This window comes from Nocardia mikamii NBRC 108933 (genome assembly GCF_001613505.1).
Classification (GTDB): domain Bacteria; phylum Actinomycetota; class Actinomycetes; order Mycobacteriales; family Mycobacteriaceae; genus Nocardia; species Nocardia mikamii.
Genome location: NZ_BDCM01000027.1, coordinates 1 through 57,671, shown reverse-complemented (window position 1 = coordinate 57,671; position 57,671 = coordinate 1). Strand labels below are relative to the sequence as shown.

The 57,671-nt window shown below is 66.1% G+C and carries 48 protein-coding genes (1 of these 48 running past the window's edge); 33 read left to right on the top strand and 15 right to left on the bottom strand.

Annotated features, from left to right (window positions below; genetic code table 11):
- Both NMI01S_RS32440 and NMI01S_RS32435 read left to right on the top strand, forming a co-directional pair.
- On the top strand, positions 1 to 801 hold the 3' portion of the coding sequence (locus NMI01S_RS32440; RefSeq protein ID WP_063002561.1) for a helix-turn-helix transcriptional regulator. The gene continues 222 nt to the left of window position 1, outside the view; 801 of the gene's 1,023 nt are visible here — the last part of the coding sequence; its start codon lies beyond the left edge, outside the window; the stop codon is at positions 799 to 801.
- Positions 798 to 1,790 (top strand): DNA-3-methyladenine glycosylase family protein, encoded by a 993-nt coding sequence (locus NMI01S_RS32435; RefSeq protein ID WP_063002560.1) that lies wholly within the window; start codon positions 798 to 800, stop codon positions 1,788 to 1,790. Before NMI01S_RS32440 ends, NMI01S_RS32435 begins: the two co-directional genes overlap by 4 nt.
- Positions 1,791 to 1,794: 4 nt before the next feature.
- Here NMI01S_RS32435 and NMI01S_RS32430 read toward each other — a convergent pair whose 3' ends face one another.
- From NMI01S_RS32430 to NMI01S_RS32415, 4 genes are all read right to left on the bottom strand, one after another.
- Entirely contained in the window at positions 1,795 to 2,634 is an 840-nt protein-coding gene (locus NMI01S_RS32430) for an MmyB family transcriptional regulator (RefSeq protein ID WP_157126484.1), read from the bottom strand.
- 396 nt (positions 2,635 to 3,030) lie between these two features.
- Positions 3,031 to 3,369 (bottom strand): hypothetical protein, encoded by a 339-nt coding sequence (locus NMI01S_RS35210; RefSeq protein ID WP_157126483.1) that lies wholly within the window; start codon positions 3,367 to 3,369, stop codon positions 3,031 to 3,033.
- Positions 3,370 to 3,982: 613 nt separating this feature from the next.
- Complete coding sequence (locus NMI01S_RS32420) at positions 3,983 to 5,587, bottom strand: FAD-dependent monooxygenase (protein ID WP_167669976.1); 1,605 nt, start codon at positions 5,585 to 5,587, stop codon at positions 3,983 to 3,985.
- 455 nt (positions 5,588 to 6,042) lie between these two features.
- Positions 6,043 to 8,718, bottom strand: coding sequence for a helix-turn-helix transcriptional regulator (locus NMI01S_RS32415; RefSeq protein WP_084513447.1), 2,676 nt, complete (start codon positions 8,716 to 8,718; stop codon positions 6,043 to 6,045).
- Positions 8,719 to 9,069: 351 nt separating this feature from the next.
- Here NMI01S_RS32415 and NMI01S_RS32410 point away from each other — a divergent pair, with 351 nt between their 5' ends.
- The 3 genes from NMI01S_RS32410 to NMI01S_RS32400 are packed head-to-tail and all read left to right on the top strand — an operon-like array spanning position 9,070 to position 11,920.
- Positions 9,070 to 10,368: a cytochrome P450 family protein gene (locus NMI01S_RS32410; RefSeq protein WP_245717126.1), complete on the top strand. Its 1,299-nt coding sequence runs from the start codon at positions 9,070 to 9,072 to the stop codon at positions 10,366 to 10,368.
- Positions 10,369 to 10,370: 2 nt separating this feature from the next.
- Positions 10,371 to 11,210 carry a class I SAM-dependent methyltransferase gene (locus tag NMI01S_RS32405; RefSeq protein ID WP_063920939.1) on the top strand — a complete coding sequence of 280 codons (840 nt, stop codon included), beginning with the start codon at positions 10,371 to 10,373 and terminating at the stop codon, positions 11,208 to 11,210.
- Positions 11,211 to 11,263: 53 nt separating this feature from the next.
- Positions 11,264 to 11,920, top strand: a complete 657-nt coding sequence (locus NMI01S_RS32400) for an HAD family hydrolase (RefSeq protein ID WP_063002553.1) — start codon at positions 11,264 to 11,266, stop codon at positions 11,918 to 11,920.
- Here NMI01S_RS32400 and NMI01S_RS32395 read toward each other — a convergent pair.
- Positions 11,917 to 13,188, bottom strand: a complete 1,272-nt coding sequence (locus NMI01S_RS32395; RefSeq protein ID WP_063002552.1) for an NsdA family TPR-like regulatory protein — start codon at positions 13,186 to 13,188, stop codon at positions 11,917 to 11,919. The two genes, NMI01S_RS32400 and NMI01S_RS32395, sit on opposite strands and share 4 nt — an antisense overlap.
- Before the next feature lie 295 nt (positions 13,189 to 13,483).
- Here NMI01S_RS32395 and NMI01S_RS35495 point away from each other — a divergent pair, with 295 nt between their 5' ends.
- The 7 genes from NMI01S_RS35495 (at position 13,484) to NMI01S_RS32370 (ending at position 17,017) form a co-directional block, all read left to right on the top strand.
- Positions 13,484 to 13,654 (top strand): hypothetical protein, encoded by a 171-nt coding sequence (locus tag NMI01S_RS35495; RefSeq protein WP_167669974.1) that lies wholly within the window; start codon positions 13,484 to 13,486, stop codon positions 13,652 to 13,654.
- On the top strand, positions 13,626 to 13,847 hold the full coding sequence (locus NMI01S_RS36645) for a DUF8176 domain-containing protein (RefSeq protein WP_501193600.1): 222 nt from the start codon (positions 13,626 to 13,628) through the stop codon (positions 13,845 to 13,847). The genes NMI01S_RS35495 and NMI01S_RS36645 overlap by 29 nt, the downstream gene beginning before the upstream one ends.
- Before the next feature lie 51 nt (positions 13,848 to 13,898).
- On the top strand, positions 13,899 to 14,495 hold the full coding sequence (locus NMI01S_RS32390; protein ID WP_063002551.1) for a DUF5753 domain-containing protein: 597 nt from the start codon (positions 13,899 to 13,901) through the stop codon (positions 14,493 to 14,495).
- 64 nt (positions 14,496 to 14,559) lie between these two features.
- Positions 14,560 to 15,051: a hypothetical protein gene (locus tag NMI01S_RS32385; protein WP_063002550.1), complete on the top strand. Its 492-nt coding sequence runs from the start codon at positions 14,560 to 14,562 to the stop codon at positions 15,049 to 15,051.
- A 52-nt stretch (positions 15,052 to 15,103) separates the two neighbouring features.
- A complete protein-coding gene (locus tag NMI01S_RS32380; protein ID WP_063002549.1) occupies positions 15,104 to 16,024 on the top strand; it encodes a nucleoside hydrolase in 921 nt (306 codons plus the stop codon).
- A gap of 195 nt (positions 16,025 to 16,219) precedes the next feature.
- Positions 16,220 to 16,516: a DUF6968 family protein gene (locus NMI01S_RS32375; protein WP_063002548.1), complete on the top strand. Its 297-nt coding sequence runs from the start codon at positions 16,220 to 16,222 to the stop codon at positions 16,514 to 16,516.
- A 240-nt stretch (positions 16,517 to 16,756) separates the two neighbouring features.
- Positions 16,757 to 17,017: a hypothetical protein gene (locus NMI01S_RS32370; RefSeq protein WP_063002547.1), complete on the top strand. Its 261-nt coding sequence runs from the start codon at positions 16,757 to 16,759 to the stop codon at positions 17,015 to 17,017.
- Between the two features lie 657 nt (positions 17,018 to 17,674).
- Here the strand turns inward: NMI01S_RS32370 and NMI01S_RS32365 are convergent.
- On the bottom strand, positions 17,675 to 18,457 hold the full coding sequence (locus NMI01S_RS32365; protein ID WP_063002546.1) for a helix-turn-helix domain-containing protein: 783 nt from the start codon (positions 18,455 to 18,457) through the stop codon (positions 17,675 to 17,677).
- Between the two features lie 786 nt (positions 18,458 to 19,243).
- Here NMI01S_RS32365 and NMI01S_RS32360 point away from each other — a divergent pair.
- Positions 19,244 to 20,713 carry a flavin-containing monooxygenase gene (locus NMI01S_RS32360; protein ID WP_245717125.1) on the top strand — a complete coding sequence of 490 codons (1,470 nt, stop codon included), beginning with the start codon at positions 19,244 to 19,246 and terminating at the stop codon, positions 20,711 to 20,713.
- On the opposite strand, the gene NMI01S_RS32355 is transcribed toward NMI01S_RS32360, so the two are convergent.
- Positions 20,689 to 21,555: an MmyB family transcriptional regulator gene (locus NMI01S_RS32355; protein WP_156511408.1), complete on the bottom strand. Its 867-nt coding sequence runs from the start codon at positions 21,553 to 21,555 to the stop codon at positions 20,689 to 20,691. The two genes, NMI01S_RS32360 and NMI01S_RS32355, sit on opposite strands and share 25 nt — an antisense overlap.
- Before the next feature lie 587 nt (positions 21,556 to 22,142).
- On the opposite strand from NMI01S_RS32355, the gene NMI01S_RS32350 reads away from it, so the two are divergent.
- The 13 genes from NMI01S_RS32350 (at position 22,143) to NMI01S_RS32290 (ending at position 36,894) form a co-directional block, all read left to right on the top strand.
- Positions 22,143 to 23,045, top strand: a complete 903-nt coding sequence (locus NMI01S_RS32350) for a hypothetical protein (protein ID WP_063002544.1) — start codon at positions 22,143 to 22,145, stop codon at positions 23,043 to 23,045.
- A complete protein-coding gene (locus NMI01S_RS32345) occupies positions 23,042 to 24,286 on the top strand; it encodes a cutinase family protein (protein WP_063002543.1) in 1,245 nt (414 codons plus the stop codon). The genes NMI01S_RS32350 and NMI01S_RS32345 overlap by 4 nt, the downstream gene beginning before the upstream one ends.
- The gene (locus NMI01S_RS32340) at positions 24,283 to 25,386 is read left to right on the top strand and encodes a lipase family protein (RefSeq protein WP_063002542.1); all 1,104 of its coding nucleotides are present in this window, start codon (positions 24,283 to 24,285) and stop codon (positions 25,384 to 25,386) included. The genes NMI01S_RS32345 and NMI01S_RS32340 overlap by 4 nt, the downstream gene beginning before the upstream one ends.
- Positions 25,387 to 25,457: 71 nt before the next feature.
- On the top strand, positions 25,458 to 26,594 hold the full coding sequence (locus NMI01S_RS32335; RefSeq protein WP_063002541.1) for a lipase family protein: 1,137 nt from the start codon (positions 25,458 to 25,460) through the stop codon (positions 26,592 to 26,594).
- 93 nt (positions 26,595 to 26,687) lie between these two features.
- Positions 26,688 to 27,398 (top strand): DUF8176 domain-containing protein, encoded by a 711-nt coding sequence (locus NMI01S_RS32330; RefSeq protein ID WP_157126481.1) that lies wholly within the window; start codon positions 26,688 to 26,690, stop codon positions 27,396 to 27,398.
- 79 nt (positions 27,399 to 27,477) lie between these two features.
- A complete protein-coding gene (locus NMI01S_RS32325) occupies positions 27,478 to 29,568 on the top strand; it encodes a BTAD domain-containing putative transcriptional regulator (protein ID WP_063002539.1) in 2,091 nt (696 codons plus the stop codon).
- A gap of 809 nt (positions 29,569 to 30,377) precedes the next feature.
- Complete coding sequence (locus tag NMI01S_RS32320; protein WP_063002538.1) at positions 30,378 to 31,526, top strand: ATP-binding protein; 1,149 nt, start codon at positions 30,378 to 30,380, stop codon at positions 31,524 to 31,526.
- Positions 31,527 to 31,570: 44 nt separating this feature from the next.
- On the top strand, positions 31,571 to 33,250 hold the full coding sequence (locus NMI01S_RS32315; RefSeq protein ID WP_063002537.1) for a VWA domain-containing protein: 1,680 nt from the start codon (positions 31,571 to 31,573) through the stop codon (positions 33,248 to 33,250).
- A gap of 81 nt (positions 33,251 to 33,331) precedes the next feature.
- On the top strand, positions 33,332 to 33,658 hold the full coding sequence (locus NMI01S_RS32310; RefSeq protein ID WP_063002536.1) for a hypothetical protein: 327 nt from the start codon (positions 33,332 to 33,334) through the stop codon (positions 33,656 to 33,658).
- Positions 33,659 to 33,665: 7 nt separating this feature from the next.
- The gene (locus NMI01S_RS32305) at positions 33,666 to 34,271 is read left to right on the top strand and encodes a hypothetical protein (protein WP_063002535.1); all 606 of its coding nucleotides are present in this window, start codon (positions 33,666 to 33,668) and stop codon (positions 34,269 to 34,271) included.
- A 98-nt stretch (positions 34,272 to 34,369) separates the two neighbouring features.
- Positions 34,370 to 35,251: a hypothetical protein gene (locus NMI01S_RS32300; RefSeq protein WP_063002534.1), complete on the top strand. Its 882-nt coding sequence runs from the start codon at positions 34,370 to 34,372 to the stop codon at positions 35,249 to 35,251.
- Between the two features lie 327 nt (positions 35,252 to 35,578).
- Entirely contained in the window at positions 35,579 to 36,358 is a 780-nt protein-coding gene (locus NMI01S_RS35205; protein WP_063002533.1) for a hypothetical protein, read from the top strand.
- Between the two features lie 107 nt (positions 36,359 to 36,465).
- The gene (locus NMI01S_RS32290) at positions 36,466 to 36,894 is read left to right on the top strand and encodes a hypothetical protein (protein ID WP_063002532.1); all 429 of its coding nucleotides are present in this window, start codon (positions 36,466 to 36,468) and stop codon (positions 36,892 to 36,894) included.
- 848 nt (positions 36,895 to 37,742) lie between these two features.
- On the opposite strand, the gene NMI01S_RS35200 is transcribed toward NMI01S_RS32290, so the two are convergent.
- The 7 genes from NMI01S_RS35200 to NMI01S_RS34520 all read right to left on the bottom strand — a co-directional run bounded on the left by NMI01S_RS35200 (position 37,743) and on the right by NMI01S_RS34520 (position 46,420).
- A complete protein-coding gene (locus NMI01S_RS35200; protein ID WP_157126479.1) occupies positions 37,743 to 38,405 on the bottom strand; it encodes a hypothetical protein in 663 nt (220 codons plus the stop codon).
- A gap of 226 nt (positions 38,406 to 38,631) precedes the next feature.
- Positions 38,632 to 39,909 (bottom strand): cutinase family protein, encoded by a 1,278-nt coding sequence (locus NMI01S_RS32280; RefSeq protein ID WP_063002530.1) that lies wholly within the window; start codon positions 39,907 to 39,909, stop codon positions 38,632 to 38,634.
- 353 nt (positions 39,910 to 40,262) lie between these two features.
- Positions 40,263 to 41,249: a C40 family peptidase gene (locus NMI01S_RS32275; protein WP_063002529.1), complete on the bottom strand. Its 987-nt coding sequence runs from the start codon at positions 41,247 to 41,249 to the stop codon at positions 40,263 to 40,265.
- A 4-nt stretch (positions 41,250 to 41,253) separates the two neighbouring features.
- Positions 41,254 to 42,261 (bottom strand): replication-relaxation family protein, encoded by a 1,008-nt coding sequence (locus NMI01S_RS32270; RefSeq protein WP_063002528.1) that lies wholly within the window; start codon positions 42,259 to 42,261, stop codon positions 41,254 to 41,256.
- A gap of 92 nt (positions 42,262 to 42,353) precedes the next feature.
- The gene (locus NMI01S_RS32265) at positions 42,354 to 44,816 is read right to left on the bottom strand and encodes a helicase HerA domain-containing protein (protein ID WP_063002527.1); all 2,463 of its coding nucleotides are present in this window, start codon (positions 44,814 to 44,816) and stop codon (positions 42,354 to 42,356) included.
- Positions 44,813 to 45,805 (bottom strand): TRM11 family SAM-dependent methyltransferase, encoded by a 993-nt coding sequence (locus NMI01S_RS32260; RefSeq protein WP_084513441.1) that lies wholly within the window; start codon positions 45,803 to 45,805, stop codon positions 44,813 to 44,815. Before NMI01S_RS32260 ends, NMI01S_RS32265 begins: the two co-directional genes overlap by 4 nt.
- An 81-nt stretch (positions 45,806 to 45,886) precedes the next feature.
- Positions 45,887 to 46,420, bottom strand: a complete 534-nt coding sequence (locus NMI01S_RS34520) for a hypothetical protein (protein WP_218021188.1) — start codon at positions 46,418 to 46,420, stop codon at positions 45,887 to 45,889.
- Between the two features lie 605 nt (positions 46,421 to 47,025).
- Here NMI01S_RS34520 and NMI01S_RS32250 point away from each other — a divergent pair.
- From NMI01S_RS32250 to NMI01S_RS32220, 7 genes are all read left to right on the top strand, one after another.
- The gene (locus NMI01S_RS32250; RefSeq protein WP_063002525.1) at positions 47,026 to 47,919 is read left to right on the top strand and encodes a sigma-70 RNA polymerase sigma factor region 4 domain-containing protein; all 894 of its coding nucleotides are present in this window, start codon (positions 47,026 to 47,028) and stop codon (positions 47,917 to 47,919) included.
- A complete protein-coding gene (locus NMI01S_RS32245) occupies positions 47,910 to 48,317 on the top strand; it encodes a pilin (RefSeq protein WP_218021186.1) in 408 nt (135 codons plus the stop codon). Before NMI01S_RS32250 ends, NMI01S_RS32245 begins: the two co-directional genes overlap by 10 nt.
- A 72-nt stretch (positions 48,318 to 48,389) precedes the next feature.
- A complete protein-coding gene (locus NMI01S_RS32240) occupies positions 48,390 to 50,192 on the top strand; it encodes a TrbL/VirB6 family protein (protein WP_063002524.1) in 1,803 nt (600 codons plus the stop codon).
- Positions 50,189 to 53,089 carry a PrgI family protein gene (locus NMI01S_RS32235; RefSeq protein ID WP_084513440.1) on the top strand — a complete coding sequence of 967 codons (2,901 nt, stop codon included), beginning with the start codon at positions 50,189 to 50,191 and terminating at the stop codon, positions 53,087 to 53,089. The genes NMI01S_RS32240 and NMI01S_RS32235 overlap by 4 nt, the downstream gene beginning before the upstream one ends.
- A gap of 310 nt (positions 53,090 to 53,399) precedes the next feature.
- The gene (locus NMI01S_RS36465) at positions 53,400 to 53,813 is read left to right on the top strand and encodes a helix-turn-helix transcriptional regulator (RefSeq protein WP_084513439.1); all 414 of its coding nucleotides are present in this window, start codon (positions 53,400 to 53,402) and stop codon (positions 53,811 to 53,813) included.
- A 144-nt stretch (positions 53,814 to 53,957) separates the two neighbouring features.
- Positions 53,958 to 55,136: a tyrosine-type recombinase/integrase gene (locus NMI01S_RS32230; RefSeq protein ID WP_146102189.1), complete on the top strand. Its 1,179-nt coding sequence runs from the start codon at positions 53,958 to 53,960 to the stop codon at positions 55,134 to 55,136.
- A 355-nt stretch (positions 55,137 to 55,491) separates the two neighbouring features.
- Positions 55,492 to 55,680: a hypothetical protein gene (locus NMI01S_RS32220; RefSeq protein WP_218021184.1), complete on the top strand. Its 189-nt coding sequence runs from the start codon at positions 55,492 to 55,494 to the stop codon at positions 55,678 to 55,680.
- Positions 55,681 to 55,720: 40 nt separating this feature from the next.
- Here the strand turns inward: NMI01S_RS32220 and NMI01S_RS35195 are convergent.
- Positions 55,721 to 57,671, bottom strand: a 1,951-nt coding sequence (locus tag NMI01S_RS35195; RefSeq protein WP_218021182.1) for a hypothetical protein, incomplete at its 5' end; no start/stop codon positions are given.

Here is a 57,671-nt window from a genome sequence, read left to right as displayed (position 1 = left end):
TACGTGGTCAGCATGCTTGACCAGCCCCGCACCACGGAGTCCAACACCGGTATCGACGGCTTGACCAACGCCTACTCCCGCGAAGCACTGCGACGCCTGGCTCAACGTATCTACTTCGACACTGCCGACTGGTACTGGCGAGACGAAGGGTCCGGCCACTTGCCGGTCCTCCGGCAGGCCCTGCTGACAGGCACCGCGGTCAAGCTCAGCACTCGCGTCAAAGGAACCACCGAGCCGGTCATCAGCATCGTCAAGCCCTACGGCATTGTCTGGAAATCCGGCGAGTGGTTTCTCGTCGCCGCGCCGATCGATGAAACGGTTACGCGCTACCGGTTGAATCTGGTCGACCAGCTCGGCCCCACCGATCTGCGCTTCGCCTACCCCGAGCTGTTCAATCTGCAGGACTGGTGGGCGGCCGAGATGGAGGCGTACGGCAAAGGCGATGTGCTCGTGCAGCTGCGGGTCGCGCCGAACGCCCGCGACGAACTGTCCAGGCTCACACTGAAAACCAGCTCGAAAGTCACCAGCACGCCAGACGGCGGCTTGATCATCCAGCTGTACGTCGACCGCTGGGAATGGCTGATCCCGCTCGTCACCAGCTACGGTGCCGACGTCCTGGTCGAGACACCGACACCGCTGCGACACGCCATTACCGCGCATCTGACGCGCGCACTCGACGCCTACGCCAAGGAGGCTTTCTCCGAAGCCAACGGCTCCCAGCGGAGCACTTCTGACTACCGTAATGACGATTCCCGACTCCGCTCCACACGCGGGCGCGCTTCGATCGGAGACAACACGTGAACGATATCCGCCAGCTGTGCCCCGTCGACACCCTCCGGTTCTCCGTGACGCAACCATTCAACTTCCGCTATTCGGTATGGAAGCCTTCTCATTTCGCCACCGGCCTCGAACGCCACAGCCAGGAGGTCAGCTGGCGTACCTTCCGTGTCGGTGAGCATGTCTGTGGCGTGATCATGCACATGGCCGATCCAGACACCCTGCAAGCCGATGTCTTCGGTGAGAACGGCTGGTCGGAGGCAGATCGGGAACGCTTGGAAGCCAGGATCATTCACTCCTACGGCCTGAACGAAGACCTCTCCGCCTTCGTTGCCCATGCCGAGCGGGTGCCAGAGATGCGAGAGTCGCTCACCGCGCTGGCAGGGATGCGCCAGAGCTGTCCGGAAAACCTCTTCGAAATCGCCGTCATCTCCCTGCTTCTGCAAAACGCCACAGTCGCTCGCACTACCCAGATGATGACCAACCTGCTCGACCACTACGGCCAGATCGCCGAGTTCGGCGGTGTCACCCTGAAGACGTTCTTCACCCCGGCCGAGATCGCCGGCATCGACGAATCCGTGTTCCGCGAGCGCGACCGACTCGGCTACCGCGCCAAGTACATCGGCCGCTTCGCCGAGTTCTTTACCACGCACGACCCCGACAAGGTCGACCACGCCTCCAAGGCCGAGCTGATGACGGAGTTCCAGAGAATCAAGGGGGTCGGGCCGTACACAGCAGCGATCATCGCCGGATCGGTCGTGCGAGATCCATCTGCGCTTGGCCTCGACGTCTGGAACCGCAAAATCCTCGCCCAGCGATTCCTTCATGCCGACGACGCCGAAGCCTCAGTCGTCCAAGCCAAGATGACCGAACTCTTTCCCGGATACGAAGGACTCGCCGGCTTGTACGTGATCGAGGATGTCTACCGGAAGCGCGCGGTAGTGCCGCTGATCGAGAACGACGCAGATTGTCGCGGTAGCCGTGGAGGGGAGGCACCTCCAGTCGCTTCATAGCGTCTCACTTGCACGGGATTAGGGACACCTGCAAATGGTTTGCTGGTGCCCGCCACGGGGTCGAGGCGGTGAGAGTCATCGTTCCGATTTGAGAGGGTTGGTTCGGATCGGCGATGGCCACGCGGAGCGGGAACAGCGCGCCTTCGATGCGCGCGGCCCACATTCGCGCAAACTCTGGTGCTTTGGACAGCTCGGCAATCAGGTTGGCTCGTGCTGGCTCGGGCACGATCCCGCGTGAAAGGTAGTGCAGCGCGTAGCTGCATACTGTCGCCACCAGGTGCCATGTGTCGCCCGCGAACACCGTCCGCGCTATCGGATCGCAGAACAGCCACCGGAGCAGGTTGCCAGCTTCATCGAGTCGCGGAAGTATCTGTATCGCAGCCTCGTTGAGCACGTGGACGTCGAATAGTCCGGGAGTCAGCAACATTGCAGGGTACTGGAGGGCAGCCAAAACTTCCCGCATATGGGCTGGCGGCGGGCCCGAGTCGGGCACAGTCTGTGCTGGGTCCTCGTTGCGTAGGATCAGCTCACGGAGATGGTCGTACACCTCGGCGGGCAGCCCGAGTGGCGCGGCGAGGGCCCCCAGCGTTCGCACGTACACCGGTCGCTGCCCGCGCAGCATTTTGCCGATGTGGTCTTTGGACATTGACGTGTGTTCCGCCAGTTCCGATTGTGTGATCTGGCGTCCCAATGTCGCGAAGCCGTGATAGACCCTGTGTTCCTCGAGTTCCGCGGCGACGACGCGATCCAACGCGGCCTCGCCGAGCCGGCCGCTCGCGACGTCGAGCCGGTCGTCCTGCGTTACCGGGCGACGGGCTGCGGAGGGGGCGAGTCCTGGGTTCACCGGTGACAACTGCAGGCCGCTGCTTGTGAGATACGGCGTTATGCCCTCCCGGGTCGGTGGCTGGCCTCTGCCTCGCCATGGCCCATCCTCCGCCCACGGTGCCCGGTTCCGATCTCCCGTTCCAACCCGACGCACGTCACGGCCTGCCCGGAGCGTTTCGCTGCAAGCCTTCCTGCCCCCGCCTGGACCGATCGCCTCTGCCATTGCTCTGGACATGTGCCAGGCTCTCCTCTAGTTCCTGAATCGGCTCCAACGGCGGTGAATGACGGTGGCGAGCTGGAGCACACCCCGGGGTTCCGCTCCGTGACAACGGTGGGAGTCCTTCTTCGTACCTGTCTGATCTCGTTGTGAATCTCGTTGGCCCGCAGTAGTTCCAGGGCACCCACGGTGCGAGTCTCATAGCAACGCCTTGCGGGCCGGCCGGACCTTGCCGGCCGCCACCAGTACGTGGTAGGCGGCTGCTTTGCAGAAGCAGTCGTCGCAACTGCAGGATCGGTGCAGGCGGACTGCGGACCCCGCCTCTGCCGTCGTAAGTCTGTGATTCGGGGCGGCATGGCTCAGAATGTGCGGCGAAATGGATTGGTATGCAGTCGCTTTCGGCTCGATAGGTGCTCGGGACAGTGTTTCGGTTTTCGTGGTCGATGCCCAAGCGAGGCCGAGGAACACCGGGCTGATCGTCGCGAGAATCGCGGCGACCGCCGACACCACCTGCCACCCTGACATCGCGATCACCACCGTTCCACTGACCAGGTGCAGGCTCTGTGCCGTGGAGCTGAGGAGCTGGATCCCGTCCCGGTGGCATCGGCTGTGCCGAAGACGGGGGCGAAACCGGTGGTGCAGGGCCACACTTGCGCAGGGGACAAGGTGACGACTGCACACTCGCGGCGCACCGCCTCCAAGCCGTCGCGCTCCCGAAGATCACCGGCTTGGAGGTGGAGACGGCATGGAACGATCACCGCATCGGCGCCCCGGCTGCGTACCCGGCCCAGCAGGCACTCGACGGGATCGGTGCTGTCGGTGTCGCCTCCCGGTTGGAGACGCAGCATGTCGGCTACCCGCCACTGGTACTGGTCCGCGGTCGCTTGGATGGCGTGAAGGTCGGCCGAGGTAACCGCGCTCGCGATCGCCTGGTTCCTGCATGCATGCAGATCCGGCCGAATCAGCCCGATCACGACTGGGTGCGACCGTCGGGCTCTGAGAGCCCGCAGCGGCTGCGGGTGCGGCGGGGCGCACGACCGGATCAGGTCGGCCGTTTGCGCATCGGAGTAACCGTGTTCGATTGGCGTGGCAGGTGCGTCGATGTTGCGCGAGCCTCCGGGCGCGGGGGTGCGAGGCTCGACATGTGTGATCATGTCAGCATCGCTTCTTTGAGGGCGGTGGCGAGCAGGTCCTGGCGAGCGGGGAATCGCAGCGCGATATGGCCGTCCGGTCGGATCAGGCACAGCGTGTCGTCGGCGGGGTGGCCGTATCGGTCGTGTACTCGGGCATCGTGCGCGACCAGGGCGCCGGCGGCAGCGTCAGGCCGTAGTTCGGGTGCGGTGATCACTGTGGTTCGCAGCAGATGGCGATAGGGCGAGGTGGCCTCGGCGACATCGGTGGCGACTGTCGAGTTCCGGCGTCGATGCAGCACCAGGAGGGTGTAGTCGGGATGAGAAAGCAGCTCGTGCACCCCGGTCGCCGGCGTCACGAGAATGTCCGGGGCGCGGTCGCCAGCGGTGAGACCGTCGAGTCGCGGCAGCCCCGGCGGCGAGGTGATCACGTCGCGGTAGTGGTGGGTCAACCCTGCGATTCGTTGAGCAGCTCGGTGGTGGAAGCCGGGCTGCTGCCGGATTACTTCGAGGCGTTCGGCGATCGAATTGCCGTGCGCCATCATTATTTGATGCAACATGCTGCTGGCCTCGCCCACCTGCTCGGCGATCGGAAGCCGCTCGGCTTGGTAGGTGTCGAGCAGCGTTTCCGGTGCGCGCCCGCTGGCGACTGCCGCCAGTTTCCAGCCGAGGTTCTGTGCGTCTTGAATGCAGTTGTTCATTCCCAGTCCGGCGGCGGGTGAGCCGATGTGTACCGCGTCGCCGGCGAGGATGAGACGCCCGCGCCGGTACTCCCGTGCTTGGCGTCGCCAGATGGGATATTCGGTGTTCCATGTCGGGATGCCGAGATGTGCGCCGGGGAGCCAGTCGTCGACGACGGGCTGAAATCTGTGTTGTGCGGCAATAGGATCGGGTGCCGGGTTGGCCACGGGGGTGGCGCGCATGTCGCTGATCAACGCGCGGTAGCCGGTGGGGAGCTTCGTGGTGAGCAGCATGTGGTCCGCGTCGACGAAGTAGTGGATCTCGTCGTCGCTGACCGGGTAGCGATCGATCTGCACGTCCATCATCCGGAACTGCAAGCCGACGTACTCATCGCCTTCGAACTCGATTCCCGTGAGGGATCGGACGGTGCTGCGCAGCCCGTCGCATCCGACCAGCCAATCCGGATGCATCTCCCTGCGGCAACGACCACTGCCAGTACGGTCGAAGACGGCGGTAATGCGGCCATCCCCGTTGGTGGTGACAGATTCCAGCTTGGTGTTCCACTCGATTGTGCCGCCGAGCGCTTGGAATTCTTCTCGCAGCGCGGCTTCGGTGTCCTGCTGCTCGATGATGAGGATCATCGGATACGGGGTTTCCAGCGCCGTGAAGTCCAGGTGCTCGGCATCGGGCACGCCGCGAAAGTGGAAAGCCATCCCTCGGTGTCGGATGCCGCGCTCGAGGAAGCGCTCGACGCATCGTGCCCGCGCGAAACCCTCCAACGTCCTCGCATGAAGGGTGAACGCTCGGGAGGTATCAGAGGAACGGGGCCGCTTCTCGAAGACCTTGCACTCGACCCCCCGAGACAATAATTCGATCCCGACTGTCAGACCGGTGGGACCGGCACCCACAATGGCGATCGGATCACGCGAAACAGGTTTGGACATGGGGGAACCCTTCGTGCTGTGCCGAAAATCCGGCAGCATGGCGAATAGGCAGGACCGGACACCACGCGGTGGCGATCCGAACATCTGGATACAGCAGTGCTCGCACGGCTCTCTCCGCCGGAGAAAGCGTTGGAACGGGACAACACGACTGTCACATATTCGCGCGGCATCCGAATCGGTACATACCCATATGCCGACCTGAACAGTACTTACCCACGACCCTGTCGGTGGAGATAAAACTGGCCCTCAACCTGGTAGTTGTTCTGCCGGTGCGCCCGGTTCCTTCTATGTGAATATAAATGGAGAAGCCCATGCATTCTGTCGGCCGCGAGCCGTGCGAATGGTTCGCGTGGGTACATACTTGTGGATAGACATGCAAGTCATCCGCATAACCAGGACAAAGGCTCAGCTGCATACGGCACTGCGCCCTGTGCAGCGCGAGCGAGGCTCTGCTGTTACCGGAGTCTGCGTTGCTGTGGCCGGAGATGATCCGGCACGAATTCGGCGATGCGATGGCGGCTCCGGATGCCGAGTTTGTCGAGAACTGAAGATATTTGTCGGTCGACGGTCCTGACAGACGTTTGGCGGTGCCTGGCTATCTTGACATTCGAATTCCCCGCTGCTGCCAGAACGGCGACCTCTTGCTCGGTGGCGCTGAGCTTCTCCCAGGGCGCCGCCACGTATTTGAGCGGGCTGTTTGGTGCTGTTCGTCCGCCGTTGCGGGCGACCTCGCTAGGCGACGGGTCGACGGTGAAGACAGGTTCTCCGAGCGCAAGCCGGTGTACGTCATTGGTGTGGGGGTCGAGTTCAGCGCCGCGGGCCATCTCGGCCGCGAACTGCTCGTCGCCGAGTACAGCGCGCGCTGATGTCTCGGCCTGGAGAGACATCTTGGCGAAGCATCCCATGCTTGTGATGTCGACGCCGAGGTGGCGGCGCAGGGTTTCGGTGCCGCCCAGAATCTGCGCGATCTCGTTGGCTAGCTTCCAATCTCGATCGGGATCGTCGCCGACGATCATGCGTTCCAGCGCCCAGGTCCGCAGGACAGCGCTCCACATCGCGCCCCACTGGTCGCCGAACGCCAGCTGATAGGACAGTGTGTCGCGCAGCACCGCAGCTGCTTCGTGCGGGTCGCCGTGTTTGGTCAACGTGACGGCCCAGGCCAGCTTCACCCACGACGTTGCCCAGGTCGCTCCCGATGCTTCTGCGTGGTCGACAGCGCAGCGGGCGATCTGGTGAGCCTCCGCGGCCGATCCGAGCAGCGCGGCGGCCAGAGCGCCGAACATCCCTGCGAACACCTCTGCGGGGTCGCCGACGTCGTGGAACTTCACACGCGCCCGCCGTATGACGAGGATGGCTCGTTCGTCTTCGTCGGAGAGGAAGAGCCTGGTGCCCTCCGCGAGTTCGATGATGGGCGGCAGGCCGCGATCCAGTTCGGGGTGGTTCAACCAGTCGGTACTGTCCGAGAGATGGTGTGAGATCACCTCATTGAGCAGGCTCGTAGCTTCCGGCCCCTGGCCTGACCGTATGGCCAGCCATGCCAGCGCGGCTTTCAGTTCGATCTGTAGGTCGACGGGTTGCGGTGTCAGTGCACGACTGGCGTCCAGACACCTTTCGGACAGGCTGCGGATGTCGCGGATCGACCCTCGCACGAAGGGGACGCGCAGGGTGATCAGGCCCCGGCATATCTCCAGACCGGCGGCGGCCTCGCCCTCGACGGTGATACTGGTCTCGATCGCCGCCACGATATTGCCCCACGCCGACCGTGCCCACTGCACAAGTTCACGTTCGTGCGCGCTGAACCAATTGTGTGCGGCCTGTGCCACTCGGTCTCGGTAGTAGGCGAGGTGTCGTCGAGCCAACCGCGTGGGTTCGCAGGGGCCGTTGTCGCGCAGCCGGTCCCATGCGTACACCCGCAACGTCTCGGGCATCGAGTACCGCTGGCCGCTCGCGGTGATATGGATCGTGACCAGCGATTTGTCGGCGAGGCTTTCCAGCAACCCAGTAATCTCCCGTGTGGACAGCCTCACCTGTTCCTCGTCACCGCTGTCCTCGTTCGGGTGCTCATCGTCGGTCGGGTGCTCGTCGTCGCTGCACACCGCGATGACCGCGTCGAGGCCGGCACCCGCATCCGCGGCATCATCGGTGTCGTCGAGGTTGATGTCACCTGCTGGCGCGAACGCTGACAGCCGTGTGAACAGCAGTTTTTCCTTCTCGCTGCACAGCTGGTAGCTCCAGGCGATGACGTTGGTGATTCCGAGGTGCCGGGCATCGGCGCCTGCACGCGCTCCGGTCGTCCACTCCAGCCGCTTGTCGTCCGCGCGGCCGGTGAGCTCATTGCAGAGATCGGTCAAAGCCTGATACCGCAGCCGTCCGACCGCCAGTTGGATGTACAACGGGTGGTATTGGATGTGTTTGCAGATCTCGGCCGCAGTCGCGGTGTCTTGCGCGCTCCACTCCACAGCCCGGCCGATCAGTTCGGTGCGTTGGCGAAACATCATCAGAGCATCGGAGGCCGACAACTGCCGAACCACGTGCAGATATTCGTCGCGCCAGGCCACCGGGCTGCGACTGGTGGCCATGATGACCAGGTTCGGCAGCCGGTCGAGTAGCCGCTCGATCAGAGTGCGCAGAGCATCGAGGACGTGCTCACCGTTGTCGAGCACGAGCAGCACACGGTCACTGCGCGCCGCCCCGTCGACTCCGCGCAGGGACGCTTCCAGCGCGTCGAAGGTCGGGCGATTGGAGAAATCGGCCGAGATCACCGCAGAGGCAGTGGCCCGTTCCACCTGGACGTACTCTGCGTCCATTGGGAGTCGTGCGAGCGGTACCCAGTGCACCCGAAGCCCCTGAGCCTTGACCCGGCGAACCGCCTCGTCGGCGAGCCGCGTCTTCCCGATTCCCCCGGGCCCCGCCAAGGTGATCAGCCGATGCGGCCCCGATGTCAGCAAAGTGCTGACGAGTTCGAGTTCATCTTCGCGGCCGACGAAGCCATGCGTCGGCGCCGGTACCGTACCGAGTGCTTTCCCCCCGGGTTTGATCATGTCGGCAACTATATCGCGAAAAAGGGGCGCGCGGTCTCCACGGCAGGCTCCGCACGCCGTGGGTAGGTAGGTTTTTGGGTATATACCCATCACGTCGCAACCTCTAATGGGTATAGCGAAAAGTCGCCCCGCATTCGACGCTCCATTCCGCTTCCCGTGGATTGGTGCGGACGGCTCGAAAATCCCTGACACGCTGCGACTTCAGCGTCTCCTATCCGTTGGTCCGTCCCTTCGCGGCGCGCATCTATGGCGCATCCGCAGCATTGATTTCCGCCGTGGGTAGGTGGGTTTTTGGGTATGTACAACCGGTTCCGGTGACGCCGTCGAATCTGGCACTCTTTTGACTGAATTCCAGGTAATTCCAATTTTGCGCAGGCGACGCTACTAATGCCAGGCCCCAGTTGTGCATTTTGGGGCTCCGATAAATGGAGTAACGTTACATTGACATGCCCGATTGTCCATGGCTCGCCCGTCGACACCGGCGACGACCGCCGCGTCCCGATCCACGACGAACAGTTTCGACGAGATCCGCACGCGGTCTACCGAGCACTGCGGCAGCAGTACGGCACGCTGGCGCCAGTCGAGCTGGCGCCCGGCGTCCCGGCGACCCTCGTTCTCGGCTACCACACGGCCGTGCGGATCCTCCACGATCCCGAGCACTTTCCGGCCGACCCCAGATACTGGCAGCAAACCATTCCCGAGGACTGCTCCCTGCGGCCGATGATGGAGTGGCACCCAGCCGCGCGATACACGACCGGTCCCGAGCACACTCGTTATCGCCAACCCTCCGTCGCCGCCATCGAACGTGTCGATCTGCATGCCATGCACGCACGAATCGAGCGCCTCGCCGGCCCACTGATCGCGACTTTCCGGCCAGTTGGCAATGCCGACTTGGTGTCTCAATACGCCTACCCCCTGGTTTTCTCCGTGCTGACCGAACTCATTGCGGGCGCCGACGAGAGCCACTCAGGCAAACTCGACCATCAGGTCGCCGCGGGCACGGCAGCCCGGTTCGACAGCGACGCGACTGCGCGGGCCGGTGTGAACACGCTCACCGAAGCACTGGCCGAGCTTGTCTCACTCAAGCATGACCAACTCGGCGACGACATCACCTCGTGGCTGATACAGCATCCGGCCCGGCTCGACGACCACGAGATGATCGCCCAGCTGATGAGCTTCTACGGCGCCGGCCTGGAAGCGGTGCCGGATCTCATCTGCAACGCCCTCCGGCTGATGTGCACCGACGACCGATTCGGGGGCAGCTTGCTCGGTGGAAGCCTGCAAACCCGCGACGCTCTCGACGAGGTCCTGTTCAAGGACCCGCCGATGGCCAACTTCTCCATCACCTACCCACGGCAGCCGATCTTCGTCGACACCACATGGCTGCCCGCACACCAGCCGGTCGTCATCAGCATCGCCGCCTGCAACAACGACCCCACCATCAGCACCAATGATGCCGACCTCGCAGGTAATCGCTCGCACCTGGCTTTCGGCACCGGCCCACACGCCTGCCCGGCCAGAAACGCGGCATACCTGATCGCGCAGGACGCAATCGACTACCTGCTCGATCTCATACCAGATATCCAGCTGGCGGTGCCCACTGAGGAGCTGCAGTACAGGCCGGGCCCGTTCCACCGATCCCTTGCCGCGCTACCAGTCGCTTTTCCACCCGACAACCGATACGCCCCGCCGCCACCGCAGAGAGCTGAATTCCCGACTTTCCCATGGACGAGAGGGTGACCATGCACACCGGACGACCCAGCGAAACCGCCGCAGCCATGGCGCACATCAGAGCCAAGTACTCGAAACTGCACCCAGAGATCCTGACCGACCCACTCGCTGAGCGGATACTCTGCGCCCCCGTCCTCGACGAAACCGTGCTCGACCGCGGACTTGCCACCGACGTAGCCGAGCGCCGCGGCCTGTATGTGCTCGCGCGCTCCCGGTTCGCCGACGACCGCATCACCGCCGCCATCGCCAAGGGAGTCGATCAGGTCGTGATCCTCGGCGCCGGCCTCGACACCACTGCCTACCGCGGAACCCACGACGCACGATTCTTCGAGGTCGACCACCCCGATACCCAGCACTGGAAACGACAACTTCTCACCGAAGCCTCAATCCCCATCCCGGACAACCTCACCTTCGTACCGATCGACTTCGAACAAGCCACGCTGGCAGGCGAATTGGCCAAAGCAGGACTGGACCGGACCCGCCCCGCTGTTTACATCGCGCTCGGCGTGACCCCGTACCTCTCCAAACCAGCGCTCGACGACATGCTCCGCTACATCACCGACCACAACGGCGGCGAAGCCGTTCTCGACTACTTCTACCCACCCGACGAGGCCACAGCGGACCAGCTGCAGATGCGTGCGGAAAGCACTGCGCGACTGGGGGAGCCGTGGCTGTCCTGCTTTATTGCCGACGAATTCCACGACATTCTCCGGTCTTACGGCTGCCACATCGAAGACCACTCCGCATCAGACCTCGTGGCAACCTATGGTGCACCCAGAAACGGTCGCGCAACCGTTGCGGGACCACACGTGGTCCATCTTCGGAAACGGCCGGATCTACTGCAGAACTAGCAGCATGGCAGTGTCAACTTGTTGCCTGCTCTGCTGCGGGTACGGTGGTTCGCATGATTTCGGCTGTCGTGTTCGACGTTGGTGAAACGCTTGTCGATGAGACCCGTGAATACGGCACGTGGGCGGATTGGCTCGGGGTGCCTCGTCATACTTTCGCGGCGGTCTTCGGGGCGACGATCGCGAGTGGCCAGGACTATCTTCAGACCTTCCAGGTTTTCAAGCCAGGGTTCGACCTTGCCGCCGAGCGTCAGGCGCGTGCGGACGCTGGACAGCCGGAGCGCTACGGGGAGGACGACCTCTACCCAGATGTCCGGCCCGCGCTCTCGAAGCTACGGGACTTGGGTGTCTGGGTAGGGATCGTCGGCAACCAGACGGTCCGGTCGGGGCAGATTCTGCGAAGCCTCGACCTTCCGACGGACTTCATCGCCACGTCCGATGACTGGGGTGTCCACAAGCCGGCGCCGGAGTTCTTCGACAAGGTTGTTCAAGCCGCGCCCTGTGCGGCTGACCAGATCGTTTACGTCGGTGACAGGATCGACAACGATGTGGCGCCAGCCAAGCGCGCCGGGATGCGGACCGCCTACATACAGCGCGGCCCTTGGGGGTGGATCCTTCGCGATAGTGAAGAGGTCGCGAATCTTTCCGATTGGCGAATCCGCGACCTCAACGAGCTGTCTGAAATTGTTGCGGCAGAGAACGTCTCACCTTAGCCGAGCGACGAGTTGACCGTAGTGTGCCACTCGTAGAGGCGATCATCCAACGCTCGGACGGCAGGCAGTGAATCCCATTCACGTAGCGACTGCCGCACGGACTTGACTCGGTCCATCGCGGTCGCGTACCAGTTCTTGCCCAGAAGATCCAGGGCCTCTTTGAGGTACTCACATGCCGCCTCAGGCGTGCGCTCGAGAACGGCTGCGGCTGCGATGTCCGCGAGGTAGATGGTCCGCTGCTTTATCGACTCTTCAGGAAGCTCGTTAAGTGCCTGTTCGAGGGCTTGCCGCGCCTCGCGTCCACGTCCCGCGATCAACAACGTATTGCCCCGGAAACCTGCGAGGCGCGCGGAGGAGAACCAGTCGAGCCAAGCAGGGGATGGGTTCGAATCAGGCGCATAGTCGCTCAGAGTCTGCTCCGCGTGGTGGATGAGATTCAGCGCGCGGCGTGGATCGGCGAAGCGAGCTTCGACTTCAGCTTCGACGGCATCGAGCCAGGCGAGCATCTCGGCGCTCGCATCGCCTCGACGTGCAAAAGCGCGGGCCGCCCGCACCTTATCTCGCGCTTCATCGGCTCTGGTTGCGTCGCCGGAAAAGGCCGGAGCGAACGCCATATGCGCCAAGGCGGCTGCTCCGAGCAGTGAATCATCCCCTTGATGGGCGGCTTGGAGAGCTAGAACGAAGCTTCGTTGAGCCAGGTCTGGTTGCTGAAGATCGAAGAACTCCAGTCGGCCGGCGAGCAGTGCCGATTCTGCCACTGCCCGCGCCAGGAATTCCTTCGCCGTCCCGTGTATCTGGCCCAAAAGGTCGGCACCAAGTACGGCATGTTCGGCAACCGAGCGGTGCAGCCGAGCCGCCGGAACCGACCAATAGAGGTGCCTGTGAGCGACGGTGACCGACATGAAGTCGTTCGACACAGAGGGCGGGAGAGCCGCGTCAGATCCCCCGAGGTGACGGCTGGCCCAAGTTGACGGTCTTTTGGTGCCCCGTGCGTCTGGTCGCTCACTCTCGGACGAGTCGGACCATGGTGGTGTAAAGCCCAGTTCAGAGACCTGCCGCTTGAACAGAGCTTCTAATGCGGTTGCGTGCTCCGGATGAGGCCAGGGAGGCTCGGCGGACTCCCATCGGCGCACAGTCCGTGCGTTGATCGAGACGCGTAAGCCTATGGTTCGCGCTGTCTCGTTCAACGCCTCTGCGAGCGCCGCTTGGGAACGGAACCCGAGCGCCTGTCGGGCTGCGCGAAGTGCGGCGTTTCCGGGTGCTGTCATGCGTCCAATTTAGTCCCTAAGAAGGGCGTGAACCACGCCATCGGGAGGAAATGACCTATCAGTGTCCTCTTGTATGGCCTTTTTTGAGACGAGGTTCAAGGTGAACCTCAGTCTGGCTCGTTTTCCCGAAGACGCGCCCCACCGTGCGGTTCGAATACGCCTGCCCTGGCGCGGAGTACTCGACAGCGAGGTGTGAAGGCGATCGAGGTTCGGTTCCGAGTGGAAGGAATGCCGAACTGTCGTAGTCCCGGCAGCGCGCTGGCGCGATCACGGGAGAGTGCGGAAAGGAGACGCGGTGTACGGGGTGATGAATCACGATCCTGTGCCAGTGATGACAGTGGGCTTTGCGCACGTCATTATGCAGGTCCACAGCGACTGTGCGGTGTCTATTTGTCCGGTGAAGCAGCAGGCGAAGCAACGGCTGATCGAGTCCAAACATGTTGTGCCGGACAGCAGCTGGGCGTGACAAGTTATGGCCGACAATCCTCTCGCTCTCGAATTGCCGCTGCTGCGTGCGGATCGAGCCGGACTCGGTCGGTCGGTGGCAGGTGGAGATCACCGAGCAGGTCGGATCCGAAACCACCGCTGTCACCAAGCAACTCATCATCACCACGACGGTCGACGGTCGGACACTGATCGCCACGATCGTCGCCCCATAAATGTGAAGTGTGACTCGAAACTGTTTATTGGCAACATATTTGGAGAAGAACATGGCTGTCGATGTGGCATCGCCGCGCCCGGAATTCGTGGCGTGGCGGGGGAATCCGTCGAGCGAATTGCAGCAGCAGACGGGGCAACTAGAGACCGATGCGGTCGTGGTGCGATGGTTCGACCCGAGCGTCGTACCGGGGTTGTTGCAAACCCGCGACTACGCCCGCGCGGTCCTGGACGTCTGCGTCGGCGAGGATGATGTTCAGGCTGCGTTGGAGCAGCGGCTGGCGCGGCAGCGACGCTGGCGCGTGTCCGAGGTTCGCACGCATTTCGTGCTCGGTGAGCAGGCGCTGCACACGATCGTCGGTGACGCGGAGACCACCCGCACGCAACTGGAGATGCTGCTGCGCCCGTTGCCGTCGAACTCGACTCTGGGCATCCTGCCCCGGAATACGCAATTTCACACCGCGTCAACGAATTTCGTCATCTATGACCACGATCAGACCGTTGTGGAGACAGTGACCGGCAGTTTGCAAGTCAATGATCCTGCCGATATCGGGGATTACCTGGCGGTGTTCGACATCCTGACCGAGCGTGCGGTCCAGGGCACAGATGCCCATGCGCTCATCCGCCACGCCATCACCGCCCACGAATGATCGGCCCGGCTCCGACGCCGGTCGAAGTCCGTGCCTGCCTACTTTCCGATCGAGGAATCTCAACATGTCCACCGTTCTCACCGGCCCGAGCACTCTGCCGGAGCAGCCTTCTCCCAGTGGTTTTCGAACGACGCGGGAGTACGAGAGATGCCTGTACGACGAGTTGTTCGGCACTTGCTTCTATGAGGCGCGAACTCGCGCCCTGACGATCCGTACCCACAGGGTGCGGGCGATCATGGCCCCAGAAGACCTCGCGGAGGCTGCCGTGGGGCGGTTGCACGGGTATCTGCCGATCGTTACCCTGGTCCACCGCTCCGGGCCCGGCGTCTGGGTGTTTCTGACGCGCCCGCCGGCCTCCGGTGACGACCTGCTCGGGTTGGCCAGGCGTGCCAAGACCAGGTCGATCGTCACGGTCGGTCCGGGAGCCGAGCTCGCGTTGCCCACTCCTGGTGTATCGCGGCGCCGGTGGCGCGGGCCCGCGCCGATTGCCGCCACCACGGTCGATGAGTTCCCTGCCTACGCCGAGGTGATCGGAGCGCTCACCCATGACGTGTAACCCGCCCCGGCCACGCCTGCAGCCACTACGGGCGTCCCTGGACACGCCGAGTGTGGTGTTCACCGATATCGGTGGCGATGTCGACGACGCCGCAGCGCTGGTGTTGATGGCGGTCACCGACCCGCAGCTGGCGCTGGTGGTCACCGTCGATGAGTTCCCGGACGGTCGGCGAGCTAAGCTGGCTCGTCATCTGCTGGACTTGCTGGGCCGCAATGATGTTCGTGTGGTCGCGGGGCTTTCGCTCGGTGCATCGGGGTATTGGGCCGCCGATGGCCTGTTCCCGGCCGACATCGACCTCCCGCACGTCGACCTCTACGACGTCATGAGCGAACTGTGCGAGGCAGGCGCGAAATCGGTGCGCTGCCTGAGCCTGGGGCCGCTGACCGATATCGCGCGGCTGCTGATCGCCGACACCCATCGGACCGCGCCGCTGGGCCTCCAACGTCTACTGCGCGTCACGGCGATGGGCGGCGCACTCCAGTACCGCAAACCCGAACGGGCCGAGCACAACTGGCGAATGAACCCAGCGGCGGTGCAAACAGTTCTGGCCGAAGTCGAGCATGTCGCGCTGGTGCTGTCGGACCATACCTTCGTCGACGAGATCGCGGTATCTGCGTCCTCGCCGATCTATCGGTTCCTGAACTCGCGGCCCGAGAGGTGGGCGCAGTTGCTGCGCGCGCACTACGACCAGTTCTTCGCCCGCTTCTACCCCGCCAGCAAGCTCCACGACGCGGTCGCCGCCAGTCTCATCCTGGGCAAGTCATTCGTCCAAGGCGAACAATTCGAGTTCTGCGTGGCTCGCGACGCACGTATGCAACCCGGCGCCGGCACACAGGCGTGGCTGTCCACCAGTGTGGACTGCCCCGCATTCATGGCCTGGGTCAGCGAAACGCTGCGGTCCGCGCTTGCACGACAGGCTGATGCGCAGGTCATCCGACAGCATCCGTCCGATCATGTTGGAAGCCTGTCGTGACTGCGCCCAGCTCCAAGCCGGGCGGGGTAGCGGCTTCCTGTTTGCTCGTCTGCCGAGCAATTCGTCAACCAGCCGCCGGCCCCTTCGTACTTCACCACCGTCCACGGTGGAGCTGGCGCGCCCGGTGTCGAGCCGACTCTGGTGCAGGGCCCACCTCATCGAAACACCGTCAGTAGTAATGAACAGGGAGCAGAGATGGCAGGTTGGGACCAGCTGTTCATCGCGCAGCGCGAGCTGCGACGAGGGTCCGGGTCGCCGATCGTGGTTTCGATCGGCCTGCCGTACAAGGTTGATTCATCCACCTGGCGCGCTCCGGTGCGGATCGAGGGCATACAAGACGACGATCCGTTCGATGAGGCCGCGTCGGGCAGTGATTCAGTCGAAGCTCTGATCAACTGCCTGAAATTGATTGCAGCAGTGACGGATTCATGGAACGTCGACAACTCGATCACGTGGAACGACAAGACCGACCTGGGATTCTCGCCGTCGTAACCGAACACCGTGACAACCACGCCCTCGCCCGCGCCGATCGCCCGTCGAAGAGTTCATCGCACATCGCTGAACCCGCTCGCTTGCAAGTTGATTGGAGAGTCATGACTGTCAGTGCCACGTTGCCCAAGCGATCGCGTCGTACCGGCAATGTCCGATTCGCGCGCCTGATCGTCTTCTTGGGAGCCGTTGATGGATAACGTGCTGGATCGTTTGTGCAACGAGTCCGCGAGTTGATGCCGCATGGACGGCATCGACCCGGACAGCGTTCGCCACACCATTGTCGACGGAATCGAAGTGACATGGTACGTGCTCGACCTTGCCGCACGGGTCGAGTCGATCCGCGAAGTGGACGGCCGGGTCCTGATGTCCTATCGAGGCCCCGGATACCCGGATGTGGCGCAAGCAGAAGAGCTATGGCCGCGGTTCTCCGGGCTGTGGGAGGCGGTGAGAGACGAACTGCAGCAGGTGATTGCAGATGGCCGCAACAGCTTCCCGCACTGACCACATGCGGTCTGGCCGACAGCCACTCAGGACTGCGAGTCCGCCAATCCAACGATCACCGGAGGTAGTGCCATATGAAACAGCCCGCGCGCGTGAATGGCTGTCGGTTCGCTCCGATTGCGGTGTGGTTGGTAGCCCGTGACGTAGCGCGTCGGTGGCCGGGTTGCGTATTCGCTGTGGGGCTGCGGCGTCGGTCGGGAATCCGGCGGTGGTGTGTGTTGGTGAGATGGTTCGATGGGCCGACCGAGGAAATGGTGGGCAGGTATCTGGGCCGCTACGTCGCCGAACGACGCAGTAGCGGAGTCGTGGACGGGTCGCAATCTGGCCCGGGGATGGCACCGCTGTTCGCGGTCTCCGAAATCGACACACGACGAACGATCACAGCGGCGGGGTTCGATCCGATCGCGGCGGCCATTGAACGTGATTGCGGGGTGGAGGTGCCGCGCATCGACGGTGGCATCGATTGGGAGAGAGCCGCCGAGGTGTGGATCATGGGCCCGCTTCGGCTCAGCGGCGCCATGTTCGAGCCGCTGAAAGGCACGCACATGGCGAGGATGCAGGGCCCCGTGCCTGTCGCGCTCGCACTGCACTTAGTGTCCGAGGCCGTAGACCTGACCGGAATCACGGAGCCCGCATCGGGGGAGAACCCGCGGCCTGTCAGCATGCAATGGCCGCGGCTTCGACCATGCCGTAGATGGCGAGTAAATCGGTGCGGTCGCCGAACTCGGTGACTTGCAGGCCGATCGCGACGGGGGTCGAGGCGCAGGGTATATGGAGACGGATCGGTGTGGTGGTGCGGCGTCCGTAGGCCACCTGGAGGTGGTTGCTCTCCCATAGTCGCTGGAAGTCGTTGGAGGCTCGTAGCTTTCGTAACAGCTGTTGTGCTTGCGGGGTGTCGCGGTATCGGCCCAGCATCGCACGGGTGACGGCGACCCAGCCGTGGGCCTCGTGGTCCCAATGGTCGATGACGCGGCGGGCGGTGGGGGTGAAGAACCAGAGCGCGAGATTGTGGTTGCAGTCCTGCAGGCCGGGCACAGCTTGTCCGAAGGTTCGATTGTTTTGCAGCACAGTGGACAACGGGGTGAGGTAGGCGCTAGCGATGTATCGGGTATCGAGGTGGTCGAGGTGGGCCTGGACGGCGGGGCTGTCGACATGGCAGCGCAGGTCGGCGGTGGGTGGCAGTGTCGCGGAAGGCTCCCACAGATCGAAAGTGTGGCGCTTCTGCCACGTATTCAGCTGATAGGCCCGTGCCAGTCGTTCTACCACCTCGCGGGCCGGGTGAGCGTGGTCTCGCTCGATGCGGTTGACGTAGGAGGTGCTGATGCCGGCGCGTTTGGCGGCATCTTCGCGGGAGAGCCCGAGGTGCAGGCGCGTGCGTTGGAGCCAGTCGTAGAAGTCCGGCATGCGTGGCCCGGGAGCGGAGCCACCGTGGTGTTTCATGAGCCCCTCCGTAACTGGCGTCGATCACAATCCGCGCTGTCGGAACGCGGTTCGGTGACGGCGATGGAATTTCGGGTGAAATAAGGGCGGGCTCTCCCACGGCACTGTGAAGTCAGATCGATCCTCGTGAGCTACCTGCGATCAATCCCGCCCGGCTCGCTGTCATTGTCTTTTCACCTTCGCCCGGTGGTGAGTCGGGTGTCAACGGGGAACGGGTGCCCAATTAGGGCATCTATGGGGCGAGTAAATGCCCTGCGAGGGCACTTTCTTGTGTATTCGGTCCGCGCTGAACAACTCATGACCGGTTCGGGTGAGAACGGAAAGAGGTCAGTCGATGGCCCACAAGCGGTAGGGTCATTGGATGCACCAGGGTCGGTAATTGCCCAGTGTGAACGATTAATCTCTGGCTTGTGCCCAGATTGGGCAATTTCTGGTTATTGACTCGGTAGGTATTCGGGCTGAATCCTCGTTTTCACGAGGCAGGGTTTCGTGTCGTGGTGGTATCGGCGGACTGATCAGATCTGCTGACCGGTGAAACTCGGCCATTCATCACTGCGTGCGCGCAGTGGATTCGCGCACAGGCAAGTCATTCCCCGACGGCTTTGAAGGCCGCCGCTCTTTGATTCGAGGTTTCCGATGGCCGACACCGCAGCCGACAATTACCGACGACGCACAGCGCCGCCTACAGAGGCTGGGCAGAACCCGCCGCCTGGAGCGAGGCCCGGGAACGAATCTGGTCGGACGGCCGGCCTCCGAGGTCGGCCTGTTGCCTCGGGCTCTGGGCGTGTGACAGAGGTCGTCATCGTCGGCGCCGGGTTCGGTGGTCTGACCATGGCCGCGGAACTCCGGTCGGCCGGCATCGATGATTTCCTCGTGCTGGAGAGCGGCGCCGATGTCGGCGGGGTCTGGCGTGAGAACACCTACCCTGGCTGCGCCTGCGACGTGCCCTCGCACCTGTACTCCTTCGAGTTCGCGCCCTACCGAGACACCGACATCCGGTTCCCGGGTCAAGCCGAAATCCTTCAGTACATGCGCCAGGTCGTCGAGCGCCACGGCCTGCGCGCGCATCTGCGCTACGGCACGCCGGTTATCGGCGCGGACTTCGACGCCGCGACCGGCGTATGGACCCTGACCACCACCGCCGGCCAGACGATCAGAGCGAGGACGGTGGTGTGGGCGGTCGGGCAGCTGCACCGCCCCGCGTATCCGGTATTTCCCGGCGCGCACACCTTTGGTGGCCGTGCCTTCCACTCCGCGCGCTGGAACCACGACGCGGACCTGACCGGCCACATCGCGGTCATCGGCGCCGGATCCTCAGCGGTGCAGATAGTTCCGGAGCTGGCGCGCACTGCCGCCTCGGTGACGGTGTACCAGCGCACCCCGGCGTGGATTCTGCCCAAGCCGCGGCAGCGATTCGGTCCGGTCTCGCGGTGGCTGCTCGGCCATGTCCCGGGCGCCCACCAGCTCTATCGGGCGGGTGTTTCTCGTGGGGCCGACGCGGTCCTGGCGCCGATCATGCGCGGCGGCTGGTCGGCTCGGCCCGCGACGTGGATCGCGCGGGCGCATCTGAGGCGACAGGTCCCCGACCCGGTCCTGCGCGACGCGCTCACCCCGCGATACCGGATCGGGGAGAAGAGGATCCTGCTGTCGAGCAGCTACTATCCCGCGCTGATGCGCCCCACCGTCGAGGTGGTGACCGACCCGATCGAGCGGATCACCGCCGACGGCATTTGCACGGCAGACGGCACTCACCGGCGCGCCGACGTGATCGTCTATGCCACCGGTTTCCGCGCGTCGGACTTGCTGGGAGGCGTGCACATCCGGGGTCGCGGCGGCATGGACCTGCACGACCGATGGATCACCGGACGCCCCGAGGCGTTTCTCGGGCTGGCGGTGCCGGGCTTCCCCAGCATGTTCCTCATCGCCGGACCCCACAGCTTCACCCCGGCCAACTCCAATCCGTCCCTGAAGGCGGATCAAGCACGCTACATCGCCGCCTGTATCGCCCTCGCCGACCGGTGGGGCACACCGATTGAAGTTGCCACGACGGCGATGTCGGCCTACCGGGTCTGGCTCGACGCCCAGCTGGCCCGCACCGTGTGGCCCACCGGCGTGCCCTCTTGGTTCAAACGCGCTGATGGTGAGGTCACCAACGCATGGCCGGCCACCGCGAGGGCCTTTCACCGGATGACCAGCACGGACCCCGCGCGAGCCTTCCGGCCGATGCCCGATCAGGACAGCGCCGGTCCGGTGTAGGGCAGCCGGTAGGCCAGACAAAGCCGCATGTCGCGGGAGCCGGCCACAGCGCCGAGCTGCACGCTCATCGAATAGGGCTCACCGGTGCCCGCGTCGCGCAGATGAATGTGCTCGTCGGGACTGCGGCCGTAGGCGACGGCCAGGCTGCTGGTCCAGACGGAGGTGAACGTGGCACTGGTGCGCAGGCGCCGCAGGAGGGCCAGGGCCTGCGGAGCGTCACGATGACGACCGAGCGCACCACGCAGCGTGGCGGTGAAGAACGCGGATGCCCGGTCTGCGAAGACGAAGATCGATGCTGAGGTGGCCGTGGAGGTGTCGCGGCGGAAATGCCACAGCGCCAGGTTGCCATCGAAGTCGTCCACGCCGGGGAATGCCTCGCTGAACGGTTCATTGGCGGCGACCACATTCCACAAAGGATCGATGAACGCGCAGGCCAGGCCCTCGCGCCCCAAGCGCGACAGACGAGCCCGCTGTTCAGGTACGGCAAGCAGCTCACGCAACGCACCGACCGGCCGCAGCGGTACAGCGGGCTGGGCAAGTTCGCGCGTGAAGCGTTGCTGCGCGGGCCCCAGGTCGTAACCGGCGATGATCCGGTCCAGCGTCACCGCCGACGGGGCGGCGGCCGAGTTGCGCTCGATCGATTTGAGAGTGTCCACGCTGAGGTGGAGGCGGGCAGCCGCCGCAGGGCGGGAAAGCCCATGATGGGCTCTCAGCTGCCGCGCCCAACGCCCGAGGTCCGGCATTTCCACAGCGAGCTGACTGCCGCCGCGAACGCGCCGCCCCCGGCGCTGCGAGCCTGCCGTCGCGTCCGTAATCCCAGCCACGTCCTCCCCTTCGCTCAAGAATCGGCAGAATCCACTCACGGTGGTTGAACCTTTTATCTCCCCCAAGATAATTCTTTCTACCAAAGGTCGCCAGCAATCGCAAAGGCAATACATTGTGTCGCGGGAAGATAGCTGACCCGTTCGCTCCCGGGTGCCGTGTGGCGTGCGCCACGCGCCTCGACCGAAGGGCCTCGAAAAATTCTTCGATGCACACAACTGCTACCCGTTTCACGATATCGGCGCTGGTCGCTGTGGTGACCCTATGAGGGGGGCGTTTGTGGTAACAATATTTTTCCCTGTCGAGAGGCTGGCGTGGGAGGCATTCTCGGGGTTGTGATGGGTGGGCACTTTCACTTCCACGGAAAGGGAAAATTATGGATCCATACGAGGTTGTTACGTGGCTCAATGCCGGCGCTGCTCTCGTGTCGAATGTGCTAGCAGTCGCCTCGCAGGTATTGAACCTGGCTCTGTTTTTCCTCTGACCCTCGGGATATCGCGGCGGGCCTCCCGGCCTCGTCGAAGCCGCCGAGAGGCCCGCGTTAATTCTGCGTTGTTCGAACGCATTACCTGATTCGGTATTTCCTTCCTTCGAAGGGGTTATTCGCATGCCCAGAAACAGACGCAATTCCTTCGAGCCGACACTGGCCTCGAAACATGAGGTACGACCCGGCAGCTTCGGGCGCCACGGTGTGAGCCGCCCGAAATTCGCGCGGGGCGGTCACGTCCTGGTGGTCGGTGCGGTGCAGGCGTTGGTGATGCTGGCCGCAGCTACCGACGTCAACGCTGAGACGATCGACCCGATTGTCAATCAGCCGGGCGTGACGACCCCGGCGCAACCGGGCACAACCACGCCTGCGCCTCCACCGCCGCCCGCAGCTGCCGTCTACCCCGAGCAGCCGCCGTCGGTGCGCAACGGGCCCGCGCCCCGGCCTGCGCCGTCTCCGGACCCTGTTCCTCCGGTGCAGGTGGAAGATCTGCATCTGCCCGAACCCGTGGACGCGGTCGCGCCGATCGCCCCGCCTCCCGACGAGATCCGCGTGGGCCAATTCTCGGTGCCCTCGCCACCATGGGTGCCCGGTGAGGTCCGCGACGCGATCAACAACACTGCCGCCGGGGCCGAGGCACAGGTCGCTACCGCGCTGGACTCGATCGGGATCCCACCGGGGCGTTCGGACCGGGTCAGCGGTGCCACCCTGGCCGGTGCGGGGATCGGCGGCGCGATCGGTGCCACGATCACCGCCGCCCCGGCCGCTGCGGCCGGAGCGGTGGTCGGCGGCCTGATCGGCGGAACGATCGGCGGGATCGCCGGAGCCGCTGTCGGCACGGTCGTCGAGGTCCCCGTGATCGGCACCATCACCTCCGGTGTGGCCGGTACTGCGATCGGCGCGGCAGCCGGAGCGGCAGCGGGTGCGCTGATCGCCGGAGCCCCCGCCGCCGTCGCCGGAGCGCTGGTCGGCGGTGCCGTGGGGATGGGGTTCGGTGCCGCAGTCGGAGTTGACCAACGATGACCCGAACCTGCGTACGCGCACGCACGGCCGCCGCCGCGCTGCTGGTCTTCCTCGCCGCGATTGCCCTCGCGATGCCGGTGCCGGCCGTGGCCTCACCCGACCCGGATCCTGGGTGCCCGCCGGTGTGGGTGCTCGGGGTGCAGGGCACCGGTCAGTCTTCCCCGGATGCGAGCCGTACCGACGACACGGGCATGCTCGGCGCACTGATCGGACCGGTCACGGCGGCGGCTCCCGGGTTGGTGGCCCACACCTACGTGCCGTACGCGGCGGGATTCGGTGGTGTCGTCGGCGCCGGGGGAGGCGACGAGCCCTATGTCCGCTCGGTCACCGACGTGATCGCAGATCTCGGCGCCGAGGCCCAGCGCGTCGTGAACCAGTGCCCGCGGACCGAGCTGGCGCTGGTCGGGTATTCACAAGGCGCGCAAGCGGTCTCGCAGCTCGCACGAGCCGTCGGTGCCGGGAACGGCCCGGTGTCGGCCGACAAGGTCGCGGCGGTCGCGCTCTACGCGAACCCGGAACGCCGTGCGGGCGGGCCGGTGTTGCCGGGACGGCCCGGCCAGATCACGCCGGATCCAGCCCCGGGCACCAGCGGCGCGGCGGTATCCACGGTGCAGCTCAGCGCGCCACCGGCGTCCGGCAGCGGCATAGCCGACGACGACGCGGAGTATGGGGCGTTGTCCGGGCGGGTCCTCGATATCTGTGCCGAGGGCGATCTGGCGTGCTCGGCACCCGAGCATGCGGCCTTGCTGCGTATCGGCGCCCTGATCGCCGCGCAAGCCGACCTGTCCAACCCGATCGGCTCTGTCGCCAGCCTGCAGCAATTGCTGTCGCGGGCGTTGGGTTCCGCATGGACCATGATCGTGCTCGACGACGTCGCCGTCAGTCCCGCCACGGTCGATTACATGCCTCGAAAGACGTTGGCGCAGAGGATGATAGAAGCGTCCGATCCGCGCGTTGCTGCGCCGTCGCCCGAGCGGGCGGCTGAGGCGGGGCAGCGCTGGACCGAGATCACCGCGACCGTTGCCGCCCATCCCGCTGAATTGTTGAAGCTGGCGGGACAGCTGGCCGGTGCGTGGGGGCAGCTGCTGGCGGACAACGGCGATTTGGCGAATCCGGGAGTGTGGGCGCGTCTGGCAGGAACGGTCGCCGCTCACGACGGCTACGCCGCCGCCGGTCAGCTCGGCTCCGGGATCGCGTGGCTGGTCGCGGTGGCCCACGACCTCGCCGGAGGCCACCAATGACCGAGGCCACGAGTACCGATACCGATTTCTACACCCCGCCCGCCGTGGTGGAGCAGCAGCCCGGGGCCATCCTGCGCCTGCGTCCGGCCCCGCAACTGACCGGAGCTGGCCAAGCGTGGCAGATCCTGTACGCCTCGCGTGATTCCTACGACCGGCCGATCCCGGTGTCTGGCACGGTGATCACTCCCGAGAGCGCCGGAGAGCTCGGCGGTGCGGTGTTGGTGTACCAGCCCACCTTCCACGGCCTGGGAGGAGCGTGCGCGCCCTCCCAGCTGCTGGCCGCGGGCACTGAACCCGACAGCGCTCAAATCCGGGCCGCGCTGGCACGAGGATTCACTGTCGCCGTGGCCGACGGAGAAGGGCTCGGCGTGCTCGGCCACGGCCCACACACTCTCCTCGCCGGCCGCGCCGCCGGGCAGGTGATTCTCGACCTGGCGCGCGCCGCCACCCATATCCCCGCCCTGCATGCCGCGGGTGCTCCAGTCGTGTGGTGGGGCTACGGCGACGCGGGCCGCGCCGCTGTGTGGGCGGGCAGCCTGCAACCCAGCTGCGCGCCGGAACTGGATGTGCGCGGGATCGCCGCCGGGGCGGTCGTCACCGATCCGGGACAGATCCTGCGGGTGGTCAATCAGGGCATGTGGGCGGGTCTCGGGCTCGCGGCGCTGATCGGGTTGTCGCACGCGCATCGGCATCTGCCCCTGCGTCACATCTTCACCGAGGACTCGCGCCGGAGCCTGCTGGCCGAGGCGGAGGCGTCGAACCGAGTGCGGTTCTGTGACACGTGGCGGCACCCGGTCGGGGTGTGGTGCGAGCGGCCCGACGTCTGGAACGACCCGGTCTGGCAGCACGTGTTCGCCCATGAACTCCTCAGCGCGAGCATGGTCCCGACCGCACCGCTGCACCTGTATCACGGGGCGACCGACGCGATAGTGCCGGTCGAGTTCGGCCGCCGCCTCGCTCGCGACTTCCGTTCCGGCGGCGGAACGGTCGGGTGGCGCGAGTACGACGCCGATCACTTCCGAACCGCTCGCGCCGCGATCGGCGACGTGCTCGACCACCTCACCGAAGACCTCACCCGCCCTCACCCCCAACCAGCCTGAGATGCCCGCCCCCAAGGGCTTCTCGACAACCCCTGTGCCACACAACAATCCACTCATCGATAGAGGTTCTGATGTCCGATTTCTACACTGCACCTGTTCTCGAGCAGAACCATGTTCCCGGAGAACTTGTCCGGATGCGGCCGGCGTTCGTCCCGCAGTTGCCCGGCGCGGTGGCGGCCTGGCAGATCGTGTACGTCTCGCGTGATTCCCAGGGCGCGCTGACCCCCGCCTCGGGAATCGTGATCATTCCCGATACCGACACCGGTCCGGAGGCAATGCTGGTGTATTACCCAGCATTTCGCGGCTTGGGTGGCCCGTGCGCACCGTCGCGGTCGCTGGTCGTCGGGGCCGACCCGGACACCGCCGATATCGCGGTGCTCGCCGAGGCACTCACCCGGGGATGGGTGGTCGCGGTGCCCGACGGCGAATGTCTCGGCCTCACCGGCATGGGACCACACACCTTCCTCGCCGCTCGTGCCGGCGGGCAGATCGTGCTCGACCTGGCTCGCGCCGCGCGCCTGGTACCCGACCTCGCCGGCGACGGTGAGACGGCCCGGATGCCGTTGCTGGCGTGGGGATATGCCGATGGCGGCCGTGCAGTCGCAGCAGCGGGCGAATTGCACGCCGAGTACGCGCCGGAGCTGGACTTGCGGGGACTGTGCGCGGGAGCGGTGGTCTCCGATCTCGCCGCGGTCGCCCACACGGTCGACGCGGGCGCGTACTCGGCGCTGGGAGTAGCCGGGTTGATCGGTTTGGCGCGCGCCTATCCGCACCTGCCGTTGCTGGATGTGCTCACCGAGGAGGGACGAGAGCTGGCCGCACACGCCGACTCTTTGACCGTCGAGCATCTGCTGGACTGGTATCGCCAGCCGTTGGCGCACTGGTGCCGCCGACCAGACCCGTGGAACGACGCGGTGTGGCGGTGGGTGCTCGCCGGAGAAACCCTCGCCCACACCGCCCCCATGGTGCCGATGCGGTTGTACCACGGCGTCGAGGATCAGATCGTTCCCGTGACAGCTGGACGGCGCACGATGATCGCCTACCTTCAGCGCGGCGCGGATGTGAGCTGGCGCGAGTACAACCGCGGCCACCTCGCCACCGCGACCGAGGCCCGCGACGACGCCTTCGCCCACCTCGGCCACACCCTCTCCGCCCCCACCGACGACGGCCACCAACCCATGCCCTGCGCAGACACTGCGCGCGCGTGACCCCTCCGGGGAACACCTGCCCGCGCCCGGCGACCCCCTGCAACCGGACGCGGGCAGGCCCCGAAGACGAACCGACGAACGGGGTGAAATGCATTGCCTCGCAACGACAACAGCTCCGAGGAAGAGTGGGGCAAGCCGATCCTCGAACCGGACGACGACCTCGACCTGGACACCGCCCTGGCGGCAAACCACACTGCCGAGGCGACTGTCTCGGCGCAGGCTGACTGGTTCACCCCACCCTCACCTAATCCCGGCCCCGACCAACCGGCAGCTGGTCGACGCGGGCGCAGACTTCCGCCACGGGGATGGGCAGCGCTGGCCGCCCTCGCCGCGGTGACCGCCGGCGTGCTCGCCATCACCCATACCGGCGACGAGGACAGCCCGCACGCCGCTCGTGTCTCGGCGACCGCAGGTCCACCGGCGACCACCACGGCAGCGAGCGGCCCCTGCGCGGGTTTGTCGGGAGCGGTGGTAACCACTCGTGGCGGCAAAACCGACACCATCGCGGGCATCATCGCCACCTTCGAAGCCGACTACTACACCGAGCGCTCCGCCGCCAAGGCAATACAACTCGTCACCCCCGAGACCGGAATCACCGAGCAGGGACTGGCCGACGGCATCGCCTCGATCCCGACAGGCACCACCCACTGTGTCGCCATCACCCCGCTCACCACGAACACCGCGACCGCGCACCTGGTGGAACTACATCCCGACGGCCGCCGTGTCGACTACCTCCAGGTGATCAACACCGTCCCCGGTCCCGGCGGCGGTCTGCTGATCAGCCACATCCAGGAGCAGGGATGACCTCCACCCAGACCACCGGTCCCGCGAGTCACCTGCCCACCGCAGCCCCAGACCCCGACATTGTTTGCGTGTGGCTGTAATGGATTCGCGCGCAACACATTCCGCCCATGACGAGAGTCCCGGGTTGTTGATCGCGGTGGCGGGAACCGCACCGGGCTCAGGCGTCACGACCACCACGGTCGCGCTCGCACGAACCTGGCCCGGACCCGAGCCCGCGGTGATCGTCGAAGCCGACCCGGCGGGCGGGCACCTCGCGACCGCGATCGGAGCCGACCCGTACCGGGGCCTGGCGAGCATGGCCCGTGCCGCCGCTGCCGGCGTCCCGGCGAGGGCACTGGAGTGGACCGCGCACGTGCAACAGCTGCCCGGTGGCGTGGCCTTCCTCGCCTCGCCCCCCGGACCCGATAGAGGCGCCCGTTCCGGCTGGACCGCCGCGCTACTCACCGGCGACCAGCACGGCCCGCACGCCGGACATCCACGACCGAGCTGGAATCGCGCCGGTGCGACAGTGATTGCGGACTGCGGCGCCCCCGAGCCGGGCTCTGCAATCGCTTCAATCCTCGCCCGAGCCGACGCTCGGCTGCTCGTCGTGCACGCCGACCGGGACCACCCGGCCCACGCCCGGCGCCGGATCCTCGAACTCACCGCCACCGGTGGTCGCCGCGCGGTCCTGCTCATCGACCCCGACCCCGGCAGGGGCTACGCGACCGAGCTCGGGCTTCCGATCATGGCCTGCCTGCCCGCCGACCCCGGCTCCGCCGCCACGCTCCTTCGTCGCTCCCCGCTCTGGACTCGCCGCAACCAGCTCCTGCCCGTCACCCGCCCCATCGCCACCGCAATCGACACCCAGCTCCGCCCGACCGCGTCAGCATCCGTGGAGCCCCGCGACGGCCGCCCAGCGGCACGACGTCACGGCTTCGGCCGCCGCCGGGGGGCGCGCCCGACGGTCTACCGGATCGACCTGCCCGCCAGCTCCCCTCGAGCACCGGGCCCTGCCCTGCATAGGGAGGCGAGCCCGGCGCCCCACCGGGCACCACAGGACCTCCCTACCCACATCGAGACCGGCCGCGCGGGCATCGGTCACCAGAATGAACGCGGCACCGATATCGCCACAACCGCTGCGGCGCAGCCCGCCACCTCCTCAGAGCCCTCTCAGTCGCCCCCGACCGATCACGGACCCGACTCTGCCCCCACCGCCCCACGCCAGACTCGATTGGCACCACTGCTGCCCGGCCAGCAGACAGACACCACGCGCCACGAGCCCGACACCGACACCGACCTCGGTGCCGGCGTCGGCGACACGGAGGCTGCCGCGGGGCCCACGCCTCGCTCCGCCGTAGTGGCGCCGGACCCCATGCTCGCATCGCCTGCAACCGCTGGCGGGCACCTTCTCGTGGTGCAGTTGTTCGGGCCCACACAATTGTGGCTGGACGCGGCGGGACAATTGTGGCTGGACGCGGCGGGCACGCAGCGCACTGAGATCACCGGCCGGCTGCAACCCCAGAGCCTTGAGTTGCTCGCTGTGCTGGGCCTGCACCCCGGCGGAATGACCCGCGACGAACTGCTCGAAGCGCTGTGGTCGGGGCATCTGCCCGCCAAACCCAACAACGCGCTCAACAACGCGATCAGCCGCCTGCGCATCGCTCTCGGCGCGGCCACCGGCACCGACGGACACGCCACCGTGCAGGCCACCCAGGGCCGCGCTCGTTACCGCCTCGAACCCGCCCATGTGCGGGTGGACTATTGGGACTTCACCGAGGCCGTCACCGCGCGCCGCCGCGCCACCAACAACGAGGAGCGGGCGGCGGCATGCCAGCGGATCATCGACATCGCCACCGCGCCACTAGCCCCGGATCTGAGCCAGCCCTGGATCGAGCCGATGCGCGAAGCCACACGCCGCGACGCACTCAACGCCCTGGGATGGCTGGCCTCGCACACCGTGACCACCAGCCCCCGCACCACCCTGGACATGCTCGAAACAGCCGCAGAAACCGACCCCTACAACGAAGCCCTCTGGCAAGACATTTTCCGCCTGCACGCCAAACTCGGAGAATACGACGCCCTCGCCCGTACCTACACCCTCATGAGCCGAAAACTCGCCGAAATCGACGCCACCCCCAGCCGCGACACACAACAACTCCTCCACTACCTCCAACACACCACGAGATAGGCGCCCACCATCACACGCCGAAACGTCACACAGAGCGGAGGAGTCGAATGCGCCACGAGAAGTTTCCGAGTCCAGGATCCGAATTCGAGCGATTACCGCTCAACGACACTACGCCCCTATAATGGGAATAAATTAAATCTGATCTGAATAGGATGCGCGCTTATGTCCGGTCGATGGAGTGTACGTCTGGATTTCGAAATACTTTCGCGCCCTTGAAATGGTCTCAGAATCACATTTTCGGAGGGCGTCTGTGGTTTATTCGCTCCGTGCTGTCATGCGAAGTTAATCCGTGGGCTATATGGGGGGCTATACGGGGGGTTGTTCCGCGAGTTGCTCAAGTCAGCCGCCCCCGGCGCTGTATTTCTGCTGGTAGATGCGCATTTCTGGGTGGCCGCGTGGCCCGGGATCACATACCCCAGAAACGTAGGTACGTGATCGTCGCCGTCCCGCCCGGCCGTTCTATCGGCCCCGTACTCCAGTTGTCCTTGCCTTGCTTGTCTCCGTCTTTTTCTCCTCTACTGCATACTGCTCCTTTTATTAGCGCTTCCCGTTTTCGCAGAAGAGAGTTAGCCGGCCCTGCCTGATGCATTTTCTCCAGGAATTGCGTTGCCAAATCTGGGCGAGGCGCGAAGAAAATTCTGGAAATTGGTCGAATTTCGGGTTGTGCGCGCATGGCGAGTCGAGTTAGCGTCGTTTCGTTCCCGGGAAATGCCGGGGAATTCTGAGAATTCCGAATGACGTTCTCGCTACCGCTGTGCCTGTTTCGCAGGATGGCGTGCGTCGGAATACGGTTCGAAATAGGAGACGAAATGACTTCCCCCACCGCTACCGCACCCGCGACGAGCACCCGTTTGGGTAACGGTGAATTGCGCCGCATGGTGGCCCGCGTGCTGGCAGATCACCCTGCCGTCGAATACAGCCCCCGCGAGGTTGCGAGACTGATCTCCCGCTCGTCGGGCGCGGTCGGTAACGCGCTGAAAACCCTCACCGCCGCCGGGCAGGCCGAGCAAACCAACGCCAAACCGCTGCGCTACCGCGCCACCGCCGACACCGCCGCCGCTGCCGCCGGAGCCACCGCTCCCACTCCGGCCGTGCCCGCTACGGCACCGGCCGCGCGCCCGCGTAAGGGCAAGCCGAGCGCCCCCGCGCCCGCCCCGGTGGCGGGGAGGGCCGTGCCTCGGCCGAACGGGCAGGACTATCACCTGCGCAAGCTCGCGGGCCGCTCCGATGTGGATGTGCTGCGCACCATGCGCACCGCCGAGGTTCCGGTGCTGCTGTACGGGCCGCCCGGAACGGGCAAGACCTCGCTGATCGAGGCCGCCTACGGGGATCTGCTCACTGTGCAGGGCGACTCGGACACCACGGTCGCTGACTTCGTCGGCGAGTACACGCAAAACCCCGATGGCACTTTCGTTTTCGTGCACGGCCCGCTGGTCCGGGCGATGCGCGAGGGCCGGGTGCTGTTCGTCGACGACGCCACCCTGATCCCGCCGACGGTGCTCGCGTCCCTGTATCCGGCGATGGACGGCCGCAAGGAGATCGTGATCAAAGCCCATGGCGGCGAGGTCGTGAAAGCCGAGCCGGGGTTCTTCGTGGTGGCAGGGCACAACCCTGGCGTGCACGGGGCGATCTTGTCCGATGCGCTCTCGTCGCGGTTCGCGTTCCAGGTGCAGGTCGGCAGCGACTATGACCTCGCGGCCCAGCTCGGGGTGGACAAGAAGGCGGTCACGGTCGCCCGCAATCTCGCCACCCGCAAGGAGTCGGGCGATATCGGGTGGGCTCCGCAATTGCGAGAACTGCTGGCGTTCAAGAAGATCGCCGCCGCCACCGACCTCGCGACCGCTGCGGCGAACCTGGTCGGCACCGCGCCCGAGGACGACCGCGAGATCGTCGCCACCGTGGTGCGCTCGGTGTTCGGCACCGCCTACCAGCCGCTCGCGCTCGGCCCCCGCATCTGACCCTCACCACCGCCATTACCGCCCGCCGAAAGGTACTGCACGCCATGACTTCCCATGTGATCTCCGACCCGACCGCCACCCCCGCCACACCGCCGAGCACGGCGGGCTGGGAAACGCTGTCGGCCGCGATGACCGCCGAGGCCGCCCCGATCGCCGACCGCGACGACCTGATCGTGACCATCGCCCCCGGTGCCGCGCACGGGCACCCGGCGGTGTTCTTCCCCGCCCGCGCCGCGATCGAACTCGACGGTGACCTGCTGAAGGTCGACCCGCGCACCGCGCGACCGGACCGCCTCGCCGACCGCGCCCGCTATGCGGCCGTGTGGGGCGCGTTCACCCACGAATGCGCCCACGCCCAGCACACCCGCTGGACTCCGCCGCCGGTGGCGAATCCGGCGGTGGTCGAGGCCGCGCTGCTGCTGGAAGAGTCTCGGATCGAGGCCGCCCAAGTGCGCCGCCGCCCCGACGACCGGCACTGGCTGCGCGCCTCGGCCACCGAGATCATCATCGGCGACACCGGCGGCCCCGCCGCCGCCTCGTCCCTGCCCGCGACCGACTACGCCGCCGCCCACACCGCCGCGCTGCTGCTGGGCCGAGTCGACGGCGGCATCCTTGAGCCGACAGAGTGCGGCCCCGCCGCCGCCGCTGCCGAAAAGATCCTCGGCACCGCGAAACTCGACGCGCTGCGCGAGATCTGGCGCGAGGCGCACACCACCGCCGACGACGACACCGCACGCATGCTCGAACTCGGGCAACGGTGGCTCGATATCGTCGGGCCCGACCCACACGCCGACCCCGACCCCGAATCGGCGCTCTCGGCCGCGATCGCCGAAACGGTCGCCAACATCGGCAAGGCCGTGGAGGCGGAACCGATTTCGGTCGACCCCGCCGACGCCGCGCGGGCTGCCGCGCGCGCCGAGGCCGCCGTGGAGGCCGCTGCTGAGAAGGTGGCGCGGCGCGTGTTCGGCCGTGCACCGTCGCGGCGGCCCAGCCGGGCACCGAAGTCGGAGGAGCGCTCGGCCGCGCGGGTGCTGGCTCGCGCGTTGAACACTGCCAGCCAGCGCGAGCGTGCGGTGGTGAAATCGACCTCGGCGGTGCCTCCGGGCCGGTTGCGGATGCGCGGGGCGATGGCGCGGGAGGCCCAGCGCGCGGCCGGGGCGATGCCGACCGCCGAACCGTTCACCCGCACCACCCGCCGCGCCACCCCGATCCCGCCGCTGCGGGTCGGCATCGCCTGCGACGTGTCGGGGTCGATGGCGGCCTACGCCGCACCGACCGCCTCGGCCGCCTGGATCATCGCCCAGGCCGCCGAACTCGCGACCATGCCCGCCGCGACCGCCACGGTCACCTTCGGCTCGAGGGTCTCGCCGATCACCTACCCGGGCACCGCACCCGCACGTGTCACCGAATTCACGTGCCCCGACGCCGAGGAAGCGCTCGACGACGCGATCGATGCCCTCGACGGCGCGCTCGCGCTGTCTCGCCCGGAGAACACGAGGCTGCTGGTGATCATCTCCGACGGCTACTACGGCGGCCCCCGCCGCAGACGCGCCCAGCATCGGATCGACCGGCTGCGCGCTACCGGCTGCGCGGTGCTGTGGCTGGCCCCCGACATCGAGTACCGCCGCCCACTGGCCGACACCACCGTGCACGCGATCGGTGACCCGACCACCACCGCCGCCGCGATCGCCAAGGCCGCCGTGACCGCCGTACGCAACGCCTGACCAACCGAACCCGCCGGGCGCGACACCGCGCCCGGCGGGGGAGGGCACTGAAAACCATTCGACCGCAGAGAGGTTCACACCATGCCCCGCCACACGCTCGACCCCGACGACACCCTCGCCCAATTCCGTGCCACCTGCGCCACCATCGCCGACACGATCACCGCCTACAACCGCGACGAGCACCGCATCGAACGCGCTGTCGAGGCCGCCGACCACCACGACCGCCTCGAAGAGCTCTACCGCGATGCGACCGAGCTCATGGCCGCCCTCGACGACCACCTCGCCACCGGCGGCCCGCTCCCCACCGCCTGGACCCCGGTCACACCCGCACCACCACACCCCGCCGCCGAAATGCCAGCGCGCCGTACCGACACCGAAACACGCACCAGCACACAGGAATCGAGGTAGACCCGCCATGACCGATCACACCGAGCACCACAACCACCACCTCCACGACTACGACCTCGACCCCGCGCAACTCGACGAGATGCCAGTGGCCGAATTGCGTGATGCCCGCGACGCAGCCACCTCCGTCGGAGACCGTGTGTGCGCGGTTCGCGCCGACAACGCCCTCGATGACCGGGGCGCGCTCGGCCCGTTGGGCCGCTGCCGCACATGCCGCATATGCGGCGACTGGGCCGATCATGTCCACGACCATCTCACCGGCGAAACCATGCGTGTGGGCCGCTGGAACCCCAGAACCACCGCCGAGGACGTCGCCACCGCCACGACGCTCGCCGCGCAAGTGTTCGCGCTGGCCTCGGTAGCACCTTCCGACCAATGGCAACGCCTCCCGGAGGACGAATACCGGATCACGGTCGAGGTGAACACCACTCACTATGAGGTGATCCTGCCCGCCGACGAACCCGGATGGGACGGACAGCCCCGCCCGCCCTACATCGACCACATCCGGCCCGGACCCGCCGGGTGCCTGATCCTGCCGACCATCTACGCCAACCCCCGCGCCACGGCCGCCCTGATCGAGGCCCGCCGCTACATCACCTCACCCCCGCACCAATAACCCACCGCCCAGCACCGGGCCCGCCGCCTCCACCCGGAGGCGGCGAGAGCCCACCACTCACCCCAACCAGCACCATGGCACGAAAGGACTCCCACACCATGACCACCGATTCCACCGCGGACTTCGACGCCCGCCTCGCCGCCGCGCACGCCATGTCCGCCGGCCCGGCTCGCGAGCACGCCATCACCGAACTCGCCCTCGCCGTCATCATCGCCGAGCTCTCCCGCCGCGCTCCGAGCGTGCGATACGTCGAGTTCGACTGGGCGCCCTACGGCGGGCTCGACGCCCATGCCTTCCTCGACGCCCACGGCAAAAAGATCTCCGTCCCTGGACTCGCCGGCGACCTCGCCCAATGGAGCACCGACCTGCGCTCGCCGCACATCTCCGCCATGATCGCAATCTCCCCGCACGGCCCGTTCCTGCTCGACCTCGACGCCCCGCCACGACTTCTGGCGCCCGACGGCCAGGGCTCCAGCACGACGGGCGAGGGCTCGAAGCCCAGCTCGGCGGCACCACACCAAGCGTGGGAGGCCCGCTGCCCGATCCGGGTCGGTGACCAGCTCGCCTACGCCACCGCGCCCGCCGTTCGGGCCGAGGTGGCCAACCTGCGCTTCCGGTACGGCGTCCTCCACGCGTGCGAGGTGCGGAGGCCGGACGGCGGGCGCGATGTCGTCTACCCATGGGACCTGCAGCCCGCCGACGGGACGCAGGAGCAATGGCATGAAGCCATGCGCACGCTGCACGCACTCCAGCGCGCGCCCCTCACCGACCGCATACGTCAGCACAGCAACATCCTCGCCGACCACGCCGACGCCCTGTCCCGAACCCTCGCCGCTACGTCCACCACCCTGCGGAAGCGTCAGCTTCCCGGCCTTGGCCGTGACCGCACCGAATTCGCGGTGCGCGATCTCGATGATTCCCTTGAACAACTGAGCCACCTGCACGCCGAACTCGCACACCCCGAGTCCCGCCCCGACTAACCACAGACCGCCGCAGTGCCGCCACCGCCTCCCCGGCGATGGCGGCCAGTCTGTGCGCGAAATTCCGGAGAATTGCGCGGAAAGTCGAGTCAAGTCCATTCCGACTCGACTAACCAAATTCCGGGCAAAGAAAGACGAGAAGAAATCTGATCGCGTTGATTTTTTCTACGACCGCTTGACACCGTGCCCCGTATCGAGCGTTCATAGACGGGGAACACCGCCACGCCACCCGAAAACGTCTGCTACGGGCGGAGTTTCCGTCCCGGCCGGGACGCGACCGAATACCCACCAATTCCCACGAATTCCCACTTTCAGGGAGGATCTGCCATGTCCGCACAAAAGAAGAACACCACCACACGCCCAGCGGAAAAACCCGCCGAAACAACGCCGCAACTGGCCACCGCAGAGCCGGTCCTGCGCACCGACAGCGAGACGGCATTGTGGACCGCGCTGGGCAATTTTCCCGGGTTCACCGCCGCCGAACTGGCAGGCGCGGCCGGAATCAGTGCCTCCACCGCCCGCCGCATCCTGTCCGCCTGGGCCTCCACCGGTGCCGCCCGGCGCGAACCCGACCACGACAACCCCCGCGCCGCCGAACACTGGTCACCGGCCGCCCCCGCTACGGCTACCCCCACCCCCTCCGCCGACGACACGGCCGACACGGCCGACCCGTCGCCCGAACCCACGACACCGCAGCCCGACAACGACGCCAGCGCCAGCGACGACGCCAGCTCCGCAACCAATTCCGACGTAACCACCACCGACGCAACCCCGACCGACCTGCAGGCATCGCCGCAACAGCCCCCAGCCGCCCCCACGGGCAGCGAAACCTCCTCCCCGGCGACCGACACCCCCACCGGGGAACCTGATGCGGGAGCGACGCCGAAGAAGACAGCCGATCGGCTGGCCCCGGGCGCGCTGCGCGGCGAGGTCGAAGATCACCTGCGCGATGCGCCCGACAAGGAATTCACTCCCCACGAAATCGGGAAAACGCTCGGGCGCAGCAGCGGCGCAGTCCATAACGCCCTGGTCAAACTCACCGACCTCGGCACCGCCCGTCAAACCTGCACCCGGCCCAAAAAATTCGCCTTGGCCCCCGGCCAGTGAACCCCGAGTCGCGGTGCGCCGTACCGGAAGCAGTCCCGGCGCACCGCCACGCACCCTCCATCTCGACTTCGCCTACCCCAACCGCAAGAGAAGGGCTCCGATCGATCATGACTGACACCACCACCCACACCGCCAGCAACCTCGCCGCCGTCGCGGTCGCACTGCACCAGGTGTTCGACACCGCCGCGCACGCTCCCGACAGCTTCGAATTGTGGGGAGCCATCGCCGAAGAAGCCATGCGGCAACTCGACACCAAAACCACGCCACCGCTATGGCTTCCGGTCTTCACCGTGTACCGCAAACGGCGCACCGAGGCCCGCTTCTACCCCGACACTGGCGAGGTCCGGATCATCAGCGGGCCCCTGACCGGGATCAACTACCCCGACTTCGACCGCGCCGCACGCGCGGTGATCACCCACCACCCCTTCGCCGACAACAACGCCAGCCGCGTAACAGACCTGCCCACATGGCGGCTACGCAGCACCGCACACACGCCCGACACCGGCGCACAGGCAGCCTCCGCCGCTACCAGCTGATCCGCATACGACACGGCCGGTGGGCCGGGCAGAAGATCTTCTGCCCGGCCCACCGGCCGTCGTCGCACTCCACCCATCGTCATGACCTGTCTCTTCGCACCGCCGAACCGCCACGCGCAATCGGATCTGCCACCCCGGCGCCCGTACGATTCTGTGTCGCTGGGCGAACATTTCGACCGTGCCCGCGTGGGAACGGGTTTCCGCTGCCGTTCACCCATGCGACCGACCGCGCTAGAGAACGCCCTCTCGGGATCGGCTTGTCCGGCGGCACCGTACAAGTGCCCCAGCCCTATAATTCGAACATGCATTCGACTATCGTGGCGGTGTGACCACCGCCCGCAACCGCCGATACCGGCCCTACTATCTCGCCGGTGGGAAGGTTGTGCCTCCGGGCCGCCTGGTTGGGAACGTGGAACCGGCGCCAGCGAGATGCGTGAACGGGCACCTGCTCATCGGGAAAGGCTGCGTCATCGTGGGCTGGGTGCCCTGTCTCGGCGCCGGGCGCACCGGTCACCGCACCCACGAGTGCCGGCGATGCGGAGCCGTCGTATACACGCCGCCGCTCGACCTCCCCGAATGCGCCTTCGAGCTACGAAAGCGGCTCCCGCCATACCCGGGCAGGGCGTAGCTCGGCGAGTGTCGCCGCGGCGCGGTCGTCACGTCCGCGCATCCGCGCCGGTTCTCTCTGGCCCGGTGTGGAGTAGGACCGCCTGCATGGCTGGCTTGAGGGGTATTCCGGTCGTGCGCTGTTCCGCGAGCTGGCCGCCGCAGCCTCGGCGCGGCTACAGATGCCGTCGATCCTGAAGGGCCTCAGTAGAGGTCGGTCGATGAAGGCGGTTGCTATCGAGTCACGAAGGTGTAGGCAAGTTAGCTGCGCGGCTCTGGTTCGCTCCAGAGAATATGCGGAACAGGCGGTCAGCGGCTACCTCAGCTGTTTCTGGATTGCGGAGGTTCACCTCCAGCTCGAAGGCGGTTCGCGCAATCTTGAGTCCCAGCTGAAAGTCCATGCCGTAGAACGTCTCCCGCCAATTGTGTATGCCGTTGTGGAATTGCATCGCGGCCATCAGAGCGGACTGTTCCAATTGCTTTGGTTTGTCCGTTTCCGGCGAGATCCAGCCATCGAGCAGAACCCAGCCGAATGTGTGTGCATATGTGAGGTGTTCGGAAATCCGGTCCAGGTTGCGGGTGGTGTACCCGAACTTGACGAACTGCGACAGGCCAGGCCCTTGGAAATCTAAGACATACAGTCTGCCAGCGCGCACTGCACCGTCCTCGACGTAACGTTTCAGCCCGCTACGAACTTCCCGGGATACCCAACGCTGATCAGACGAAAGTAGGTGCAATGGAACAGGAGGCATCGGACCGGCAGCCCGCATTTCCGCTCGGATCACGTCGATCACCTCCTTGGGCACCGGCCCTGGTGTCACTGGCGTCGTGCACGTCACAAGGTCCAACCGTGCGGGGTCGTTCTTCGGCATCGCGGGGTCTGGAGCATACAGCAGCTCGAACATCGTGAGAGGGGCCTCCATGTCACTGGATCATGCCAGCGCTGGGCGACAGGTTTTTCGCCCCAGAACCAATCTATTGCCCGAAGATCAGTGACGCCCGTAGAACTGCCTTGCTCCAGTGGGTTACGGCCTACGAGGCGGTCGGGCTCCTGCCGTCGGGCCCTGGCGAATCAGCAGTGGCGGTCGGACGGAGTAGGGGCAACGCCCTCGAGTCGTCCGACCGCATCATCTACTTCGTAGCGTCGATTCGACGGCTCAGCCAGTCCAATATTTGTGGGAGGGCGGTGGTGTAACTGTTCTGGTGTACGCCGGAGGCGGCGAACCGGGCGGCGTCGTCGCCTTGACGGACGAGATCGGCCAGCGCACTTCGAGTCTCGCCCGTGGTGGTGGCGGTGAAGGTGTGCGCGAGTCCGGCCAAGTGAGCGCCGGCGCCTCCGGTGAGGGCTGAGGCTGCGGTGGTGGCGAGGTCCGCGGCGATGGGGACGAGGCCGGACAACGTGAGTGCGGCACCGGCGGGGTCGCCGGTGGTGAGTTTTTGGACTGCGCCCCAGACGGTTTCCTGGGCCTGGCCGATGTCGGTGGCGAGGCGCTCGATGTCGAGGCCGGCCATGATATCGACTATCTGCGCCGCGACGGCGGTCCAGCCGGAGGCATCCAGGGGCTCGGCGAGGGTGAGGGCGTGGGCGACCAGGTGCAGGTCGATGCGTGCGGCCGTCTGGACCAGAGGGGCGAACTGATTGTTGAGATCTCCCGAGACCTGATGCAGGCCGGGGAGATTGCCGCTTGCGATCAACCCGGGTAACTGGGCGAGGTCGTTGCCGATTGCGGGCACGCTGGCGGCGAATCCAGCTAGCCCGGCCAAAACGGTGACGACTTGTTCGATCACCTGGGCTGGATCGAGCCCCGCGACCGAGTCCAGTACTCCCGGAGCCGAGTCCGGAATCGCCTGCGGGGCAGGTGCGGGAGTTGTGGTGGGGTTCGTTATCTGGTCCGGGCGCGGCGTTGTGGTGGTGTCGTTGCCGGTCGAGATGGCGTTGCCGGTGAGGGCTCGGCCGAGGGCGGAGAGGGCGGGTGAGGCTTGGGGCGTGGTCGAGCAGTAGATGTCGCCGGTCGCGCAGAAAGAGAGGACTCTGTCGGCGAGGGCGCCGAAGTCCTCACCGCGGGGGCCGGCGATACCTTCGCCGGGGGTGGTCTGCCCGAGTTGCGGGGTGTCGGGGCTGCGGTGTGGGTCTGAGAGCAACGCGACCGCCGCGACCCGGGAGGCAGAAAGCGGGCCATGGTGGCCGATCGCGGTGGCGATGTCACCGGCGATGTTTGCGCCCTGGGAGTATCCGGCCAGCACGACCCGCGTCGACGAGCACAACCCTCGAAGAGTGTCCGAGAGAGCCTGCACGCCTCGGGATTCCGACTCCTTGTACGGCGTGGCTGACGCGGCGTAGTCGAGCGTGCGCACCGAGATGTTCGAGCCGTACCGCTGGCGCAGGCCCTGGCCGATCGGGGTGAGCATTCCGGTGGACTGATCGGGGGCCGGGGATGGGGTTTCCCACGTGCCTGGGACGAGCACCGCCGTCCACCGAGGACAATCCGTACCCGCTGGTGCGGGGTCGGCGGTGGCAGGCCCGGCGACGAGCACGGTCACAGCAGTGGCGACGACCATAGAGAGAACACAGATCAGGGTGCGCGCGGGCCGGTGTGTCGGGGTCGGACTGTGTATCACGGGGACCTCCTGGCAGTGGTGTGGACTTTGGCCGGTATGACCGGTAGTGACGCGGTTAGCGGTGCTCGTTGGTCTGGCAGCGGGCGACGTTGCTACTGCGGTGAGGCGGTGTGTAATCGCGCAAGAATGGTGAGACGACGGAATCAGTCATTAGAACCTGCAGGAACTTGAGCGAATGGGCGTGTGGCGCCGTAGTAGTCGTCTCCGCTGTAGCGGTAGGGGCTGATTTGGACTGGTTGGCCGATGTCGGGGGCGTGGATCATTCGTCCGGCTCCTATGTAGAGGCCGACGTGGTGGACGTTGGCGCCGGTTCCGTAGAAGACGAGGTCCCCGGGGTGTAGCTGGCTTTCCGCGATGTGGGGGCCGATGTGGACTTGGTCGTAGGTGGTGCGGGGCAAGGTGATTCCGGCGGCGGCGTAGGCGGCTTTGGTGAGCCCGGAGCAGTCCCATCCGCCGTCGCCGGGCCCGTTGCCGCCCCACACGTAGGGTTGTCCGAGCTGTGCGCACGCGAACGAGATCGCCTGCACGGCCGCAGTATCGGCTGGGATTGCCGCGTGGCAGTCGCCGTTGTCGGGTGCGGGGGTGGCGCGGTAGCGGGCGGCTTGGTCGAGGACTTGGGTGACGTAGGTGTCGGAGTGGTTGTAGGTGAAGATCGCAGTGTGTAGATCCTGTGGTGCGCCGGAGTCGCAGAGGTAGTAGGCGGCGGCGTGGATGGCGTCGCTGGGGTTGTAGCGCGAGGGCGGGGTTGCTCCGCCGGCGGGGAGCTGGTGGCGCGCGGTGACGGCGTCGAAGGTGGGGGCGAGGAATTGCATGAGTCCGCCTGCGCCGGCGAAGTTCTCGCCGTTCTGCGCGCCGGGGAGGGTGGAGCGGCCGTGGTCGGTTTCGACTTTGCCGATCGCGGCCAGCACCGACCAGTCCAGGCCGGGACAATCGGCGGCTGCCTGCTGATAGAGCACCAGTAGTTGCGGCGGGATATCGGCGCGAGCTTGCGGGCTGGGTGTGCTCCCCGCGCGCGGCCCGGCCACGGGAACGGGGCGGCTGTAGATGACGGCGGTGGTGACCACGGCAGCGATGACGACGATCACGAACACGACCAGCGCCGAGCCCGCCCCGATCGTTTTGACCAGCATCGGGTCAGCTCTGCTGCTCGAACAATGGTGGTGGTGGGGGCATCATGATCTGCCCGCCGAGGGTGATGGGGGAGTGTTCGGTCTCGTCGGGGGGGGTGGGGGTGCGGCGGGGCCAGGCGTCGGGGAGTTCGTGGAGGTGTAGGCGGCTGGTGTGGGCCGAGTCCAGGGGCAGCCACACCCGGTCGGCGGGGCTGGGATGGGTGGCGGTGGCATCCAGGTAGTCAGCGGCGGCGGTGGCGACGGGGACCGCGCCGGGGTCGGGCAGCGATGCGGCGGTGTCGCGCAATGCGTCGCGTGCGGCGAGTTCGCGTCGGCCGGTGGGCACCCATAGCAGCACCGGGGTGACGGTGCCGGTGGAGCGTGCGAGTTCTGCGTAGCCGAGGAGTTTGGCGGCGATGCGGGTGAGGCTGTTGGTGGTGGCGAGGTCGTATTCGAGGAAGAAGTCGAGCCGGGTCCCGGCGTGGGTGTAGCGGCCGAAGCTGTCGGGGTGGGCCAGGTCGCCCCAGAGGCGGCGGCAGCGCGATTCCGACCACCATGCGAGCACGGCGGCGTCGTGATCGGCGGCGGTGATGGCCAGGGTGGTGAACCAGTCGTTGACGCCGAGAGTGTGGGTCAGGTACAGGCTGTGGGCGATGTCGAGGCGGCGTCGGGCGCGGTAGCCGAGCTCGCGGACCTCGGCGCCGGCTTCGGCGGCGAGGACGCCAGCGCCGTCGGGGGCCAGCACCCAATGCCAGGGCGCGCTGCCCGAGGTTTTGAACGGACGGAACCGGTCGACGACGCGCTCGTGGTGCAGGGTCGCCAGTCGGCGGCGAGCGAGGTTGCGTGTGGGAAAGGCCAGTGCGGCGAGCTGGTTGGTGGTCAGCACGCGATGCTCGTGCAGCATCCGCAGGATCCACCGGTCGCGGTCGGTCAACCGTGCCACCAGCCGCAGGGAATCGGCGATCGGGAGGCCGGTCTGGGCGGCGCGCGGTGCGCGCAGGTCTGCTTGCTGGTCGGGGCGCGTGATCAACATGAGAGGTGGAAACCTTTCGTGCGCAACAGGAAACAGCACAGGCAGGCGGCATCGTGTGTCTGGCCGTCGGCCGGAGCTGGCTGGATATGGGATCAGGAGGAGGTGTCGTCGTCACCGGCGGGCGACGATTCCGAGGGGCCGCCGGTCGCGCGCGGTTCGTGCCGGATAGTGCGCCCAGCGCGGGCTGCGGCAGCGATCTGGGCCGCGCGGCCGGGCGTGGGTGGCGGCAGTGGTTCGGTGGTGAGGGTGAAGGGGCGGGCTTGCTGGCCGTGGACGAGGAGGCGGGCGGCGGCGTGGAAGGCGTCGAGGTGGGTGAGGTCGTGTTCGGACAGCCACGGGCTGGTGTGGCGGGCGAGTTCGCGGGCGTCGTCGGGTGAGACGGCGAAGATGATCTTGTTGCGGGCGTTGGCGGAGATGCCGTCGCGCAAATCGCGGGGGAGCTGGGCGAGGTTCTGATGGGCGAGCAGCAGCGACAGGTGCAGGCCGCGGGCTTCGGCGAGCATGTCTTCCACCGGGGTGGACAGGTTCAAGAAATTGTGGGCTTCGTCGAGGACCAGGGCGGCGTCGGTGCGGTCGTTGGCGGGTTGGCGGGCGCGGGCGGTGGCGGCTTGCCAGGTACGGGCGACCAGCAGGGACCCGACCAGGCGGCTGGTCTCTTCTCCGAGGGAGCCTTTGGGTAGGCGGGCGAGGCAGATTCCGCCGTGGTCGAGGACGTCGGCGAACTCGACGGTGGAGGGGCCGGCGGCGATCGCGGCCCGCACGAACGGCCGCAACAGGAAGGCACGGAGTTTGTTCAGTAGTGGGCCGATGACTTGGGCGCGTGCGGCGTCGGAGAGTTGTTCGTAGCCTTCCCAGAATCCGCGCAGGACCGGGTCGCTGGTCGTGCGGGTGACGCGGGCGCGGAAGGCGGGTTCGGTGAGCAGGCGCGGCAGGTCTTCGAGGGTGGCGGTGCCGGGTTGGGCGCACAGGGTGAGCAGGCTGGCTCGCATGACGTCGTCGGTGCGCGGCCCCCACCATTGGGAGAACACTCGCCGGAAAATGGTCACCAGGTTGTCCACGGCGAGATCCAGTCCCGCGTGGCCGTGTTGGCTGATATCGAGAGGGTTTATGCATGGGGGCGGGGCGGGGGAGTCGGCGTCGAAGAGCACGACTCGGTCGGCGTAGCGGCGTGGGAGCCGCGACAGCACATCGGTGACGAGATCGCCTTTGGGGTCGATGACGATCAGGCCGCGTTCGGCGTCGGCGTCGGCAAGGATCGTTCGGGCCAGCAGGGTCGATTTGCCGACCCCGGTGGGGCCGAGGATGTGCAGGTGGTGGCGGGCGTCGGCGATGCGGACCGCGACGGGGCGGCGGCTGGCGGTGTCGGCGAGGCCGAGGGGTTTGGTGTGCTCGCCGCTGGTCGGAATCTCCGGTGCCGGCGCCAGCGCGCGAGCGCCGGCGCGTTGCAGACCGGGCAAGCCCTCCTCGGTGGGCAAGTGCGCGAAGGTGGCCAGCTCGGGCACCGACAGCACATCACCACGCCCGAGCCGCCGCTCACCCAATGCGAGGGCGAGGCGCCAGCAGCGCCGCCGCTGGTAGTAGTTGTGATCGGCGCATGCCCCGAACACCGTCGCCAGCGCGTCGGCGCGGCCCCGCGCCACCCGCCGCGCCTCGGCCACACCCGCCTGTTCGTCGACGGGGACCGATGCCGCGTAGCGGATGAGGGTTTCCCAGTGCGGGCCACGTGCTTTCGTTGCGGCGGCTCGCGCCGCAGAGGCGAATTCCATCGCGGTCTGCTGGTCCGACGGTGGCTTGCTTTCGTGCGAGGAGCGAGAGTTGCCGGGGGTGAGGATGTCGAGCAACTCCCGCGCCAGCCCAATCGCCAGGCCACCGCGTGTGCGGTCGGAGCGTGTAGCGCGGGCGACGCGGCGGCCGGTGACCGGGCGAGCAAGGACCTGCACGCACGCGCCCTGACCAGGACCGAGATCATCGGCGGCGGTGATCAGATCGCGGACGAGGTCGCCGGCGTGGTCGGTGCGGATCGGAAGTGCTTCGCGACGCCCCAGCCGCAACTGCCCACCGGCCAGCACCCTTCGCGTCCCGGCAGGGCGAGGCAGCGGTGGCTCGGTGCAATCCTGGGTGTCGGTGTGCGCGCCGGGCCAGGTCGAGGCGATCGCCCGCTCCACCAGACCCGGAGGGACACTGCCGGGGACCCAGAACCGGATCGCGGCCCCGTCTTCGGGTGTGATCGTGTATTCCAATCCCAGATGTGGCTGCCCGAACAGGCTGCGCCGCCAGGCGGGCCGCAGTTGCCCGGTCAAGTGCAACCAGACCGCGGTCGCGGCCTTCGAGTCGACCTGCGGCGGAGTCATCACGGTGATCCGGCGAGCCCCCGCACCCAGCCGGCGCCGCCGCACCCCTGCCAGCACCCGCACCACCATGAGCACCCCCGCCACTGCGGTGATCGCCGGGATAGCCAGCGGGGACACGAGTACGTGGGCAAGATCGTGCAGCGCCTCGCCGGGCGCGAGAAGCAATCGGGTCAGCCACCCGTGTGTGGTGACCGGTGTGCTCATGCGGCGTCCCGGTACTGCTCGAAGGTTTCCTGGCCGATCACCGGCAGCGGTGATGTAGGCGCGGGGTCGCGGCGCAAACCGTTGCAGGACAGCCTGTTTCGTGCGTCGTCGCGTTTTTGTAGGACGATGACGTCTTCGTGGGCTATCAGATGCATCGGCAGCCCCGCGCGGCGTTGTTTGACGATGAAGTCGCGCTGGAAGAACGAGCTGCGGGCGACAAGCTCTCCGTCGGACAGGCGCCCCAGCAGCGCGACGCACCGCTCGACGGGGGTGAGCCCGGCCAGGGTGCCGCAGGTGATCAGATGGGCGGGCAGGTTGACCAGCTCGGCGTGCTGGCGCCACGGCCGTGCGGTGATCACCACATGCCCACCGGGAGCCAGGAACTCCGCGGCCCCGGCGAGGATGCGGGTGAATCCGGACAGCAGCCGGCCCAGGCCGACGTTGGCGAGGTTGCCGCGGTCGAGGACCGATCCGTAGCGGTGGTCGGTCTTGTGGACGCCTTCCCCGGCGCGCACGCGGACGTGGCCGTGGGTGGAGTCGCCGTAGGGCGGGGAGGTGATCACCAGATCCACCCGGCCCCGCAACTGTTCGGACAGCAAAGTGGGTAGTTTGCGGGCATCGCCTTGGTGGACGGCGGCGTCGAGCTCGATTCCGGCGTCGCGGGCCAAGGCCAGGTTGGTGCGGGCCAGCTCGGCCCACCGCGCCTCGTACTCGACCCCTACCGCGCGGCGGCCCAGGTGCAGGGATTCGACGAGTGTGGTGCCGATCCCGCACATCGGATCCAGCACCAGATCTCCGGGGCGGGTGTATGCCTGCACGGCATGGGCCACGATGGCGGGCAGCATCTTGGCCGGGTGTTTCACGCTGTCGGGGTGATACCGGCCGCGCACGCGCTGGGCGGCGGGCGCGACCTGACCGGTCGCCCACACCGACACAGAAGATCCGTGTCCGGTGGTGGCAGCGGGGCGGATGGTCGGGTCGAGAGTCATTTGCGTGTCCTTTGCGAGAGAGGCCGAGGCGAGCGAACGAGCGGCGAGTCGGGGTGTCTGAAGGGCAGAGCCGAGCAGTGATCAGCGCTGGAAGGCGGGGGCGGACTCGGGCCTCAGAAACAGGAGAAGATCGATGTGCGCGACCGTGTGCCTGGCGGGGGCGACTGGCGCGTCGGGGCCGGTGACGGTGTCGCCGTGCAGGGGCGCGGCGATGATGTGCTGGAGGTAGAGCAGATCGGCGGCCTGGGCGGCGGCGACGATCGCGCCGGCCGGATCCGAGAGGACGCCGTCGTCGCTGTGATGGCAGCGGCTGAGCACGACCAGTAGTCCGCCCTCGCTCAACCGGGCATCGGCCAACTCCACGACTCGGTCAGCAGCAGCCACCGGATCCGAATTCAGGACGAGCAAACTCGCCAACACAAGCTCGTTCGCCCGGACCGAGCCGGAAACCCCGGACTCGATCCGCGCGGTCCGGTCGAGCCTGTCGACCGCGGTGAGCGCGGCGGCAGTGTCGGGCGCCATTACGGTCAGCGGTCCGCGCGTCGCAGGCGCGGGCCACGGCACCAGCAGCACTCGGCCGCCAGGGGCGCAGAACTCGGTCACAGCGCGTGACACGATCGGAGCGGGCCACCGATCATCGGGATCGACCGGATCGGTGCCCGCCGCCCACAGGGTCGACGGCACCGTCCGAGCCGCTGTGGCGCGTGGGAACCCGGTGCGAGGAAATGGCTGCGAAGATTGCGCGGTCATACGGAGCGCTCCTAACTGGGCGAAGAAATTCTGTGTCTACTTAATAAATTCCACGCAGCCCCCAGTTTTTGGACATCGTCCAGCCGGAAAAGTACCGGCAAGCACTGATTGAGCCTGATTTGCGAGCGCTGTAGTAGGCATGCCGAATTCATGCGGCGACCGCTGTCGAGTAATTTCTGAATTATTTTTCTACCGGTCGATACGAGGGGCGTCTCGGCGCCCTCCGAAACATCTCCAGAACACCTCCGCGCGATCACAATGCCTGGTAGATGCGTCTGTTGCTCGGTGGTGTCGCGCAGACACAACCCGGTTCGCGGCGCAGCGTGTGTGGCCGCGCGGGATGTTCCGGAGGGTGTTTGGAGGCCGTGCGGAGGTTGTTTCGAGGTGGGTTGGAGGTGGTTTGGAGAGTCGGTTCTGCTGTCCTTTCCGGGACGACATTGTTCGTTGTTCATCGAGCAAGGGAGTTCCTGGTGACGATTTCGGAACACATCAATTTCCGGTGCCGGAAAGTGGCCGCTGAAAGGACGCCGCTGGAGGTGGTGTCCTCGGCGTTCGACCGCATCGCCGGAGAGCCGGTGGCCGCGGGCCCGCCCCCGCCACGCGGAGTCGCGGTCCGAACGTGGGGCGACGTAGGTGAGCGATTACGGGCCCCCGCGATGCCGGTCGACGCTGTCTGGAGCTGGCTGATCCAACGTGCCCGCCTGGAGTGGGGACAACCGGGGGGCCGTGCGGGCCTGGCGTGTGCCGGACTGGCGGTGCCGATGCTGGCCGGAATCACCGGCCGGTTCGCCGCACCCGGCAGCATCGACCGCGACGACGCGGAAGCCGAGATCATTGCCGGGTTCCTGCGGCAGGTACGGGAGATCGACCTGGAGCCGCCGCGACTGTGGTCTCGGCTGTGGTCGGTGACCGTGCATGTCGGACGATCCTGGGCGCGACAGCAGGCGGTGGCACCACAGGCCATCGACCTCGACATCGATACAGCCGACGCGTGCCCGACCATCACCCAGACCCCCCACGGCCACCCGGAACTGGTGCTGGCCGACGCGGTCGCCGAGGGAGTGATCACGGCCGAAGCGGCGGAATTGATCGCGGCAACTCGATGGGAGCGGCGCTCGATGACCTCGGTGGCCGAGCAGCTAGGGGGATCCCAGTCGCACTGGAAGGTCCGCAAACAACGCCAGCGCGCCGAAACCAAACTCGGCCCCTGGCTGGCCACGCGGATCGAGTCCCCGGCCCCGGCACCGGACAGCAAGGGGCATCAGACCGGTTCCTCCGCTCAGGTTCGATCCACCAGCAGCGGACGCGGCCCGACCCGCACCGCACTGAAAGGCGGGCAGCAGGAGGTGCGGCGATGCGCATGAACCGATTCCCCACACCGTTTTCCACCGTCGAGACAGTGGGGCGTCATGGCCGAACTCGGCGGTGGCACCGCGCGGCGGCGTGTGTGGTGCTCGTCGCGCTGACGTTGCTGACGGTCGCGGCGGCAGGCCCGGCCTCGGCGCAGCCGGTCTCCCTGCTGGCGATCGCGTCCTCGCTGGATCAGGTGATCGACAACGCCCGCAACTGGCTGGTCGGTATCTCCAGCGCGGTGGCGACGGTCTGCCTGACCATCGCCGGCGTCCGGTACGTGATCGCCTCCGGGGACCCGGCCGAGGTCGAGAAATCCAAGTCCGCCCTGCGCGCGGCCTGCCTCGGCTACGCGCTGGCCATGCTGGCCCCGGTCATCGTCGCGGTCCTCAAATCCATCGTGGGAGCCTGACCAATGTCCGGCCCCACACCACCGCCCGCGACCCCGACGTCTCGGTGGCGAAGGATACAAGCCGCAACCGCGATGCTGACCCTGGCCGCAGGTCTGACCGCGTCCGCCGTTGCGCACGCGCAGCCACCGGTCACTCCGCCCTCGATCGTCCCGGCGCAGCCTTCGGTCACGATGTCACCCGCGCCCCGCTGGCACACCGAACCACCCACGACGACACCACCGTCCCCGTCGGCTCCCGTCTCACCGGACCCGCAGCCCCCGCCCGACCCACGCACTCCCGTCGATCCACCGTCTCCGGTTTATCCGGGCACCGGGACTCCGAACGATTACCCGAGCCAGGGCGACTGCGGGGTCACCAATATCTCCGGATGTGTTGCCGAGGCGATCGACGGGTTCTTCCACCGCCTGGTGACCTCGGCGCTGAACCCGCTGCTGAACCTGATGTCGCACACCCTGCTCACCACACCGGACGTGACCGCCCTGCCGCACGTGCGTCAAATGTGGGACTCCTCATGGCAACTGGTGCTCGCTCTCTACGTGCTTGTCGTCATGGGCGCCGGGGTGCTGTTGATGGTGCGCGAGACCCTGCAGACACGATGGTCGTGGCGAGAGCTGGCGCCACGGCTGGTGATCGGATTCGTCGCCGGAGCGTTGAGCATGGCGCTGGCGACCGGAGCGATCCGCTTCGCCAACGCGCTCGCCGAAGCGGTGTCGGGCAACGGGGTCGACGCCGACTCCGCCGCCGCGGCCTTGCGCCAGTTGACCGATAGCGGGCCGACGGGCGGGATCTTCATGCTGCTGCTCGGGGTCGCGCTCGTGGTGATCCTGGTCGTGCTGATGGTGTCCTACGTGGTGCGCATCGCCATCACCGTCATGCTGGTCATCGCAGCACCGCTGGCACTGATGTGTCACGCCCTACCCGGATTCGAGTCGATCGCGCGCTGGTGGTGGCGCTCGTTCGGCGCCTGCCTCGCAATCCAAGTGGTGCAGTCACTGGTCCTTATCACCTCTTTGCGTGTGTTTCTGACTCCGGGCGACTGGGGGTTCTTCGGCCCGAACTCGCAGGGCATGGTCGACCAGATCGTCGCCATCGGGTTGATGGGGATCCTGGTCAAAACCCCGTTCTGGCTGCTGTCGGTACTGCGGATCGGCCAAGGCCGCACCCTCGCCGGATCGATCGTGCGCAGCTACATCACCTACAAAACCCTCGGCGCCCTCAAAGGTCCGCACGCCAAACCCACCCGCACTACCGCCGCTTCCAAGGCTGCGGCCGCGCGCCGGCCGCTCCGACCGGCCGACCCTTACGCTCGCGTGCGCGCCACCCGCGACGGGCAGCTGATGCTTCCCCTGGAAGACGTCCACCGCGTCAAACGCCAACCCAACCCTGCTGGCGGACAAGCTGTCTCGACTCCCAAGCCTCCGCCGACCCATGCACCCAGAGGCAAGCAGTTGGCCTTCGACTTCGACCTGCCCGCGTCGCCGGACCCGTATCGGGGGATCCGTCCCGGACGAGGCGGGCAGTACCCGCTACCGATCCCGGTGACCAGAGTGCGCCATGCCACCGCACCGGAACCGACAACCCCGGCGGCGAAACGCACGTCCGGCCGGGGCAGTCGAGGCACGCAGTTAACCCTCGACTTCGATCCGCCCACCGCCCAAGACCCCTACAGCCGTGTCCGCCCGTTGCGTAGCGGCCAGTACCCGCTGCCCATCCCGGTGGCGCGGGTGCGTCCAGCGCCGCCCGCGCCCGTCGTCCCGCGTCCGCTGACACCGGGTGTGAAGCGGTCGGAGGGGCGGCAACTGCACCTTCCGCTGCCGGACCTTCCGGTTCGTCGGCGCGGACCCCGTACTCCCGGAGGAGAGCTGTCGTCATGACCGTACCTGTGCGTATCCCTGCCGATGTCGAGCGCCGCGACCGGTTGATCGGACCATTCACCGCGCGCCAGCTCGCCATCCTCGCCACCACCGCACTGCTGCTCTATCTGACGTGGATGGCCACCCGCACCGCCCTCGCCCCGCTGGCATTCCTCGCCGCCGCAGCCCCGATCGCGACCGTGGTCACGGTCGCGATATCGACCACCCGCGACGGCCTTTCGGGCGACCAGCTGCTGGTTGCCGCGATCGCCCATCAGCTGCGAGCCCGCCACCTCGTGCGCGACCCAGGACGGGCCGCGGCAGTGCCGCGATGGGTCGCCGACCAAGCGGTGCGGGGGCCCCGTCCACCAGTCCCGTCCGCGTTGTCGACCGACGCCGTGCGGCTGCCGCACGCGATCACCCCCAGCAGCAGCGGGGTTGGCGTGGTGAACCTCGGCGCCGATGGGCTCGCGGTCGTCGCCGCCGCTGGCACCCTCAACCTCGCGCTGCGGACCCCGGCCGAGCAGGAGAGCCTCGTCGCGCAGCTCAGCGGCTGGCTGCATACGCTGCGCCAACCCGTCCAGATCCTCATCCGCTCCGCACGACTGGACCTCACCGCACACCTGGCCGGTTTGGACGCCGCCACCGCCGACATGTCACTCGAGCTGGCCGCCGCCGCGCGGGACCACGCCGATCACCTCGCCGACCTGGCCGCCACCGAAACCCTGATCCAGCATCAGGTGCTGTTGATCTGGCGCGAACCGATCCACACACCCACCGCCCCCGCACCATCGACAGCGCTGTCACGGCTGATCCCGCGACGTCGGCGATTGCTCGGGCACGCCTCGAATGCCGCGCGCCGCGCGGCGGAGTCTCGGCTGGTTCGCCGCCTCAGCGAGGCCACCGACTTGCTCGGCCCGCTCGGAGTGATCGTGACCGCCCTGGATGAGATCCAAGCCACCGCGATCCTCGGCAGCTGCTGCAACCCCGGCAGCCTTGTCGCGTCCTCGGCCGACATCGCCGGCCCCGGCACGATCATCACCACCGCCGGCGCCGAGCACACCGGCACCGTCGGCCTCAGCATCGGCGAGGACGACGAATCCTGCTCGCAGACGCTGACTTTCGGTCCCGAGTCGTTGTCGATCCGGACCCGGCACCTCGAGGTCGGCTCCGATTGGGTGGCCACTGTGGCGGTGACCGGGTTCCCACGCGAGGTCACCTCCGGCTGGCTGACACCGCTGCTGTCGCATCCCGGCCGCCTCGACATCGCCGTGCACATCGACCCGATCGACCCGGTCACCGCCGCCGGACGGCTGCGCCGACAGCTCGCGCGCCTGGAATCCTCGCGCCTGCACGACACCAGCCGCGGCCGGGCCCCCGACCCGCAAGTCGACGTCGCCGTCGAAGACGCCGCCGAACTCTCGGCCCGGGTGGCCCGTGCCGAGGCCCGCCTGTTCCGAGTCGGTGTCTATCTGAGCGTGCACGCCGACTCCGAGACCGAGCTGGCCGACGAGGTCGCCGCGGTGCGAGCCCTGGCCGCGAGCCTGCTGGTGGACACCTGCCCGTTGAGCTTCCGCGCCGCGCAAGGCTGGGTCACCACCCTGCCGCTCGGGCTGGACCTGATCCGGATACACCGCACCTTCGACACCACGGCCCTGGCCGCAGCGTTTCCCTTCGACTCCCCGCAGCTCCCGGTCACCGATCCGATCGCGGCTACACAGCCGCGTGGGGCGCTCTACGGGCGCGACGCCGCCGCCGGGCTGGTGTTCGTCGACCGGTTCGCCCCCGAGGCCCACAACCACAACATGGTCGTGCTCGGCCGCTCCGGCGCCGGAAAGTCCTATCTCGCCAAAACCGAGATCCTGCGCTCGCTGTACCGGGGCATCGAACAAGTGATAATCGACCCCGAAGACGAATACCGGCGCCTGGCCGACGCCGTCGGCGGCACCCACATCCGCCTCGGCGCACCCGGGGTACGGCTCAACCCGTTCGACCTCGACATCCGCACCCGCCCCGACGGCCACCGCACCGCCGCCTCCGACGCCCTCACCCGCCGGAAACTGTTTCTGCACACCCTTATTCAGATCCTGCTCGGCGACCAGACCGCAACCCAGCGTGCTGTCCTGGATACCGCACTCACGGCCGCTTACGCCGCCGCCGGCATCACCGATGACCCCGCCAGCTGGACTCGGCCCGCCCCCACTCTGAGGACACTCCGCGACCACCTGACCGTTCTGGACACGGCCGCCGCGAGTGAACTGGCCGCCGGACTGCATCCGTTCGTTACCGGGGGCGCGTACGCGGGAATCCTGGACGGCCCCACCACCACCGAACCCGACGCGGGACTGATCGTGTTCTCACTGCGTGACCTGCCCGACGAACTCAAAACCATCGGAACACTATTGGCCCTGGACGCGACTTGGCGGCGAGTATCCGATCCAGCCGCGCGACGCCCTCGCATGGTTACCGTCGATGAAGCGTGGCTGATCATGCGACAACCTGCCGGCGCCGAGTTCCTCTTCAAGGCCGCCAAGAGTTTCCGCAAACACTGGGCCGGCCTGACTGTCGCCACCCAAGACAGCGCCGACGTGCTATCCACCGAACTCGGGCGCGCGATCGTCTCCAACGCCGCAACCCAGATTCTCCTGCGCCAAGCCCCCCAAGCCATCGACGATGTCGCTGACGCCTTCAAACTTTCCGACGGCGAACAGCAATTCCTTCTCACCGCCGCGCGCGGCTCCGGTCTCCTGGCAGTCGGCGGCACCGACCGTGCCGCGTTTGCTTCTCTCGCCTCATCGACCGAGCACGCCTTGATCACCACTTCTCCGAGCGAACTCGAATTTATCAATGACGAGGGCGGCGACGTTGACATCGGTCTCCGTGTGCTGCCGTCCCTACAGCCACATTCCCGCCTTTGATGGGGCGAGCTGTCCCGCCCACGTCGGCGCTGTTGTGGGTGTCGGGATCGCCCGGCGACGAAATGGAACCGCTCGGAAAATACTCGCATCAACCAGTGTATGCAATGTTGTCGAATCATATTCAGTGCAATTAACATCCTGCCGACGCGTCGAAAAGAATGCAAGAATTAATGTACGTCGATATACGATATCCGTGTATGACAGGAAAAGATATGAACAAAGTAAGTTCTAGCGGAAACGAATCGAAGGGAGGCGTCTTCATGTCGTGGAACGTACGGGAGATCAATAGTACCTATCTCGGGAGCCGGGTATGAACGGAGAAGTCGATCTCGATAATTCTGCTGGTTCGTCGACAGCCCTTAGTAGTCAACGTGAATCGGGTAACGCGCGTCGGCGACCCCGTCGCGGACTGCGTCCCCAATCAGGTCCGAGCAGTCAGACCAGGCAACTGAGAACGGCTGGAGAACGTGGCGCCGACCGCGGCACGAGCGCGGTGGATGCGAGTGCTTCCGGCGACACCGAGTGTAAACGGTGGCTCACTCGTGCCGAAGCTGGCGACTACATGGGAGTGCATCCTCGCACGCTTGCGAACTGGGCCGCACGGGGATGCGGCCCGCGCTACTCGAAGCCGTCCGGCAACTCGTGCATGTACCGAATCGAGGACCTGGACGCCTATCTCGAAGCACACCTCGTGCACACCGACGAACAGCCCGAAGCCGCATAAAAGAAGCTTCAAAGAAAGGAGAAATTTGTGCCACGGCCAGCTACTGAACTGGGCAGTTATGGCGATATCGGAAGCAAGGAGCAGCGGGACGGCAGTTGGAGGGCTTGGGCAACGTTCCGGGACTATGACGGCAAAGGACGGCTCGTGGATGCCATTGGGCCGACAGAGAGCAAGGCCAAGACCGCGCTGCGAAAAAAGCTCACAGCCCGTCAGAAGCAGTACAAGGGCCGAAGCCGCGGCAAAGTGACACGGGAGACACGACTTTCGGTCCTGATGGACATGTGGCTCGATGAGGTTGAAAGGGACGAAGGTGTGGATCAACAGTCGTACGACCGGTACAGGGGGGAGATCGACGCCAGCGATGACAAGCGAGCGAAGAAGGATGCGATCAAGCTGCGTCCCTCTCTCGGCAATCTTCGTGTGTGGGAAGCGGATACGGGCCGACTCGACGAGCATATCCAGGCGCTTGCCGCTATGGGATTGAAGTCGAAGGCCCGGATGCACAAGGTGATTTTGACCGGCGTCATGGGGCTGGCCGTCCGATACGGCGCCCTGCCCGAGAATCCAGTACGTGATACCTCACGGCTACGCAGGCGAAAGACGAAGCCGCAGATTATAGAGCGGGAACGGTTGGATGGATTGCGGGCCCAGCTACGGGAATGGCTGGCGGGTAAGGAGATCCCAGGAACCCCGGCTCACACGCACGGCCCCAAGCGCGACCGGATTGTCCTGGATGTAGCGGATCTGATCCTTGGTTCAGGTGTGCGTCCAGGGGAGGCATTGGCGGCGTCGTGGGACCAGTTCGATCTCGAGGCCGAACCGGCAACCTTCACCGTGTCGGCAACGGTCGTCCGACTCGCCGGTAAGGGTCTGTTCCGGCAGGAGTGGGCCAAGTCGGACGCCGGGCATCGAGTCGTTGCCCTACCCGACTTCACCGTCCGCATGCTGAAGCGCCTGCAAGCCGATCCGCGGTACCGGCGGATGTGTGCGGTGAAGGTGCTCCGTGAGGAAGGCGGCACGGTGGTGGATGTGAGTGACGAGACGCCGCTCGTGTTCCCCGGCCGTGGCGGGGTACTTCGCGATCCGCACAACTTCAACCGCACATGGCGCGCCGCGCGTGGCACGGTATACAAGGATGTCACTCAGTACACGTTCCGGAAGACGGTCGCTACCTTGATCGCGGAGATGGCGGATTCGAAGACGGCGGCGAAGCAGCTGGGGCATTCTCGGGACGGCATCACGGAACGGCACTACATCGCATCGCCGGAGCGGGCGCCGGATTCGTCGGCCGTGCTGGAGGAGGGCCTGGGCCGGGCCAGTTGATCGAAGTTTGGGCCCGAATTCTTGGTGTATTTTTGGTCCGGATGGTTGGCGCGGGAGGGGCCCGGCCTGAATACCGGGTCTGACCTGGGAAGTAAGTTGCGGTTTGTGAGGTCTCACTCCAATCTCATCACCCCCGGTCAGGCGCTTTCGGCCCTGCTGGCGGAGGCGAGGGCTGAGGCGGATGGTGGCGTCGATCGGCCATTGGTGACTCCGCGAGCGCGGATGCGAAAGCTGTCGGATGTGGAGAGGGCGGGGCTGGCGCGGGACTATCTGCGTGGGATGACCGTCTACCAACTTGCCGAGAAGGTGCTCGATTCAGCGACAGACCGTCAGTAGGCACCTGCACGGGATGGGCGTGACGATGCGGCAGCAGGGATTGAGCGAGGAGCAAATCGACCAGGCGGCCGATCTGTACGAGGAGGGGCTGACGCTCAAGCAGGTGGGAGCGAAGCTCGGAGCGGACGCCGGCACGGTGCGGTTGGCGCTGATTCGGCGAGGGGTGAGGATGCGGGCCGCGGTGGTGAGGAGAACAAGCAACGCATGATCGGCGAGGTAGATCTCACCGCCGCGGTTGAGACAAATACTCAGGCATCGTTTTCGGATGCTGCGGCAGTGGCCGCACGTTCACTGCTACGACGTATACCATCTCGATATTCCTCTCGGGTCATCTCAGTGGTGGAAACGTTCAGTGTGCTCGTGACACGAGAGATATGACTGGTCTCCAGCCTGCAAAGTTTATCGTCCTCATCAAGGCCAAGTTGACTTCTGTCCATCCAGCGGACTGTGACAAGTTGAAGATGATGCTTCGCGAGGAATTCGCGCAAGAAATTAGCCCGTACTAGAAAAGCGTAATTAGGAGATCCTTCTCGCTGATAGTATGTAAACACTGGCGAACGATCAGCATCAAGCCAGCTTGGGCCGTCTATATCGAACAGAAGATTTGATCCCTGCTGAAAGAATGTTGATGGCAATGACGTACTTGCAGTCTCGCCAATGGAGCAGTCGTAGGTTGCGCCTTCCCAACCATAGCTTTCCGTTGTCGGAACAACTTTGAAGTCCAAATTTGTGAACTCGGCAACTTCAAGTTCTGCTCGACGGTGCACGCACGGTAAACCGGCACGGCCAACTTCGGCAACGTAACAACAGTTCATATGTTGGTTCGATCGGATGGCGTCGAGTACCGATCGATACCCTAGCTCTGCCGCTTCTGTCGAAAATTTGCGGCCATCTTGGGCACGGATAAGGAAGGAGTCCACCGCTACGTCTTGCTGCAAACCACGCCAACCCTCGTGAGCCAGTGGGTCGACTTGCTTCATTTCGCATTCAAGAACGACCCAATCTTTACCGTCAGCGTCTCGAACGAAGAGGACGTCGTTGGCAGAGGGTTCTGAATCCACGTCGTCTAAGAGGCTATATATGTCTCCTTTGTATCGATCGAAGTTCAGCTGTTTGGCTGGCCAGTCCACAAGTTGGACGGGAGACACACCCCATGCCGTGGCCCCCTTACCTCCGTGGTCATTGAAAATTCGAAAGTCAATCGGCGGCAGGCTTGGGTCTATTTCACGATCACCGACGATTTGATAAAGACCATCATAGGTGGCATCCTCATCGAACCGTTTCGACGGCTGATAATTGTCCGCCACGCGCGCCAAGAGCTCGTGGTAGGCCATCCACTGATACTTCTTACCCCAGCGTTCCGCCTTATGCCCTTCGCGACCACGATCGCGGCTGACGATCCGACGGTCGAATTCCCCGAAAAGCTCTGGCGTCCAACCAAGACTGATGGCGCGACCCAGTACCCAACGCTTGGCCTCATCACCTGGGTACTCATGATCTATGCGAGCTGGATATTCGAACGCGGCCTCCAACAGCCCACGCTGTTCTTCGGTTAACGGGTCCTCTTCCCTCAAGAGAAGAAAACTTAAGCCCGTAAGATCGTCGTGTAGACGCTCCGGATCGCTGAGCCGATCAGCGAAGCGAGCTACCTGATCCTCACCTAGCGATTGATGGAATTCGACCCAGCGGTCCTCTTGAAAAACAGGTTCCCGAGGCGGGTTTGAAGGATACTCCTCACCAACTTTATGGCGCGAAAAGTGTCTTACTCCCGGCTCGACAACGTAGCGTCCAAAATCGCTCAAGCCGGTCAGAGAGAATACAATTTGCGAATACGACTCATCCGCTAGCTGATCCTTCTTCCATCCGTATTTTTCCTCGATCTCGGATTCCGTCAGCGCGGGGCCTGGAAGCTCAATCCCCAGCGGGCGCTGCAGCGCATCTAATGAACTTTCAGGCAACAGCTCTTTCCGGACCGCCCATTTGACAACTCCACGCGCAGCGTCAAGCATGAGTTCGTCAGCACGAACCGGCGGCGAAAATACCTGCTGGTGAATATATTCGGCCAATCGTGCTGCTTGCTCGTTTTGAGGCTTGGGGCTCCGGAGAAGTGAGCCATATGCAATCGCCATAACGCGCTGCACAACATAAGGGTCGTCGACCTCCCAGAAGCGCTCAACGAGCTTCCGCATTACATCTAGA

What these genes read in the sequence shown, in the direction of transcription:
- NMI01S_RS32315 (WP_063002537.1), top strand. Translation starts at nt 31,571, where the DNA reads ATGACTTCCCATGTGATCTCCGACCCGACCGCCACCCCCGCCACACCG.
- NMI01S_RS32310 (WP_063002536.1), top strand. Translation starts at nt 33,332, where the DNA reads ATGCCCCGCCACACGCTCGACCCCGACGACACCCTCGCCCAATTCCGT.
- NMI01S_RS32270 (WP_063002528.1), bottom strand. Translation starts at nt 42,261, where the DNA reads ATGTTGATCACGCGCCCCGACCAGCAAGCAGACCTGCGCGCACCGCGC.
- NMI01S_RS32415 (WP_084513447.1), bottom strand. Translation starts at nt 8,718, where the DNA reads ATGGGTATATACCCAAAAACCTACCTACCCACGGCGTGCGGAGCCTGC.
- NMI01S_RS32240 (WP_063002524.1), top strand. Translation starts at nt 48,390, where the DNA reads ATGCTGACCCTGGCCGCAGGTCTGACCGCGTCCGCCGTTGCGCACGCG.
- NMI01S_RS32395 (WP_063002552.1), bottom strand. Translation starts at nt 13,188, where the DNA reads ATGACAGCACCCGGAAACGCCGCACTTCGCGCAGCCCGACAGGCGCTC.
- NMI01S_RS32335 (WP_063002541.1), top strand. Translation starts at nt 25,458, where the DNA reads ATGTCCGATTTCTACACTGCACCTGTTCTCGAGCAGAACCATGTTCCC.
- NMI01S_RS36645 (WP_501193600.1), top strand. Translation starts at nt 13,626, where the DNA reads ATGTTGTGCCGGACAGCAGCTGGGCGTGACAAGTTATGGCCGACAATC.
- NMI01S_RS32365 (WP_063002546.1), bottom strand. Translation starts at nt 18,457, where the DNA reads ATGAAACACCACGGTGGCTCCGCTCCCGGGCCACGCATGCCGGACTTC.
- NMI01S_RS32345 (WP_063002543.1), top strand. Translation starts at nt 23,042, where the DNA reads ATGACCCGAACCTGCGTACGCGCACGCACGGCCGCCGCCGCGCTGCTG.
- NMI01S_RS32265 (WP_063002527.1), bottom strand. Translation starts at nt 44,816, where the DNA reads ATGAGCACACCGGTCACCACACACGGGTGGCTGACCCGATTGCTTCTC.
- NMI01S_RS32390 (WP_063002551.1), top strand. Translation starts at nt 13,899, where the DNA reads ATGGCTGTCGATGTGGCATCGCCGCGCCCGGAATTCGTGGCGTGGCGG.
- NMI01S_RS32300 (WP_063002534.1), top strand. Translation starts at nt 34,370, where the DNA reads ATGACCACCGATTCCACCGCGGACTTCGACGCCCGCCTCGCCGCCGCG.
- NMI01S_RS35205 (WP_063002533.1), top strand. Translation starts at nt 35,579, where the DNA reads ATGTCCGCACAAAAGAAGAACACCACCACACGCCCAGCGGAAAAACCC.
- NMI01S_RS32320 (WP_063002538.1), top strand. Translation starts at nt 30,378, where the DNA reads ATGACTTCCCCCACCGCTACCGCACCCGCGACGAGCACCCGTTTGGGT.
- NMI01S_RS32385 (WP_063002550.1), top strand. Translation starts at nt 14,560, where the DNA reads ATGTCCACCGTTCTCACCGGCCCGAGCACTCTGCCGGAGCAGCCTTCT.
- NMI01S_RS32420 (WP_167669976.1), bottom strand. Translation starts at nt 5,587, where the DNA reads ATGTCCAAACCTGTTTCGCGTGATCCGATCGCCATTGTGGGTGCCGGT.
- NMI01S_RS32235 (WP_084513440.1), top strand. Translation starts at nt 50,189, where the DNA reads ATGACCGTACCTGTGCGTATCCCTGCCGATGTCGAGCGCCGCGACCGG.
- NMI01S_RS32280 (WP_063002530.1), bottom strand. Translation starts at nt 39,909, where the DNA reads ATGCTCACCCCGATCGGCCAGGGCCTGCGCCAGCGGTACGGCTCGAAC.
- NMI01S_RS32400 (WP_063002553.1), top strand. Translation starts at nt 11,264, where the DNA reads ATGATTTCGGCTGTCGTGTTCGACGTTGGTGAAACGCTTGTCGATGAG.
- NMI01S_RS32275 (WP_063002529.1), bottom strand. Translation starts at nt 41,249, where the DNA reads ATGCTGGTCAAAACGATCGGGGCGGGCTCGGCGCTGGTCGTGTTCGTG.
- NMI01S_RS32260 (WP_084513441.1), bottom strand. Translation starts at nt 45,805, where the DNA reads ATGACTCTCGACCCGACCATCCGCCCCGCTGCCACCACCGGACACGGA.
- NMI01S_RS32305 (WP_063002535.1), top strand. Translation starts at nt 33,666, where the DNA reads ATGACCGATCACACCGAGCACCACAACCACCACCTCCACGACTACGAC.
- NMI01S_RS32350 (WP_063002544.1), top strand. Translation starts at nt 22,143, where the DNA reads ATGCCCAGAAACAGACGCAATTCCTTCGAGCCGACACTGGCCTCGAAA.
- NMI01S_RS36465 (WP_084513439.1), top strand. Translation starts at nt 53,400, where the DNA reads ATGAACGGAGAAGTCGATCTCGATAATTCTGCTGGTTCGTCGACAGCC.
- NMI01S_RS32325 (WP_063002539.1), top strand. Translation starts at nt 27,478, where the DNA reads ATGGATTCGCGCGCAACACATTCCGCCCATGACGAGAGTCCCGGGTTG.
- NMI01S_RS35200 (WP_157126479.1), bottom strand. Translation starts at nt 38,405, where the DNA reads ATGTTCGAGCTGCTGTATGCTCCAGACCCCGCGATGCCGAAGAACGAC.
- NMI01S_RS32405 (WP_063920939.1), top strand. Translation starts at nt 10,371, where the DNA reads ATGCACACCGGACGACCCAGCGAAACCGCCGCAGCCATGGCGCACATC.
- NMI01S_RS32290 (WP_063002532.1), top strand. Translation starts at nt 36,466, where the DNA reads ATGACTGACACCACCACCCACACCGCCAGCAACCTCGCCGCCGTCGCG.
- NMI01S_RS32245 (WP_218021186.1), top strand. Translation starts at nt 47,910, where the DNA reads ATGCGCATGAACCGATTCCCCACACCGTTTTCCACCGTCGAGACAGTG.
- NMI01S_RS32375 (WP_063002548.1), top strand. Translation starts at nt 16,220, where the DNA reads ATGGCAGGTTGGGACCAGCTGTTCATCGCGCAGCGCGAGCTGCGACGA.
- NMI01S_RS32340 (WP_063002542.1), top strand. Translation starts at nt 24,283, where the DNA reads ATGACCGAGGCCACGAGTACCGATACCGATTTCTACACCCCGCCCGCC.
- NMI01S_RS32370 (WP_063002547.1), top strand. Translation starts at nt 16,757, where the DNA reads ATGGACGGCATCGACCCGGACAGCGTTCGCCACACCATTGTCGACGGA.